Source organism: Burkholderia sp. AU17457, from assembly GCF_002223255.1.
Classification (GTDB): domain Bacteria; phylum Pseudomonadota; class Gammaproteobacteria; order Burkholderiales; family Burkholderiaceae; genus Burkholderia; species Burkholderia sola.
Genome location: NZ_NKFB01000003.1, coordinates 792,786 through 849,358, shown reverse-complemented (window position 1 = coordinate 849,358; position 56,573 = coordinate 792,786). Strand labels below are relative to the sequence as shown.

Below are 56,573 nucleotides of genomic sequence, written 5' to 3'. Positions count from 1 at the left end.
GGGTGTGCGGCCTGCTGTTTGTCATCGAGCCGAGATGCCTTCGGCACACGTTTCGCAGCTGGATCCTGCGCGTCGATCCGACACTGCCCACCCCATGCGTATTCGTAACGCATAGGAAGCGCTGCGATTGGCTCAGGCGGCGTCAACGACCAGTCAACGGGACGCACGATGCCGAGCGAGGCGATCTTCACGAGCCGATTCATGCTTCGTCCAAACATCGACCGCCGAGCAAAGTACCTTGGGCCGGTCACAGACAGCCTGCGATCCAGCAAGACTTTCGTTGTCGGCACACCCGCGTCATCGTCGGATCGCATGGGCGCCGACACAATTCGAATGCCCGCCACAAAGCGCGGCAACGGCCGCCCCTGCGGCGCATAGGCCGTCCCGTTGATCAGTACATCGCAAAGCGGTTTATATGGCGCGAGATCGCTTTCCTCCGCCACGCTGGACTGATTCGGCTCGCCGTGGAAGCGATCTGATGTCGCGAGCGGTTTCTGTGTCTGCGCCAATACCAGCGAGCCGTTTCGCAGCTCGAAGGTCTGCCGCAGCACGATCGTATGAAACGACGCGCCATTGGGCGCAAACGACTCGAACGCCAGCGCCGGAAAGGGCGTGTGATTGGAGAACTCCATCGCCGCCTCCGTCAGTTGACGTCAACGTCCTTACCGTTGATCTGTACCGGCCCGGAACCCTCGATCAGCAACTGTGTGCCCCGTAGCGTGATGTGCCCGTTGGACTCCATGATGAGGACGGCGCTTCCGGTTTTCAGCTCAATCCGGTCGCCGGCCGTGATCGTATACGTCTTGCCCACCATCGTGGTTTTCGACAGCCCCACTTCCTCGGCGCTGGCAAGCCCGGCCGCGGTGTTGATCGCGCCCGCTACTGTCACCGTATACGCGCCGCCAACGGTCAGTGCTTTCGCCAGCCCCACCGTCTCCGTCGACGTCAGTGCAATCAAGAGATTCTCCATCCCCTCGATCGTCTCGTTCCGATTGCCGCCGACCGTCAGCGTCTCGTTGTTGCCAACGGTCTCGGTGCGATCCACCCCAATGTGAATCGTCTCGTTGTTGTCGACGGTTTCCGTACGATCGTGGCCGACGTGCACCGTCTCATCGTGATCGATGTTCTTGGTGCGATCGTTGCCAACCCAATGCGATTCATTGTGCTCGACCTCGATGCGCTGGTCCTTCTCGGCGTGTAGCCAGACCTCTTCCTCACCCTTCTTGTCCTCGAAGCGAATCGCATTGGCCGTGTTGACGTTACCGGTCTTGGTCGAACGCGTCAGAATCCCGCTCTGTGTCGCGTTGGCTGGCAATGCCCACGGCGGCATGTTCTGCGAGTTGTAAACGCGCGACGTCACGAGGGGACGGTCCGGATTTCCGTCCAGGAAGCTCACGACCACCTCATCCCCGATTCGCGGGATCTGAATCATCCCGAAACCGCTACCCGCCCACGGCTGGCTCACGCGCACCCAGCATGAACTCCCTTGGTCGCGTTTGCCGAGACGATCCCAGTGGAACTGCACCTTCACCCGGCCGAGACTATCCGTATAAATCTCCTCGCCTTTCGGACCTACGACGATCGCCGTCTGCGGCCCGACGATCGTCGGACGCTCCCCTTCGAATGCCGGACGGTACGGAATTTTCTTGCGAATGCAGGTGAAGCTGCACGAATACGCCGAACTCCCCTCACCGGGCTCATAGTTGTTCGTGCCGGTGTGTGACACAGTCAGCAACAGGAATTGTCGGTCTTCCTGTTTGGTACTGGCGTGATCGTAGTGGTCGTCCAGCTCGAAGTATCGGCACGGCATCATCCGACGACCCGTCGTTACCCCGACGAACGTCTTGCTGTGCGCAGCCAGCGCTTCCGTCCGGAAGCGCGTGAGCTCTTCACCTCGATCGCTGTCAGCGAAACCATGCTCGCCGAGGTAGTCGTAGATCTCGTAGGACGGTACGTCGCCTTGATTGACTTCCGTTCCACCCGACACGAATCGCCGGGCATGGGGAATCTTGTAGTCGAAAGTTTTCAGTCCGACCGTGTCCGGTGCAAGCTGACGCTGCGCTTGAAATGACGTGATGACGGCAAGATTGTCCATCGCCTCACCCTGGTTGTATTGCAGCGATGGACTGCGCCCGTCGATCGGCTTTGCGGTCACCGAGTTATCGGCGATGATCAGCTTGTGCCCATCCTTCGCATGCTCGAAGTAATAGAACAGGCCGTCCTCGCGCATCAGTCGCTCGACGAAAGCAAGATCCGTCTCACGGTACTGCGTGCAATAGCTACGATTCTGCGTTCCCTTCGAGAGCCGGAACTCGAACGACGCGAGCTTGCCGTATTCTCGAAACACACGCGAGAGAATCGCCTCTGTGTTCTCTTCCTGAAAGATCCGAATGTCCTGCCGGCGAGAGAGCATCCAGAGCCACGGCAGGATCGTTGCGCTGTACATCGCAAAACCGCCATCGGTATCCAGATGCGAAAACGCTGCGACGTATCCGTGGAAGTAACGCTCTTCGGAGCTGGCGAGCGCATCGGTCAACTGCAACGTGATTGTCACAGGTTGGCCGATCAGCTTCTTCAGCTCGATATTCTTGTCCTGCGACGCGAGCCGGACATGCATCTCGAAATTCTGAGATAACCCCTCGGTACAATGGAAATCGACGAGTACGAGATCCGATCGACCTTTCAAAGGCGTTTCAATCGTAAACAGGCGATTGCTCTGGAGCTGGAAGAAGCTCGCAATTTCGGACATTTGCATATTTAGCCTCGGAATCTCTCAGCAGAGGGGCAGCTTTTTGTCGGCGCGGCCATTCTAATATGTCCGCGCGCCATTTGGACTAGATGTTGGCTCCGGAAAACGGGGACCGATTATCGCGGATTATTGAATATTTTCAGCGAATGGACCACCTGCTGTCACATTACGAACGTGAAATCGGACTGCTCGCACACAGTCTGGCGGACTTTACTCGACGCTTTCCGAAGATTGCAGCACGCCTCGGCATGTCTGGCGGCCACGTCGAAGACCTGCACGTCGACCGAATGGTACAGACGTTCGCGCTGCTAGCCGCTCGTGTCGATGCGAAGCTTGATGACGATTACTCGCAATTCACCGAGGCACTTCTCGAAATTGCCTATCCGCAGTATCTGCGCACGGTTCCGTCATGCGCGGTTGCCTCGTTCGACCCATCGGTTCTGTTCGGTCAGCTTACCGAACCGCTGACGATAGCGTGCGGCACGATGCTGGACGCCAATGCTGCACCGTGCCGCTTTCGTACAGTCTACGACGTCACGTTGTCGCCATTGCGCATTCACTCGGCACGCTATTCACCAGCGACGCTTGCGCCAGCAGCAGCGCGCATCCCGGCAGAAGTGACGGGGATCATTTCGATTACCTTTACAAGTGAATCCGCGTCGCAAGCGTTCGATGACGCCATTCCGTCCGCCCCAGTGCGGGTACATCTGTCCGGAGAGCGGCCGCTCGTCGCCGCGCTTTCCGATACGCTGTTGCTTCGTGCATCGGCCGCCTACGTGGAGGTGGACGAAAGCGGACGCTGGACCCGCTTGTCGAAAGTCCCCATTGAGGCGGCCGGATTTGCCGATGGCGAGCGATTGTTGCCGAACGAAGACGATACAAGCGCACAATCGTTCAGGCATCTGATCGAGTATTTTGCCTTCCCCGAGAAGTTTGATTTCGTCGACATCGACCTGGGTCGAATGCGTCGCGCCGCGCGTGCCGAAGCAGCTCGACGACTGACGCTTCACATCGCCGTGCAAGGCACCGCCCATGATTCCGGCGCCGCTCAGATCCTGGCAACGCTGAACATCAGCACGTTCCGATTGTTTTGCACACCGGTCGTCAACCTGTTCGAACGCGCGGCAACGCCTATCCAGCTAACCAGTCACGATGCCACCTATCCGATCACGCCGACCCCGTTGGCAACCGGCATTCCGCTGAGCGTCTACTCGGTTGAAGCCGTGTATCTGGGCGAGCGTACGAAGTCGAACGAAGACAAGGCCGCCATCGCTTCACACGCGGCACCGCGCACGCAGGTGTGGCCGTATCGTGCATTCAGTCACGCGCGGCCCATGAATTCGTCCGCCATCTATTGGCTGGCCTGCCGAGATCCGGAAGCCATGTCGGACGGCGCCCTGGCGGAATCGCAACTGGCGTTGGTCGACTTAAAGGGTCAAACCGCTCATCCGCGACACCCTCAGGTCGATGTCGATGTCCTGGCAACCAACGGAGCAATGCCGTCCCGGTTGCCGATCGGTGCCCCGGATAGCGATCTTCTGTACGAGGGTTCGGCATTGGCGTGTCCGATCATGCTGCTCTCCCGCCCCACCTTGCCGGCTGCCTTGCCGCGTGGCGGTGCACTTTGGCGCGTCCTGTCGGCATTGGCGCCGCATCCGCTCGACCTGACGCGGACCGGATTACCCGCGCTGAAGGAGTTTCTCCGTTTCCATGCTCCGCGTTCCAGCGTGGTTGCCCAACGTTGCATCGACGCGATCGCATCCCTCGACTACAAACCGGCGCTCAGGTGGATGCCTCTCGACAATCACTTCCCGTCATTTGTTCGCGGTGTGGAGATCCTGCTTTCGTTCTCCGAGGCTGCGACACGAGATGTCAGCCTGCATCGGTTCTCGGCTGTCATGGACCGATTCTTCGGCCCGTACGCTCAGTCAAACAGCTACGTTCAGCTCGTCGTGTTATCGGCCGAGAGCGGCAAGGAGCTTTTGCGGTGCGCTCCACGCGCTGGGACACAATCGCTGGTATAGGTCAGTGGAGATAGCCAGCCAGAATACCGCCACCAAAACCGGCCTGAAAGCCAGCCGTTAGACCATGCATGAAAAGCAGCGCCGGAGCATCCGAAATGGCCTCTGCCAGAATCATCGACATGGCTGGGCTCGTCAGGCCCAACGCAAGCAATGCCGGATTGATGCCCAACAGCATGACGGTCCCGCCCTGCGCGACAACTGCCCCGCCGTAGCCATCAAGATAGACGGTTCCGCCTTGTAAATCCGATCGCGCAAGCTCGCTGCCCTTAAATGCACTTGTCATGTAAATGGTTCCATGACTCGGGAAATCATACGTCGAACCAGCGGCACTTGCGTCGTGGCTACCGAAGCTTGGCAATTTCAACTCGGGAATTGTGAATCTCGGCAACTTGATTTTCGGAATCTTCGCACCCCAACCGTAGCCAATACCCACACCACCGTAGTAGAAGCTTTGCAAATGCTTCTGAGGATCAGTGAGAACGATATTCCCCCCCGTCGCAACTACGATGTCGACGCTCACCCCACCGCCCGCGCCAGTGTCATATTTCCACTTGCTCTTCCGAAGATACGACATACGCCCTCTCTCTTCTGCTTCTCGTTATGTCCGTGACGGCAGATTCATAATCCCGCACACGATTGCAACCGCACCCATGAAGGCAAAAACAATCGTCGAATCCCAGATCGTGGCGAAGACATTCATCGTTGCGCTGCCATCAGGATCGTCGGCTTGGTATCGCACCTCGACTCGCTGACCGAGCTCCACTTTCGTGACAATCCCGCCTTGCGGATACGAAATCTGCTGTCCTGTCTTGGTGGTGAATTGAATCTCGGGATGGTATCCGCCAGCGTTGAGCTTAACGACGAGGCCCGGCACCACAATCGACGTTCGAAGAAACTCTCTAGTCGACTGTGCGCTGATTGCAGCAGCGACAAGAAGGCCCACCCCAATCACAATGGCACTGATGCCCTTAAACATAACGCCCTCGTTTACATTCCCTACAATTATTCGGGTGCTCTATGCTGATCGTATCAGCCTCCCAAATTCTAAAACATCCTCACCTGGACGCCAGACTGTCCGCCTGGCGCGCTATCAGACCTTGGTCGGTAAGTGGCGGCGCTTGCGAATAGTCGTCGGATTTGTCGTCATCTCTAGATAAGCGCACAGTCGACACCAGTGCCCGTTCCGGATCGAACGACGGCGCGAACCAACGATGCCCGATATGGCATTCCCACTCAAGCCTCGTGCTGGCGTTCACATACTCCGTCGAGACGCATCGACCGCCGCGCTCCCTTGCGATTGTTCGCATCAGCTTCAACCCTAGCTTCCGGCCGTCGTACGCACACACACGGCACCACCTCCCCGCAACGATTGCTCCCGGCACTGCCGACCAGTGATGGCCATGTGCGCATGCCCATTCAAGTTTCGTCGTGGCGTTCTTGTAGGTCCGAGACAGGCATTGATGGTGCCCCGCCCAAGATGACCAGTGGGAGCTATGAGTTTGACAATGCGGAGGAACTCTTCGCATTCCTCGGGGAGAAAATCGTGGCAAGTGGTGCCCGTCGCCTGCCTAGCCGGTATCGGTCTTGCGATGTACATAGCCGTATTTAGGCCAGGCCCAAGACGGGACACTGTGTTTTATGGCATCCGACGTGACGCCCGGAAATCGTTCTGGCAGCGAAAGCGTGATGACATCCTCGCTAATTTGATAGCGGCCGTCATAGGCGCAGTGCTGGGCGTTGGAGGAACACTGCTAACGCAAGCGCTCAACAGATGATGACGCGGCCTTCGGCAAAGTATCGGGCGGTCATCGGGTAGAATTCATTCACACTCGGTTCACGCCGAACAGCGAATGGAGCCAACTTAACAGCAGTCGCTCGCGTGACTAAGTGCCTGAATAAGCGGAGATTTCTGGCCCGCCCTACACGATTCGAACGTGTGACCTACGGCTTAGAAGGCCGTTGCTCTATCCAACTGAGCTAAGGGCGGTCGGGGAGAAAAGACACGGCGTGACGCGGACCGCATTCGGCCTCGGGCTTTCGCGTCATGAAGCAGCAGCAACACCGCCCACTACCCCATAAGAACTCAAACCCCGAAACAAAACGGGCCCGGCAAGAAGCCGAGCCCGAAATTATACCCGATCATCGCACCAGATCACGCGAGACCGGCGCCCGCGGCATCAAACCGGCTGCGGATGCAGCATGAACCAGCCGAGGCAGAACACGCCGGCGATCACGCAATACACGCCGAACGACGCGAGCCGGCCGCGCCCTTCGAAATAGCGCATCAGGAACCGCACGCTCAGGTACGCGGCGATCGCCGTCAGCACGCCACCGAGCAGCGCATCGGCGAGCTGGTCGCGCGCATGGAACAGCTTCGGCAATTCGAGCACGCCCGCGGCAAAGATGATCGGCGTGCCGAGCAGGAACGAGAATTCCGCCGCCTTCTCCGCCGTCAGCCCGGCCACGTTGCCGGCGATCATCGTCAGCCCGCTGCGGGAGAAGCCCGGAATCAGCGCGCCGATCTGCGCGAGGCCCACGAAGAACGCCTGCTTGAAGGTCATCTTCTCGGGCGGCTGATGCGCGCGGCTGCGCTGGATGCGATCGCCGACCCACAGCAACACCCCGTTGACGATCAGCGCGATCGCGACGATCCGCAGATCGTGAAACACGCGCTCGATGCGCTTCTCGAGCAGCAGTCCGACGATGCCGGTCGGGATCGTGCCGATGATCAGCGCCCACATCAGGTGGCCGTCGTCGTTCTTGCGGCCGCCGAGCTGCGCGAAGAACCCGCCGATCAGCGCGATCCAGCGCGCGCGGAAATACCACAGCAGCGCCAGCGCGGTGCCGAGGTGGAGCGCGACGAGGAAGGGCAGCAGTTGCGGCGCGTGCTTGTCGATATGCATGCCGAACAGCGCCGGCACGAGCAGCGTGTGGCCAAGGCTGCTGACGGGGAAGAGTTCGGTGACGCCCTGCAGGACGCTCAGGAATACCAGAAACCAGAGGCTCACGCGTCGGTCCTTTTAGTGAAGATAAGCGGGAAGGAAGGCGGACGACGCGATGCGCGTCCTGAAAAACGCGCCCCGATTATGCCGAGCCCGGATTACTGCGCCAAGGCATTTGGCAGGATATTGCGGCGATGCACACAAACACTTGCAATTTGTAAGCTAGCAGAAAGCAAAAAGCCCGCCATTTGCATGGCGGGCCTGTCGACTTCGGCAGAAATTGCCGTCAGCGGCCGAGCTGATAGAAAAATAATACCGTGCTACCGGTAAACATGCCGAACAGTGCGATTCCCATTGCCATTGCCAGATCCATGGCCCCCTCCACGAAGTGTCATGACCCGGCAACATCACCGGTTTAGAGGCATTATCCCGGCGGTCGACAGTGTTAAAAACTCGCAATTTCCCCAGAAGGGTTTTCCCCGACCGGCCGCGGCCCGATAATGGAACGCCCGTTGCTCCCGTCACCCGTCCAATCCCGATTCGCCATGCCGATCTTCCAGCAACACGACATTCACGAACTTCACGCCGGCCCGTCGCTCGTCCGGGTCGCCCCGCAATTCGGCGGCCGCCTGCTGTCCTGGCACGTCGATGGCGAACCGGTGATCTTCTGGCCGGAAACCGCCGACTGGAGCAATCTCGCACGCGTGCGCGGCGGCAATCCGCTACTGTTCCCGTTCCTCGGCCGCCACCGCGTCGACGGCGAAATCGGCCGCTGGCGCGATGCGGCCGGTGTCGTCCGCGATCTGCCGATGCACGGTTTCGCGCGCGATCTGCCGTTCGACGCGCACCCGTCGGCCGACGGCGCCGCGCTGTCGATGACGCTCGACGCGAACGACGCGCTGCGCGCGAGCTACCCGTTCGATTTCCGCTTCGAAACGACCTACCGGCTGGCCGACGCGCATACGCTGGACGTCGCGCTGACGACGACCAATCGCGGCGACACGCCGCTGCCCTATTACGCCGGCCACCATTTCTATTTCGCGCTGCCGCACGGCGAGCGGGCCGACACCGTCCTCGAACTGCCGCCGACGCACCGTTGCCAACAGCGCGCGGACGGCTCGATCAGCCCGCCCGAACCGGGCCAGGCCCATTACCGCCTCGACGATCCGGACATCCTCGATCGATTCCACTGCCTCGACGGCCAGCCGTTAGCGCCGGTGCGCATCGTGATGCCGGGCCGCCGCCGCACGATCGAGATCGCGCTCGACGTGCCGGGCTCGATCCCGTGGTACGCAGTCACGACGTGGACCGAAAAGCCGGATTCGGATTTCTATTGCGTCGAACCGTGGCTCGGCCTGCCCGATGCGATCCACAACGGCCGCGGGCTGCGCATGCTCGCGCCGGGCGCGACCGAAACGGCCACGCTGCGGATCCGCGTCGCACCGCTCGCCGGCTGATTCGACACGCGCCGAACCGGGGCGCGGCAGCCGCACCCGCGACCGAAACTGCGGAGCGCGGGTCGAACCCGTTAAAATCTGACGTTTTGTGTTGCCTGCCGCGTCACGCGCGGCGGGGTTTTGCGAGGTTCAATGTTCGGAACAACAACGAAGCGACTCTTCGCAGCCGCCTGCGCCGCCTTGCTCGTCGCGTGCGGCTCCGCGCCCGTCGGCCCCGGGTTCTATCGCGTCGAGCGTGGCGACACGCTGTACAAGATCGCGCGCGAAAACCGCACGTCGGTACAGAACATCGTGCGCTGGAACCAGATGACGAACCCCGACGCGATCGAGGTCGGCCAGGTGCTGCGCGTCGCACCGCCGCCCGGCACGACCACCGCGTCGACGCCGTCGACCACCGGCACCGGCAGCGCGGGCCGCGCGCGCCCGGCACCTTCCGCGCCGGTCGAATCGGCCGTGAAGCCGGCCACGAGCATCGCGCTGATCTGGCCGGCGGCCGGCAACGTGGTGCGCACGTTCGACGGCTCGAAATCGAAGGGCATCGACATCGCGAATTCGCCGGGCACGCCGGTGGTCGCAGCCGCGCCGGGTGTGGTGGTCTACGCCGGTAACGGGCTGCGCGGCTACGGCAACCTGATCATCCTGAAGCACAACGCCGATTACCTGACGGCCTACGCGCACAACCGCGCGCTGCTGGTGAAGGAAGGCCAGTCGGTCACGCAGGGGCAATCGATCGCGGAGATGGGCAACAGCGACAGCGATCGCGTCGCGCTGCATTTCGAGCTGCGCTATGGCGGCCGCTCGATCGATCCGTCACGCTACCTGCCGGCGCGCTGAGCGCACCACAGACGACACGAGGCGACGGCACGCATCGCGTGCCGTCGCGTCGAAAACGGAAAAATCGAGTCAGCGCTTGCGCAGACGTCCAGTGAAACGGCCGGACAACGGATCGACGTGACGAGCAAACGCCACCAGCACCCCGATTCCAATCAGGCTGAACCCCGCAGCTATCAGAAGCAAATCCATGGTCACACCACTGTTTTGTCTTGATCTTATGCGTCATTGTGGAATCGTGCACTGAGCCTCGCCAATTGGACGAGTCCGAACATTCCCTATCAGGAAACACCATTGTGGATTCGTCTGCGTGAATTCCTGATGTAAGCCGTTTACCCGACGCCACGCTCGACACCAGGAGACCACCCGATGCTGCCCGCCGCAGACTGCTACGACCAGCTCCTCTCCCGCTTCCAGTGGGACATTCCGGCACGCTACAACATCGGGGTGGACGTGTGCGACAAATGGGCAGACGGCAGCGGACGCCTCGCGCTGATCCACGAAACGACGCAAGGCGACGTTTTCCGCGTCACGTTCGACGACCTGAGGAATGCTTCTAACCGGCTCGCGAACAGCTTTGCGCGTGCCGGCCTGCGGCGCGGCGACCGGATCGCCATCTTTCTCGCGCAAGGCCCGGAAACGGCGATCGCACACCTCGCCGCGTACAAGTTCGGCGCGATCGCGGTACCGCTCTTCACGCTGTTCGGCGTGGATGCGCTCGAGTACCGGCTCGCGAACAGCGAGGCCGCCGCGCTCGTCACCGACGCGGCCGGCTACGCGAAGATCGCGCCGCTGCGCGCGAAACTGCCGGCACTGCATACCGTCTACTGCATCGGCGACGATGCGCCCGATGCGCCGGGCGTGCTGCGCTACGACGCGGCGCTCGCCGCCGAAGCGCCGGATTTCGTGCCGGTGGATACGGCCGCCGACGATCCCGCCGTGATCATCTATACGTCCGGCACGACCGGCAAGCCGAAAGGCGCGCTGCATGCGCATCGCGTGCTGCTCGGCCACCTGCCGGGCGTCGAGATGTCGCAGCAGTGCTTCCCGCGCGACGCACGTCTGTTCTGGACGCCGGCCGACTGGGCATGGATCGGCGGGCTGCTCGACGTGCTGCTGCCGTCATGGCATCACGGCGTGCCCGTGCTCGCGCGCCGCTTCGAGAAATTCGACGGCGACGCGGCGTTCGCGCTGATGGCGCGGCACGGCGTCACCCATGCGTTCCTGCCGCCCACCGCGCTGAAGCTGATGCGCGCCGTCGCGGCGCCGCGCGAACGCTACGCGCTGTCGCTGAAATCGGTCGCGAGCGGCGGCGAATCGCTTGGCACCGAACTGACGGCGTGGGGCCGCGACGCGCTCGGCGTGACGATCAACGAGTTCTACGGGCAGACCGAGTGCAACATGGTGCTGTCGTCGTGCGCGGCGCTGTCCGACGCAAAGCCCGGCGCGATCGGCAAGGCGGTGCCCGGTCATGCGGTCGCGATCGTCGATGCGAACGGTGCGCCGCTGCCGCCTGGCGCCGAAGGCCGCATCGCGGTGCGCCGCCCCGACCCGGTGATGTTTCTCGAATACTGGCGCAACCCCGGCGCGACGCACGACAAGTTCGCGGGCGACTACCTGCTCACCGGCGATACGGGCACGATCGACGCGGACGGTTTCGTGCGCTTCGTCGGCCGCGACGACGACGTGATCACGAGCGCCGGTTACCGGATCGGCCCGGGCCCGATCGAGGACTGCCTGCTCACGCATCCGGCGGTGCGAATGGCGGCCGTCGTCGGCGTGCCCGATGCGACGCGCACCGAGATCGTCAAGGCGTTCGTCGTGCTGAACCCCGGCCACGTCGGCGACGACGCCCTCGTCGGCGCGCTGCAGGCGCACGTGCGCACGCGGCTCGCCGCGCACGAATATCCGCGCGCGATCGCGTTCGTCGACAGCCTGCCGATGACCGCGACCGGCAAGATCGTGCGCCGCGCGCTGCGCGACGCGTGAGCGGCCCGCCCGCGGCTCGGCCCGCCCGGCCGGATGGTTTATAGTGGCGCCACGCAGTCTTTCCAAGAAACCGATGTCCTCTGATCAACACGCCACCGCGGGCGCGTCGCACAGCCCGCTCTACGCCAAACTCCTCGGCGAGACCGCCAAGATCGACTGGTGCGATCTCGAACGCTTCTTCGCGCAGGGCAAGCTGCTGTCGATCGCACGCGACCTCGATCTCGTCAGCGTCGCGGAAGCCGTTGCCAGCGACGACGCCGAACAGGTCACGCGCTGGCTGTCGTCCGGCCTCGTCGCGCGCATGCCGGCCGAGACCGCCGCCGACTACGCGGCGCGCAATCCGGAGCTGTGGGCGGTCGTCGTCTCGCCGTGGGTCTGCGTGCAGGAACGCGCCTGACGCGTCCGCCATGTCCGACTCCGCCTCACCGCACGGGGCCGGCGGCGCTTCGGCCGTCGTCACGCATCGGCGCGTCCTCGCGCTCGCGTTCCCGATCGTCGTCGCGAACCTGACCCAGCCGATCCTCGGCGCCGTCGACACGGCCGTCGCCGGCCATCTCGACGGCGCGCAATATCTCGGCGGCGTCGCGCTCGGCGGGCTGTTCTTCAATTTCGTGTTCTGGGGCTTCGGCTTCCTGCGGATGGGGACGACCGGTCTCGTCGCGCAGGCGCATGGCGCAGGCGACGCCGCCGGGATCCGCCTGAACCTGCTGCGTGCGCTGATCGTCGCGTTCGCGCTCGGCGCTGCAGTGCTGGCGCTGCAGGTGCCGCTGCTGTCGTTCGCGCTGTCCGCGCTCGGCGGCAGCGATGCCGTGCGCGCAACCGCCCTCGCATACGGCCACGCACGGATCTGGAGCGCACCGTTCGCGCTCGCGAACTACGTGGTGCTCGGCTACCTGCTCGGCATGCAGCGCGTGCGGCTCGCGCTCGTCGCGCAGGTGTTCATCAACGCGGTGAACATCGCCGCCGTGCTGCTCTACGTGTACGGCTTCGGCTGGGGCATCGCGGGTATCGGCGCGGCGACCGCCACCGCGGACGCCTGCGGCTTCGCGCTCGGCATGTGGCTGCTGTGGCGGTTGCGGCCGCGCGGCCTTGCACCGCTCGCGGTACGCGCGCTGGCCGACCGCGTCGCGCTCAAGCGGCTGATCGCGCTCAATCGCGACATCTTCCTGCGCACGCTGTGCCTGCTCGGCGCGTTCGGGTGGTTCGCGCATCTCGGCGCGAAACAGGGCGACGCGACGCTCGCCGCGAATGCGCTGCTGCTGAATTTCCAGACCTTCATGGCGTACGGCCTCGACGGCTTCGCGCATGCGGCCGAGGCGCTCGTCGGTGCGGCGGCCGGCGCGCGCGATCGCCGCGCATTCCGGCAAGCCGTGCGCGTCACGCTGTTCTGGTCGGCACTCGGCGCACTGCTGTTCGCGCTCGTTTACTGGGCGGCGGGGAGCTGGATCGTCGCGCGCCTGACCGACCAGGCCGAAATCCGCGCGGTCGCGCTGCGCTACCTGCCGTGGGCCGCGATCTCGCCGATCGTGTCGGTCTGGGGCTTCCTGCTCGACGGCGTGTTCATCGGCGCGACGCAGACGCAATCGCTGATGCGCGCGATGGTCGTGTCGTTGTCGATCTTCATCGCGGCCACGCTCGCCGCCGTCGGCACGTTCGGCAACCACGGTCTCTGGTTTGCGCTGCTGCTGTTCATGGCCGCGCGCGGCGCGACGCTCGCGCGCTACCTGCCGGCGCTGTTGCGGCGCATTGGCGCCGACCCGCAGGCCGCGTCCGCGGCCCGCGCGTGACGGCAGGCGCGGCCGGGCGTTACTGCACCGGCTTCGGCGACGGCACGTCGAGCATCGACGGCGGCGTCATGTCGGTCGGCACACCGTGATAGTCGGCGGGATCTTCCGGCGGGTGGCCGCGGCGCGCCTGGCGAGGATCGCTGCTGCAGGCGGCAAGGAGGGATGCGGCCAGCACGGCCAGCATGAAACGGGTCATCAGGTAGAGCTCCGGAAAACGGCGCGCCCATCGCACGCCGGGACCGCGCCGAGTCTAGCGGAAATCCGGTTTCGGGGTTGCGCCGAACATGTCCTACTATGTACGCATGGCGCTGTGCCGTTGAAAGGAGGCTGCCATGTCGTCTGAAGAAATTGCGGGCCTGATCGGCCTGTTCATCGGTCTGATGGTGCTCGTCGCGCTGTCGTACTTCGAGTCGCGCGAATACAAGCGCAGCCACGAAGGCGAAGGGATGATCCACCACTGGATGGCGGAACACCACCTGCTCGACTGGCGGCGCAAGCACTGAGCGCGTCGCTGCCGGGCGGCCCTTCCCCAGGGCCGCGCGAACGTACCACCCCGCGGTACGGTAATCGTCGCGTGTCGCTGAAATTATCGGGGTCCGATGCGCACACATGCACCGGATACACGAACGCCGTCGCGCAGCACTTGCCACGCGACGGCGTTCGCTTGTGTGCGCCGCGCCTCACGGGCGCGACGCGGTTCAGACGGCTTAGCCCAGGAAGTGGCGGGCGTAGCGTGCGTTGATGTCCGACAGGCGGAACAGCGTCAGGAAATCCGCGCAGTTGAAGTCGGGATCCCAGGCCGGTGCGCCGCAAATCTTCGCACCGAGACGCAGGTAACCCTTGATCAGCGGCGGCGGCGCGACGACGGTGCCCGTCTGCAGTTCGTCGACCGGCAGGGCCGTGTGCGGAAACGCGCGGTACTCGGGCGCCGTCAGCGAGCCGGCCGACAGCGACTGGTACAGGTTCGCCGCGTAGTGGCCGCCGTCGGCCATCGACACGCTCGCGCAACCCAGCATCGTTTCGTAGCCGTTCTGCATCATGTACGCGCCCAGACCGCCCCACAGCGCCATGATGACGGCGCCGCTGCGGTAGTCGCTGTGCACGCACGAGCGGCCGACCTCGACCATCTTGCCGCGCAGGTGCGTGAGGCGCGACAGGTCGAATTCGCCTTCGGCGTACAGGCGGCCGACCCGCGCCGCCTGATGCGGCGGCAGCACGCGGTACGTGCCGACGACTTTCAGCGTGTCGAGATCGCGGACGAGCAGGTGGTCGCAATACGCGTCGAACGGATCGACGTCGAGACCGGCGGGGCCGCTGACCTGCGCGCCCATCTCTTCGGCGAACACGCTATAGCGCAGGCGCTGGGCTTCGCGCAATTCGTCTTCCGTGCGCGCCCACGCGGCGCGCAGGCGATACTCCGATGTGACGGTTTCACTGGCGCGCGGCAGGTGGCGCCGCGACATGTCGAGGGGCAGCGAGGCAAAAGGGAGCGTAGGCGTCGGCAGTTCTCGCATTAGGCTTTCCTGGTCGTAAGGAATAGGACGACATGCCCGCCAATGTAGTAACCGGCCGTGACCGTTATGTGGCACGACCGTGTCTTTTCAATGACGTGTCGCCGAATTGACTTTAGCAGAAAGCTTGCGAAACCGTACGATCAATCCCTTCAAACCCATTCCGGCGGGCTTTACACCAGTTCGGGCGTCAAAACCGCTCGCAGCACCGCCTGCCGGCTACCGTCGCGCGTGCGGCTCGCGAGCCACACGATTCCGCCCTTCTTGACGCTCCAGCTGTCGTCGTCGCCGGCGATCAATTGCGCGGCGACGCTGCCGAGCGTCGGCTGGTGGCCGACGATCACGACCGTCGGCGCGATGCCTTCCGGCCAGCCGGCCGCCGCCAGCACGTCGTCGACGCTGCCGCCCGGCGCGAGTGCGTCCACCGTCCGGTACTGGTCGGTCAGCGCCTCGACGGTCTGCACGGTGCGCGCCGCCGGGCTCGCGAGGATCACGGTATTCGTCTCGAGCCGGCCGCGCAGCCATTTGGCCATCGCCTGCGCGTCCTTGCGGCCGCGCACGGTCAGCTGGCGCGCGAGATCGCTCGGCGCGTAATCTTCGGCTTCGGCGTGGCGCCACAGGATCAGGTTCATCATGATGTTCTCCTTGCTTCGGCGAGCGGCCGCGCGCATGCGTGCGGGCCGGCCGATCATCACGGGAATTGTCGCAAATCGCGGCCGGTTCGCGGTCGCGGCATTTACCCGCATATCGTGATTGACCGGATCGGTCATTCGACGTTATTATCTTTGGCTCGTCGGAGCGTAGCGCAGCCTGGTAGCGCATCTGATTTGGGATCAGAGGGTCGAAGGTTCGAATCCTTTCGCTCCGACCAAGGAAATCAAGGGGTTAGCTGATGCTAACCCCTTTTTCTTTATTCGGTCCATGTAACGCAACGCCATCCCGCATCGGTCCATCCATATCGATCCCTCTCTGCCTCACCCTTTCGCCCCTACAGCCGAGGAATGTTCATGTATGGGGCCAGATGCAATAGTCGCTAACCGAGCGTGCTCCGGGGCCGAGACGAGATCCCCGTGGGCTGCTCAGCGCCGAAATCCACTCTCGGCGAGGCGCAAGCCCTGAACATCCACACCGATGGTTTGCATAGCGGCGCGCCGAACGCTCTGGCGAAGCTGCGCAATGCCAGCTTGGTTTCCTTGACGCTGCATTTCGGTGTCGGCAGCCACGGCCAGCGCGGCCAGATAGGCGAACGTCTCGGCCCGGCGCTGCTTGTCGGCATCCGACATCCCGCTGATCTTGCTGTCGCGGGCAAGCGCGGCACGCATTTTTGCGCGCAGGGTCGCGATACCTTCCGGCTTCGGCCTGGCGTGCGTCGCATTCACAACTTCCCAAGTGACCACCATATAGCCGACAAGCACATCGGCCAGGTTGTTGCGCTCCAATGCATAGCTCCCCAGCATGCGGTCGAACTGCGCGAGTGGAGCGGATTGGGCGAGATACCGTTCGGCCTCTGCCCACCGGGACGGATCGCGGCGCGCCAGAAAATCGACTATTGACACGTAGACTTCACGATGAACCGTCTCATCCGGACGAAACCGCAGTTTCTGCTGCGCGGCCGCATCCGGACCCGGAGGCTGCGCAGCGCCCCGCCCGACGATCTGCGAGCCAATGTTCAAGCCGCCGATGATGTTGTTGTTCGACGTCATGCCCATACCAAGCCCGATGCTGGCACCGGCATCGTACTGAGCCTGAGCGTTGGGGACATGCCAATATGTACCAACGAGCGCCGCCGCAATCAGTCTGCGTAATCCTGTTCGCATGTGCCGCCTCCCCGGAGGCGGCCTTACTGCACCGGCCTGGGAAGACTGCAACCCGAATAGAAAACGCGACAGTTCCTGTCGTTCGCGTTGCAGACTTTCATGGCCTTGGCTGTGGCCTCGTCGATCGAAGCCCCGTAGTTCGAGTTGTGCGTGTTTTCTCCAACAGACATGACCGCGCAGCCATTCGCGTAGGAGAGGTCAACCTCGCACTGCGTACCACCTTGCGCCTTGCATTGCGAAAGCGCGGCGCGCTCAGCCTGTCGCTGGCTGTCCAGATCGGTGGATGTGCCGAGCGCGCCCACCTTGCCGTCGGTGGAGATTGCTCCCCAGCGGGAGATCCAACTAATCTGGCGTTGCGGTGGAGAGGCTTCTTGTTCTTGGCCGCCCGTATCCGGGCCGCAGGAACTCGCGCTATAGGGGATCCAACCCGGCGGACACGCGACTTGTGCATCGCCGATGGATGCAGTGCCCAGAAGAGTCGCGAGCAAGGCAAAAGTTCGGAAGGTACGCATAGTCGATGAAGTCGACCCCGCTATTGGATGCGTTGAGGAAGACTGCAGGCGGAGTAGTAAACGCGGCAATTGGAATCTCCTGCGGCGCGGCACATCTCCAATCCCTTCTGCGCGGCATCGTCGTCCGTGATACCGCCATTCATGTTCATCGCTCGATCGCCGACCACCATCGCCACGCAGCCGTTTCCATAGGAAATCTGCAGTGTGCAGTCAGTGCCGCCCTTGAGGCGGCAATCCCTCAGAGCAGCCACTTCGGCCAGCGCCCTGTCGGGTTGGTCTTTCGAGGCCCCGAGGATGCCCTTAGGCGTGTCTGTCGCAAGCGCCTGCCAGCTGGAAGCCCACCGGACGGAGGGCGCCGAGCTCTGTCCAGGGTATTGCTGTTGCGCGTTCGGATCCGCGCCGCACACGCTTTGGTCCTGCGCCGTGCCATACGGAACCATCCCCGGAGGACAGGCGGTCTGCGCTTCGGCGATAGAGCCGCAAGCCAGCGCACTCAGCAGGGCAGGCAAAAATACGAAGCGCGTTCGGTGCATCGATGGTCTCCGCTGGATCACCCGTTATTCGATTTCATCTTCACGGCAATTATTTCGATGTCGGCGGTATCGCACACAACGGAGTTGATCGCGAAAAAGACTCGCCGCGGCTTGGCCTTATCGATGCTCATTTCCGTCGGAAAACGGCTGATGAAGACGCGCTCGCCGGATTAAGCGCGCAGCGTGCAGGGAATATAGACTAATCGGTCTACCTTGGCGAGAATATTGAGCGCTGGATGCGGACATGCTGGCTAGACGCAACGCCTGATTTGTTTCCATTTCTTGGTATTCGCCACCGCCGGCATGAGTTACCGGTTTCCCCAACGATTGGAAACCATGCGTATCCGTGTGGCATTGGCAGTACACGGATAGGACAGTTCAGCGTCGAAGCCAGGTGCGCCCACATCCGCTGGCGGGCATGCGCGAGACCAATCGAAGTGTGGGCCGAGCGCGCCGGCACGGAGTGAACACCGTAGCCCCTTTTTCAGTTTACTGGCGCTTTTTACCGCCCCTTGAATTGCTCACCCGTGTTCGGGGCCCGCAGCGGCACGGCCCGGGCACCGATCCCCCCGCGCATCGACGCGCCCGCGTCACCCGCCAAGCCCGCGCACGAAACTTGCTGGAACACGCGATAATACGTGTGAACAACCCGCATCCGCGCATGAAAAACAACATTCTCGAAACTGCTCTGTGTGCGTTGCTGCTCGTGCTCGCCACCGCCGGCGACGCGTCGGCGAAAGCGCTCGACGACGCGCTCGATTGCCATTCGACCGGCCACAAGTTCGTCGCGCCGCTGCTCGCGGCCGGCGACATCCAGTCGGAGCCGATGCACGTCGAATCGAATTCGGTCAATGCGTTCCGCACGAACCGCTCGCTGACGGCGTACGGCTTCGGCGTCTATGTCGTGCTCGGCTACCAGGCGAACGACCCGATCTTCCGTCCGGGCGACGGCAAGCCGATCGGTGACTGGGCTTACGGCGTCGTCGTGCGCGGCACGAAGAGCGCCGTCGAGGAAGCCGTGCGCAAGGCCGGCAGCGACGCGACCGTCAAGCAGGCGTTCCCGTTCCTGACCGCGATCGTCTGCTCGTCGGATTGAGCAGACCATCACCACCCGCGTTGCGCGGCCCGTGATTGCACGGGGCGACGCCTGAAAGGTGCCGCCCAAAGGCATATCTCCCCGGAGCCCGAAGCACCTTCCGGCGCCCGCTATCGCCCTGTCACGCGCCGGTATAAACCACGCGATAAGGGATACCGACCTTCTCCCACTCCGCTGCCTCCTGGCTGAGGCTGTAGTCGGTCAACGGGTTCTGCTCGACCCATGCGCTCGGCAGACGCACCTCGTACCCGCCCTTCTTCATCTGCGAAACGGAAATGTCGGGCAGCCCCGCATCGGTCCGGCGCCGGCACAGCAGCGCCGCGAGCCGCAGGCAGAACAGCAGCGGCCACTCGACCTCGCGCGCCTGCGACAGCTTGCCGAGCTTGCCCGCATGGCCGAGCACGAGCGCGGCGAGCCGCGCCTGGTCGGTACGCGAGAAACCCGGCATGTCCGCGTTGCTCGCGATATAGGCCGAATGCTTGTGATACGCGCTGTGCGAGATCGACAGGCCGATCTCGTGCAACGCGGCCGCCCAGCCGAGGAACATCCGTCCTTCCTCGCGCGCTTCCTCGTCGTCTTCCTCGAGCTCGTCGTAGAAACGCACCGCGAGCGCACCGATCCGCTCCGCCTGCGCACGATCCACGCCGTAGCGGCGCGTGAACCCCTCGACGGTCACCGCGCGCATGTCCTCGTGCTGCGTCCGGCCGAGCAGGTCGTACAGCACGCCGAGGCGCAGCGCGCCGTCGGTCGTATCGACGTAGTCGACCCCCAGCTCCTCGAACACCGCCAGCATGATCGCGAGGCCGCCCGCGAGCACGGGCACGCGGTCCGGCTTCAGCGCGATCAGCTTCAGCCGGTTGACGTTCTCCGCCTTGATCAGCGCACGCTTCAGGCGCTCGAGGCCGCCGCGCGAAATGCCGTGCGTGATGCCCGGATCGTTGAAGCCGTTCGCCTCGACGAGCTCCGCGAGCGCGCGCGCAGTGCCGGACGAACCGATCGCCTGGTCCCACCCGGCCTTCTTGTATTCGCTCGAAATGATCTGGATCTCGCGCTTGGCCGCGAGTTCGGCCTGCCGCATCGTGTATTCGTCGACGTTGCCGGCCGGGAAGAAGGCGCGGCTATGGCTCACGCAGCCGATATAGAGGCTCTCCATCACGATCGGCGTGTAGTGCGAGCCGATGATGAATTCGGTCGAGCCACCGCCGATGTCGACGACGAGCCGCTTGCCGGCACTCGCCGGCACCGAGTGCGCGGCGCCCGCATAGATGAGGCGCGCCTCTTCGCGGCCCGCGATCACTTCGATCGGGAACCCGAGCGCGGCCTCGGCCTCGCCGAGAAATTCGGCGGCATTCTTCGCGACGCGCAGCGTGTTGGTCGCCACCGCGCGCACATGATCGGGATGGAAATCGCGCAGGCGCTCGCCGAACCGCTTGAGCGCCTCCCAGCCACGCTCCTGCGACGCGCGATCGAGCATCTTGTCGCTCGACAGCCCCGCGGCCAGCCGAACCGGCTCGCGCAGCGCGTCGACGGGATAGATCTGGCTGCCCGCCGGCGTTTCCTCGACGCGCCCGACGATCAGCCGGAAGCTGTTCGAGCCGAGATCCACGGCAGCCAGCAAGTGGGGAGTTGTAACCATCAGAAGGGGCTCCGTGCGCGTTCTTCCGCGGCGGCCGTTCCGGCACCCGCGGGCGGTCAATCAAAGGCGACATTTTAAGCGTGGAACGCTTGCCGTTGCCACGCTTCACGGGCATGCACACTGCTCCGTTCCATATAGCCAAAACATTTATGCGACGAAAGGGTTCGGGCGTAGAATTTCCCGATATAAAACCATGATTGTCATCAGCACGTCATCGTACCGTGAGAGTTTCCGAGCGTCCTTTCGAATCATCGCCTGAATTACCCCCTACTCTGCCGATGTCCGTCCGTTACCCGCTTCTCAATCGTGAACTCGGCATCCTCGGTTTCAACGAGCGCGTGCTGGCCCAGGCGGCCGATCCGCAAGTCCCGTTGCTCGAGCGCCTGCGCTTCATCTGCATTACCAGCAGCAACCTCGACGAATTCTTCGAAGTCCGGATGGCCGGCCTGCAGGAGCAGATCCGCGACAACCCCGGCGCGCTGACGCCCGACGGCATGTCGTTGCAGCATGCTTACGATCTCGTCGTCGAACGCGCGCAGCGGCTCGTGCATCGACAGTACACGATGCTGCACGAAACCGTGCTGCCGGCGCTCGAACAGGAAGGCATCTACTTCCACGCGAGCGACACGTGGAACGACGAGCAGCTCGAATGGGCGCGACGCTACTTCCTCGACGAACTGCTGCCCGTGCTGACGCCGATCGGCCTCGATCCGGCCCACCCGTTCCCGCGCGTGCTGAACAAGAGCCTGAACTTCGTCGTCGAGCTCGAAGGCCGCGACGCATTCGGCCGCCAGGCCGTGATGGGCATCGTGCAAGCGCCGCGCGCGCTGCCGCGCGTCGTGCGCATGCCGCATGCGCTGTCGGGTTTCGAGCACGGCTTCGTGCTGCTGAGCTCGTTCATGCAGCGCTTCGTCGGCGAACTCTTTCCGCAACTCGTCGTGAAAAGCTGCAACCAGTTCCGCATCACGCGCAACAGCGAGCTGTTCGTCGACGAAGACGAAATCACGAACCTGCGTGTCGCGTTGCAGGGCGAACTGCCCGCGCGCCACCTCGGCAACGCGGTACGCCTCGAGGTGTCGGCCGACACGCCGCTGCACATCGTGCGACGCCTGCTCGAGGAAAGCGAACTCGGCGACAAGGACTGCTATCGCGTGGCCGGGTCCGTGAACCTCGTGCGCCTGATGCAGATTCCCGATCTCGTCGATCGCCCCGACCTGAAGTTCGCGCCGTTCACCGCGTCGACGCCGGCCGTCATCGCCAACGCGCCGACGATGTTCGACGCGATCGACGCCGGCGACATCCTGCTGCACCACCCGTACGAGAGCTTCCAGCCCGTGCTCGAACTGCTGCAGCAGGCCGCGAAAGATCCGAGCGTCGTCGCGATCAAGCAGACGATCTACCGCACCGGTACCGACTCGCCGCTGATGGACGCGCTGATGGAAGCCGCGCGCAACGGCAAGGAAGTGACCGTCGTCGTCGAGCTGCTCGCGCGCTTCGACGAGGAAACCAACATCAACTGGGCGTCGCAGCTCGAAGCCGTCGGCGCGCATGTCGTGTACGGCGTGGTCGGCCACAAGTGCCACGCGAAGATGATGCTGATCGTGCGGCGCGTCGTGCAGGCCGGCAAGGCGTCGCTGCGCCGCTACGTGCACCTCGGCACCGGCAACTACCATCCGCGCACGGCGCGCCTCTACACCGACTTCGGGCTGATGACGGCCGACCAGAAGATCTGCGAGGACGTCCATCACGTGTTCCAGCAACTGACCGGGATCGGCGGCGAACTGACATTGCACGAGCTGTGGCAGTCGCCGTTCACGCTGCATCCGCGCATCATCGATTCGATCCGCGCGGAGATCGACAATGCGCAGGCCGGCAAGCGCGCGCGCATCGTCGCGAAAATGAACGCGCTGCTGGAGCCGTCGGTGATCGCCGCGCTGTACGAAGCGTCGCAGGCCGGCGTCAAGGTCGACCTGATCGTGCGCGGCGTCTGCGCGCTGAAGCCCGGCGTGCCCGGCCTGTCGGAAAACATCACGGTGCGCTCGATCGTCGGCCGCTTCCTCGAACACCACCGCATCTACTACTTCCACGCGGGCGGCGCCGAGGACGTCTATCTGTCGAGCGCCGACTGGATGGACCGCAACCTGTTCCGCCGCGTCGAAGTCGCGTTCCCGATCCGCGAGCGCAAGCTCAAGCGGCGCGTGATCGCCGAAGGGCTGTCGGTGTGCCTCGGCGACAACCAGTCGGCATGGCAGATGCACAGCGACGGCCACTATCGCCGCCGCCGCACCGGCAAGACGATCCGCAACGCGCAGCTGGGGCTGCTCGCGAAGTTCTGCTCGTGAGCCGTCGGCGCGATACGCGCCGCTTCGCCATGAAAAAAGCAGCCCGCGGGCTGCTTTTTTTGACTGTCAAACCGCTACGCGATCATGCTTCGTAAGCGGCCGGCCGGATCGCGATGACCCGCGAGCCCGGGAACCGTGCGGTGAACGTACTGCCGCGCCCTTCCTCGCTCTGCACGTACAGATGCGCGTCGTGCCGCTGCAGCACGTGCTTGACGATCGCGAGCCCGAGGCCCGTGCCGCCGGTGTCGCGCGAACGGCTGCGATCGACACGGTAGAAGCGCTCGGTGAGCCGCGGCAGGTCGGCGGCCGGAATCCCGAAGCCGCTGTCCGTGACGGAGAACACGCCCTGCGCGCCCTCGCGCCGCCACGACACGACGATCTTGCCGCCGTCCGGCGTATAGCGGATCGCATTCGTGACGAGATTCGCGAACGCGCTGAACAACTCCGTCTGCGCGCCCGTGACGCCGAGCGTCTCGTCGATCGAGAACGCGATGTCGTGATGCCCGTTCGACAGCGTGTGCGCATCTTCCTTCAGATGGTCGAACACCGCACGCATGTCGATCGCGTGATCGACCGGCGGCTTGCTCTCGCCTTCCAGCTTCGCGAGCACCAGCAGGTCGGTCACGATGTGCCGCATCCGCGACGCCTGCTGCTCCATCATGTCGAGATAGCGCGCGCGGTCTTCCTCGTTCAGCGGCAGTTCGCGCATCGTCTCGAGGAAGCCCGACAGCACGGTGAGCGGCGTCTTCAGCTCGTGCGACACGTTCGCGACGAAGTCGCGCCGCATCGCGTCGGTACGCTCGAGCTCGGTGATGTCCTGCGTGAGCAGCAGCTTGCGGTTCTCGCCGTACGGAAACACCTGCACGGCCAGCACGTTCTGCCGCGAGTCGCCCATGCCGCGCATCAACAGCGTCTCGTCGTAATGCTGCGCATTCAGGTAGCGGACGAAATCGGGATGGCGCACCAGGTTCGTGATGTGCTGACGCAGGTCGCGCTTCGCGTCGAGGCCGAAATGGACTTCGGCGATCGCGTTGCACCACTCGATCTGGTCGTGATCGTCGAGCATCGCGACGCCGTTCGGCGAGGCCTGGATCGCCTGGATGAAGCGCGAATGCTGCTGCTCGACCTGTCGCACCTGCGCATGCCACTGCTTCGCGAGCTTGTGCAGCCGATAGTAGATCTCGCCCCAGATGCCCGGCGCGCTCGGCACTTCGCCGTAGACCGGCGCATCGAGCAGGCGCCACAGACGCTGCGTGTGGAAGGTACTGAAAAAGCCCTGCGCGACCAGCATCACGACCACGAACACGAGGCCCGTGGTCGGGCCGGCGAAGACGCCGACCAACACGCCGATCAGCACGAGCAGCACGAGCGACACCAGGAAGCGCGCCCAGATGATGTTCATGATTCAGCGTCCGAAAGAAGGAACGGCATGCCGCGGCACGCGGCGTGCCCGAATACGTTACGCGTGCTTGGCGAGGCGGTAGCCGCTGCCGCGCACGGTTTCGATCATCGCATCGCAGCCGGCCGGTTTCAAGGCCGCGCGCAATCGTTTGATGTGCACGTCGACGGTGCGCTCCTCGACGAACACGTGGTCGCCCCACACCTGGTCGAGCAACTGCGTGCGGCTGTGCACGCGCTCCGGATGGGTCATGAAGAAATGCAGCAGCCGGAACTCGGTCGGGCCGAGATCGAGCTTGATCTCGCTGCCGTCCCCGTGCGCGGCGACGCGATGCGTGGCCGGGTCGAGGCGCAGCCCGTTGATCGACACGACGTCCTCGGTCAGCTGCGGCGCGCGGCGGCGCAGCACGGCCTTGATGCGCGCCATCAGTTCCTTCGGCGAGAACGGCTTCGTCACGTAGTCGTCCGCGCCGATTTCGAGGCCGAGCACCTTGTCCTGCTCGTCGCCGCGGGCGGTGAGCATGATGATCGGAATGTGCTTGGTCCGTTCGTTGTTGCGCAGGTCGCGCGCGAACGCGATACCGGACTTGCCCGGCAGCATCCAGTCGAGCAGCACGAGATCGGGCAGCACGTCGCTGATCAGGTTCTGTGCCTGTTCGGCGTTGTACGCGCGGATCGGGCAGTGACCGGCGTGCTGGAGATTCACCGAGATCAGTTCGGAAATCGCGGGCTCATCTTCAACGACGAGAATGTTGCTGGGCATCGGCACCTCTGTTCTTCCTATGGAGTCGATTAACTGTTGGCTTCGCGATCGAGCGTGTCGCGCGGCTGGTGCCGCACGTCGGTGCCCTTCACGATGTAGATGATGAATTCGGCGATGTTCTTCGCGTGGTCGCCGATCCGTTCGATCGCCTTCGCGATGAACAGGTAGTCGAGGCCGACCGAGATCGTGCGCGGATCTTCCTGCATGTACGACACGAGCTTGCGCACGAACGCGCGGAATTCCATGTCGATTTCCTTGTCGTCCTTGACGATCTGCGCGGCAGCCACCGTGTCGAGGCGCGCGAACGCGTCGAGCGCGCGGCGCAGGATCGTCACGGCCATCTCGCCCGACACCTTGATCTCGGCGATGTTGACCGCACGTGCGGCCGGCTCGTCGACCAGGCGGCGCACGCGCTTGGCGATCTTCTCGGCCTCGTCGCCGGCGCGCTCGAGGTTCGTAATCGTTTTCGAAATCGACATCAAAAGACGCAGGTCGCGCGCGGCAGGCTGCCTCCGCGCGATGATGTTGCCGCATTCCTGGTCGATGTCCACTTCCATCGCGTTCAGCGTTTCCTCGGCCGCGATCACCTTCTCGGCCGTATCGCGATCGAACTCGTTCAGCGCGCGCATCGCGCCGACGATCTGCGACTCCACGAGTCCGCCCATTTCCAGCACTTTCGACGACACGGCATTCAGGTCCGCGTCGAACTGGCTCGACAGATGTTTATCCGACATGACTGTTGTTCTCCGTCATCAGCCGAAGCGGCCGGTGATGTAGTCTTCCGTTTCCTTGCGCACCGGCTTGATGAAGATCTTTTCGGTGTCGCCGAACTCGATCAGCTCGCCCAGGTACATGTAGGCCGTGTAATCCGAGCAGCGTGCGGCCTGCTGCATGTTGTGCGTGACGATCACGACCGTGTAGTCGCTCTTCAGCTCCGCGATCAGCTCCTCGATGCGGCCCGTCGAGATCGGGTCGAGTGCCGAGCACGGTTCGTCCAGCAGCAGCACTTCCGGCCGGATCGCGATGCCGCGCGCGATGCACAGACGCTGCTGCTGGCCGCCCGACAGCCCGTAGCCGCTCTGGCCCAGCTTGTCCTTCACTTCGTTCCACAGCGCGGCCTTCGTGAGCGCCCACTCGACGCGATCGTCCATTTCCGAGCGCGTGAGTTTTTCGAACATCTTCACGCCGAACGCGATGTTGTCGTAGATCGACATCGGGAACGGGGTCGGCTTCTGGAACACCATGCCGATTCGCGCGCGCAGCAGCGAGATGTCGCGCTTCGTCGTCAGCAGGTTCTCGCCGTCCATCAGGATTTCGCCTTCGGCGCGCTGCTCCGGATAGAGCGCGAACATCTTGTTGAACGTGCGCAGCAGCGTCGACTTGCCGCAGCCCGACGGGCCGATGAACGCCGTCACCTTCCCTTCGGGAATGCGCAGGTTGATGTTCTTCAGCGCGTGGAACTTGTTGTAGAAGAAGTTGAGGTTGTTGACCTCGATCTTCGCGTTCAGCGGCGCGAGCGGACGGCCGTGCGCCGCGTCTTGCGTGCCGGCGGGCGCAGCGGTGCGCTCGACGGGATTCAGGTGGCTTTCTGCCATATTCATCGGATTGCTCCGCCGTTACTTTTTCGAGAAGATCGAGCGCGCCAGGACGTTCAGTCCGAGCACCCCGAGCGTAATCAGGAACACGCCCGCCCACGCGAGCGACTGCCATTCCGCGAACGGGCTCATCGCGAACTTGTAGATCGTGACCGGCAGGTTCGCCATCGGCTGGCTCATGTCGACCGAGAAAAACTGGTTCGACAGCGCGGTGAACAGCAGCGGCGCCGTTTCGCCGGCGATCCGCGCGACCGCGAGCAGCACGCCCGTCACGATCCCGCCGACCGACGCGCGCAGCGTGATCTTCAGCACCATGCGCCACTTCGGGGTGCCGAGCGCGACGGCCGCTTCGCGCAGCGCGTTCGGCACCAGCTTCAGCATGTTCTCGGTCGTGCGGATCACGATCGGGATCTGCAGCAGCGCCAGCGCGATCACGCCGGCCCAACCGGAGAAGCGCCCCGACTTCGCGACGACGATCGCGTACACGAACAGGCCGATGACGATCGACGGCGCGGACAGCAGGATGTCGTTGATGAAGCGGATCGTGCTCGCCAGCAGGTTCTTCTGCCCGTATTCGGCGAGATAGACGCCCGCGAGGATGCCGATCGGCGTGCCGACCAGCGTGCCGAAGCCGCACAGCAGCAGGCTGCCGACGATCGCGTTCGCGAGACCGCCGCCTTCCGTGTTCGGCGCCGGCGTCGATTCGGTGAACAGTTGCAGCGACAGGCCGCCGACGCCAAGATGCACCGTCGTGTAGAGAATCCACACGAGCCACAGCAGGCCGAAGGCCATCGCGCCGAGCGACGCGGTGAGCGCGATCGCGTTGACGGCCTTGCGCTTGCGCTGCAGGCGGTTGCGCATCGCGTCGAGCGCGGCGCCGTCCGGCCCCGGGAAATTCATGATGGGCTCGCTCATTTCTTGCCCTCTCCCTTCTCGAGACGAAGCAGCAGCAGTTTGGAGATGGACAGCACGATGAACGTGATCACGAACAGGATCAGGCCGAGCTCCATCAGCGCGGACGTATGCAGGCCCGGCTGCGCTTCCGCGAATTCGTTCGCGAGCGCCGACGTGATGCTGTTGCCCGGCGCGAACAGCGACACGCTGTCGAGCAGGTTGGTGTTGCCGATCACGAAGGTCACGGCCATCGTTTCGCCGAGCGCGCGGCCGAGGCCGAGCATCACGCCGCCGATCACGCCGGTCTTCGTATAGGGCAGCACGACCTTCCACATCACTTCCCAGGTCGTGCAGCCGATGCCGTATGCCGATTCCTTCAGCAGCACCGGCGTCACCTCGAACACGTCGCGCATCACCGACGCGATGTACGGGATGATCATGATCGCGAGGATCACGCCGGCCGCGAGAATGCCGATGCCGATCGGCGCGCCGGACGTCAGCGGGCCGAGCACCCACACGTCCTTGAGCAGCCGGCCGATGGGTTTCTGGAAGTATTCGGCGAAGATCGGCGCGAACACGAGCAGCCCCCACATGCCGTACACGATCGACGGAATCGCGGCGAGCAGCTCGATCGCGATGCCGAGCGGACGGCGCAGCCACACGGGCGCCAATTCGGTGAGGAACAGTGCGATGCCGAAGCTGACCGGCACCGCGATGACGAGTGCGATCAGCGACGTCACGATCGTGCCGTAGATCGGCACGAGTGCGCCGTAGATGTCCGAGTTCGGATCCCACTCGGATTGCCACAGGAAGCCGATGCCGAACTTCTGGATGGTCGGCATCGACGCGATGATCAGGGAAACGATGATCCCGCCGAGCAGCAGCAGGGTCACGATCGCGGCGAGCCGCGCAAGGCCGCCGAACAGGACATCCCCGAGACGACTCGGCGCGCGCTGCTGCGCACTGTCGGCCGATCGGGAGGACGGGTATGAAATATCAGACATGGGTGCCTGCTTTTGATCGCCGGACGCCGTAACGCCCGGCTTTACCGCACACACTGCCCGACCGGCACGGCCGGGCAGCGAACCGCTGGATGGCTTACTCGGCGGCGACCGGCTTGCCCGAAGCGTCCGTCACCTTCGTCTTCCACTGCTTGCGGATTTCCGTCTCGACCGTCGCCGGCAGCGAGATGTAGTCGAGGCTGTCGGCAGCCTTCTCGCCGTTCTTGAACGCCCAGCTGAAGAACTTCAGCGTTTCCGCGCCCTGCTCCGGCTTGTCCTGCTTTGCGTGCAGCAGCACGAACGTCGCGCCGACGACCGGCCACGCTTCCTTGCCCGGCTGGTTCGTCAGGATCTGGTAGAACGACTTCGACCAGTTCGCGCCTGCCGCTGCGGCCTTGAACGTTTCCGTCTTCGGCTCGACCACCGTGCCCGTCGAGTTCTTCAGCGCAGTGTAGGTCATGTTGTTCTTCTTCGCGTACGCCCACTCGACGTAGCCGATCGCGCCCGGCAGGCGCTGCACGAAGGCCGCGACGCCGTCGTTGCCCTTGCCGCCCGTGCCCGTCGGCCAGTTGACCGTCGTGCCTTCGCCGATCTTCGACTTCCACTCGTCGTTGACCTTCGACAGGTAGTTCGTCCAGATGAAGCTCGTGCCCGAGCCGTCGGCGCGGCGGACCACGGCGATGTCCGTATCCGGCAGCTTGACCTTCGGGTTCAGCGCGACGATCGCCGGGTCGTTCCACTTCTTGATCTTGCCGAGGTAGATGTCGCCGAGCACCGGGCCCGACAGCGTCAGTTCGCCGGCCTTCACGCCCGGCACGTTGACGACCGGCACCACGCCGCCGACCACCGTCGGGAACTGGAACAGGCCTTCCTTCGCGAGATCCTCATCCTTCAGCGGAGCGTCCGAACCGGCAAAATCGACCGTCTTCGCGATGATCTGCTTCAGGCCGCCCGACGAGCCGATGCCCTGGTAGTTGACCTTCGAACCGCCGGACTGCTGGTAGTCGGCAGCCCATTTCGTATAGATCGGCATCGCGAACGTGCTGCCTGCGCCCGTGATGTCGGCAGCGTGGGCGGCGACGGCGAAAAGCGCGCCAGCCAGGCCGGCAATCGCGGTTTGCATCAATTTCATGAGACCTCCAGTGTGTGAGCGGATGACTACGGCACCGCGAAGGTTAGGGGCTGCTCATGACGGTAATGTGACAATCGATGAAACTGGCGTGACAGTAACATGACTGGTTGAAAGGGAATATCGGGTGGCGCGGGAGCGCCGCCGGCGGCAAGAATTGCCTGGCTCGGACGGAGAGGATGAACGCCGGGTTTCGGCGGCGTGCGGGCGCATCGTAGCGCAGCGTCGGACGGACGGGAAGCCCGGTCCGGGCGGAGGTCCGATTCCGGGGTCGGATGCCGATTCGATTGGAAGGATGCGTTTGCCGAAGCTTGCTTCTATTAGGTAACGCAAACCTTTGCGTCCGACAAAACGACGGCGCCCGAGGGCGCCGCCCGCACATTCGTCGGAAGCCGGCGCGCGGGCGGCCGAACCGCCGCGCGCCGACACGGATCAGGCCGTCGCCGCGCGCACCGCGTCGGCGATCGTCTCCGCATGGCGCACCGCATCGGCCGCCTGCTGCGCTTCGACCATCACGCGCAACACGGGCTCCGTGCCGGATGCGCGGATCAGCACGCGGCCGCTGCCGGCAAGCGCGGCTTCGGCGGCGTCGATCGCGGCGCGAATCGACGCGCTGCCCTTCCAGTCGGCGCCGGGCTTCATCCGCACGTTGATCAGCTTCTGCGGGAACAGCGTGACACCGTCGAGCACCTGCGCGAGCGTGCGGCCGCTGCGCTTGAGCGCGGCCAGCACGAGAAGCGCCGACACGATGCCGTCGCCGGTCGAGTGCCGGTCGAGCGACAGGATGTGGCCCGACCCTTCCGCGCCGAGCTGCCAGCCGTGCTCGCGCAACTGCTCGAGCACGTAGCGATCGCCGACCGCCGCACGGACGAACTTCACACCCTCGCGTTGCAGCGCGACTTCGACGGCGAGGTTCGTCATCAGCGTGCCGACCGCGCCTTCGACCTTGCCGTCGGTCGCGATCCGGTCCTTCACGAGCACGTAGAGCAGCTCGTCGCCGTTGTACAGGCGGCCGGTCGCGTCCACGACCTGCAGACGATCGGCGTCGCCGTCGAGCGCGATGCCGAGATCGGCATGGTTCGCCCGCACCGCGCGCACCAGCGCGTCCGGCGCGGTCGCGCCGACGCCGTCGTTGATGTTGAAGCCGTTCGGCGCGACGCCGATCGGAATGACGTCCGCGCCGAGCTCGTGGAACACGTGCGGCGCGATCTGGTACGCGGCGCCGTGCGCGCAATCGATCACGAGCTTCAGCCCGCGCAGGTCGAACGCGGCCGGGAACGTGCTCTTGCAGAACTCGATGTAGCGGCCGGCCGCGTCGTCGAGGCGGCGCGCCTTGCCGAGGCCGTCCGACGGCGCGCATTCGAGCGGCTTGTCGAGCCACGCTTCGATCGCGGCCTCGGTGTCGTCGGGCAGCTTGTTGCCGTCAGCCGAGAAAAACTTGATCCCGTTGTCGTGATACGGGTTGTGCGACGCGCTGATCACGACACCGGCCGACAGGCGCAGCGCACGCGTCAGATACGCGACGCCGGGCGTCGGCATCGGGCCGGCCAGCATCACGTCGACGCCGGCCGCCGAGAATCCGGCCTCGAGCGCGGCTTCGAGCATGTAGCCCGACACGCGCGTGTCCTTGCCGATCAGCACGGTCGGACGCGAGCCTGCCGCGACGTCGGCCGAGCCGGCCAGCACCTTGCCGGCCGCATAGCCAAGGCGCAATACGAAGTCCGGCGTGATGGGCGCCTCGCCCACCGTGCCGCGAATGCCGTCCGTGCCGAAATATCGACGTCCCATGGGGTCCTTCCTCCTTCGTCTTTCGTCTTTCTGACTTGCTTATCGTTGCCGCGCGGCTGCGCGCACGGCATTCCATACTTTCAGCGCATCGACCGTCGCCGCGACGTCGTGCACGCGCACGATCGCGGCGCCGCGCTCGACCGCGCACAACGCGGCCGCCACGCTCGCCGGGACGCGCTCCATCGGCGGCTTGCCGCCGATCACCGCGCCGAGCATCGACTTGCGCGACATGCCCGCGAGAATCGGGTAAGCGCGCCCGTCGGGCCGGGCGGGCGCCGTGTCCGGCAACGCGGCCAGCAGCGCATAGTTGTCGTCGACGACCGCCTTGCCGAACCCGAAGCCGGGATCGACGCAGATCCGCTCCGCCGCCACCCCCGCGTCGCGCAGCGCCTGCGCGCGCGCGGCGAGGAAATCGCGCACGTCGGTCACGACGTCGCCGTAGTCGGGCTCGCCGACCTGCATCGTCTGCGGCTCGCCGAGCATGTGCATCGCGCACAGGCCGCTATTGCCGTCGCGCACCGCGTCGATCGCGCCCGGCTGGCGGAACCCCCAGATGTCGTTGATCAGGTCCGCGCCAGCGGCCAGCGCCGCGCGCATCACGGCGGGCTTGTAGGTATCGATCGACAGCGGCACGTTCAGCGGCCGCAGCGCCTCGACGAGCGGAATCACGCGCACGAGTTCCTCGTCGAGCGGCACCGGCGGCGCGCCGGGGCGCGTCGATTCGCCGCCGATGTCGATGAGGTCCACGCCGTCGGCAATCATCCGCTCCGCCTGGCGCAGCGCATCGTCGCGCGCGAGGAAGCGGCCGCCGTCGGAGAACGAATCGGGCGTGGCGTTGAGGATGCCCATCACGAGCGGGCGTTCGAACGTCAGTTCGAAGCGGCCGCACCGGAGCGGCGCGGGAATGAATGGGGACACTGCGGAATCGGACACGAGCAACGGGCGTGGATGAATGCAAAACGGGCCGGTGTGAAGCCACACCAGCCCGTGAACGGTGCTAAAGCGGAGATTATGCCGCCGGCGTAGCCGGCGCCGGCGCGCTGCCGGGCTTGACCTCGGCGCTGCCGCCGCCCGACGAATCGCCGCCGACGGCCGGCGAGCTCTTCGGCGAGCGCGGCGGACGGCCTTCCATGATGTCGTTGATCTGATCGGCGTCGATCGTCTCCCACTCCATCAGCGCGGCCGTCATCGCCTCGACCTTGTCGCGGTTCTCCTCGAGCAGGCGACGCGCGAGGTTGTACTGATCGTCCAGCACGCGGCGGATTTCCGAGTCGACCTTCTGCTGCGTCGCTTCCGAGATCGTGCGCGTGAAACCGCGGCCGAACGGCGACGCATCGTTCTCGTCGTCGACGTACACCATCGGCCCGAGCGCGTCGGTCATGCCGAACCGCGCAACCATCGCACGCGCCGTCTGCGTGGCCTTGTTGAAGTCGTCCGACGCGCCGGTGCTGACGAGGTTCATGAACAACTCTTCGGCCACCCGGCCACCGAACAGGATCGCGAGGCGGTCCAGCAGGTAATCCTTCGAATACGTCTCGTTGTCATGCTCCGGCAGCTGCCACGTGACACCCAGCGCACGACCGCGCGGGATGATCGTGACCTTGTGCACGGGGTCGGCCTTCGGCAGCAGCTTCGCGATCACCGCGTGGCCCGACTCGTGATACGCGGTGGCGCGCTTCGCTTCCTCGCGGATCACCGCCGACTTGCGCTCCGGACCCATGAAGATCTTGTCCTTCGCGTCCTCGAAATCCTGCATCTCGACGATGCGCTTGCCGCGACGGGCGGCGAACAGCGCAGCTTCGTTCACGAGGTTCGCGAGATCGGCGCCCGAGAAGCCCGGCGTACCGCGTGCGATGACCGCCGCGTCGACGTCGTTCGCGATCGGCACCTTGCGCAGGTGCACACGCATGATCTGCTCGCGGCCGCGGATGTCCGGCAGGCCGACATAGACCTGGCGGTCGAAACGGCCCGGACGCAGCAGCGCCTTGTCGAGCACGTCGGAACGGTTGGTCGCCGCGATCACGATCACGCCCGAGTTCGCCTCGAAGCCGTCCATCTCGACGAGCATCTGGTTCAGCGTCTGCTCGCGCTCGTCGTTGCCGCCGCCCATGCCGGCGCCGCGATGACGGCCGACCGCGTCGATTTCGTCGATGAACACGATGCACGGCGCATGCTTCTTCGCCTGCTCGAACATGTCGCGCACACGGGCCGCACCGACGCCGACGAACATTTCGACGAAGTCCGAACCCGAGATGCTGAAGAACGGCACCTTCGCTTCACCCGCGATCGCGCGGGCGAGCAGCGTCTTGCCGGTACCCGGCGGGCCGACCAGCAGCACGCCGCGCGGAATGCGGCCGCCCAGTTTCTGGAATTTCTGCGGATCGCGCAGGAAGTCGACGAGCTCGGACACTTCTTCCTTCGCTTCGTCGCAGCCCGCGACGTCGGAGAAGTTCACCGCGTTGTTGTTCTCGTCGATCAGTCGCGCACGCGATTTCCCGAACGAGAATGCGCCGCCTTTGCCGCCTCCCTGCATCTGCCTCATCATGTAGAACCAGAACACGATGATCAGGATCGTCGGCCCGAGGTAGTACAGCGCGGACATCAGCGCGTTCGGCTCGTCGTCGGCCTTGCCGCTGACCTGCACGCCGTACTTCATCAGATCGCCGACCATCCAGATGTCGCCGGGCGACACGATCTGGTATTTCTGGCCATCAGCCGGAGTGACGGTGAGGTTGCGCCCCTGAACGATGACGTTCTTGACCTTGCCGTTCTTGGCGTCGTCCATGAACTGCGAATAGGACACGCCTTCCTGGACGCGGGGCTTGTCGAACTGCTTGAACACCGTAAACAGCACCAGTGCGATCACCAGCCACACCGCTGCCTTCGAAAACATATTGTTGTTCAAAGCACCACTCCTTCACTCGTAGACGAGCGCCTACATTTTCCTTGCGGCGCCCCTCGGTCATTCTAATCCAGTCCGACCACCCCTGCCATAAGCATTGACAACCGCCGCGATAGCGCTTCGCTTGTCCGGCAAGGGCCGGAGCCCGTTTGCGGCATCGCGCTCCGCATCAGCGCGGATGCTTCAGCTGCCGACCCAAAATGAACGTTTCGGACGATTTGTCGCGGGATGCCTTGGGCTTGCGCGGCGCGACAACCTTAAACTGCTGTTTGAACTTCTCGACGATCTGGCTGTAGCCGCTGCCGTGAAAGCACTTCACGAGCAGCGCACCGTCCGGCTTCAGATGGTTCTGCGCGAATTCGAGCGCCAGATCGCAGAGATGCTCGATGCGCGCCGCGTCCGCCGAGGCCACGCCGGAGAGGTTGGGGGCCATGTCGGAAATAACAAGGTCCACCGCACGGCCTTCGAGCACTTCTTCGAGCTGGTGGAGGACGTCGTCCTCTCGGAAGTCGCCTTGCAGGAAGTGGACGTCGGCGATCGGCTCCATCGGCAGGATGTCGAGCGCAACGATCGTGCCGTCGATGCCGCCTTCGCGCGCCGCGTCGCGCTTCTTGCCCTGCGCGAGCTTGTTGCGGGCATACTGGCTCCAGCTGCCCGGCGTGGCGCCGAGATCGACGATCACCTGGCCCGGACGGATCAGCTTGTCCTGCTCGTCGATTTCCTTCAGCTTGTACGCGGCGCGCGCGCGATAGCCCTCCCGCTGCGCCATTTTGACGTACGGGTCGTTGATGTGGTCGTGCAGCCAGTGCTGGTTGAAGCGGTTTTTTGCCATTCGAGAGAGAGATTGCTGCCCATTGCTTCGTGAAGCCGCGCTTTTAGCGGATAATACGCGTCTTCTTCGCGCGGCTGCGGCCCCTTTTCAGGCCCAAGCCGCGATTTTACGTGGTTTCGGCGCACGGCTGACGCGGTAACGTCCCGCGATCGCTTTTCAGTCAGCGCGCCCTTATTTAGATTTCGACATTTCCATGCCCGCCCTTTCGCTTTCTCCCGCCGAGCGCTCCGCGCTGCGCTCCCAGGCCCATGCGCTCAAGCCCGTCGTGCTGATCGGCGCCGAAGGGCTGACCGACGCCGTGCTGAAGGAAATCAAGGTGCACCTCGACGCGCACCAGTTGATCAAGATCCGCGTGTTCGGCGACGAACGCGACGAACGCATCGCAATCTATGACGAGATCTGCGACCGCCTGAACGCGGCCCCCATTCAGCATATCGGCAAGCTGCTGGTGATCTGGAGGCCCGAGGCCGTAGCGGCCCCGACCCGCGGCCGTCGTGCCGGCGCGCTGCCGAGCGCGGCCGAAGCCGTCGACGACAAGAAAGGCCGTGCACCGCGCACCGTCAAGGTCGTCAAGGTATCGCCGAACGCGAGCCCCGTACGCCGCCCGAGGCCGGTCAAGGTCACGGTGCGCGGCAACGAACGCGTGACGGCAGGCGGCACCGTGAAGCGCGCGAAAAAGCGTCAGGCCAGCACGAAGCGGCCGTTCCAGGACAAGTAAGGCGCCCGTGCGGCACGGATGCCCGTGCCGCCCTGCCTCGTCGTTGCGCAACGAGCGACGGCGCGGCGCTCAGGCGTCGCGCGCCGGCAGACGCCAGATCAGCATCAGCCCCAGCACGCTCTCGACGAGATAGAACACGCTCGACACGCCGTGCAGCATCCCGAAGCGGCTCGCATACGGCGAATTCGCGATATCGGTGCCCGCCTCCATCGCGGCCACCCGCAGCGCGTTCATGAACGGCTGCAGCGCAAAATACCCGACCAGCACGCACACGACCATCGCCGCGACGATCCAGCGCACGCGGCGATATTCGGTGCTGCCGCGCCGCACCTGCTGATTCGACAACGCGAGCAGCAGCACGCCGCACACGACGCCGAGGATCGCCTCGATGCGGAACAGCTGGGCGGCGACCGAACCGGCCGTCATCCGCTCCAGCGTCTTGAACAGGACGGGTGCGACCGCATACCCGATCGTCAGCAGGCTGCCGACCCACACGGCCGACAGCAGACGGAACACGCGATGCGGCATCACGTCGCCCCGTTTCAGATGTAGCTGACCGAGATGATTTCGTACTCGCGCACGCCGCTCGGCGCCTGCACGGCCGCGACGTCGCCTTCGGACTTGCCGATCAGCGCGCGCGCGATCGGCGAGCTGACCGAGATCAGGCCGTGATCGATATCGGCTTCGTCGTCGCCGACGATCTGGTACTTGACGGTGTCGCCCGACTCGAGATCCTCGAGTTCGACCGTCGCGGCGAACACGACGCGGCCGTCGGCGTCGAGCACCGTGGGATCGATGATTTGCGCGGCGGACAGCTTGGATTCGAGTTCCGCGATGCGGCCCTCGATAAAGCCCTGTTTTTCCTTCGCGGCGTCGTATTCGGCGTTTTCGGAAAGATCGCCCTGTGCGCGGGCCTCCGCGATCGCGTTGATCACGGCCGGCCGCTCGACGGACTTGAGGCGCTGCAATTCATCGCGCAGTTGCTCCGCGCCACGCTTTGTCAACGGAATGGTGCTCATAAACGGCTCAATCGCTAAAAACGGCTATAAAAAAAATCACCGCGATTAAGCGCGCTTCCGATGCACTGGAAACACCGCCTAATCGCGGCACGTGTTGCTTCGACAGGTAACTGACTGCTTAGTTTAGGCGAGCGTGAAGACCTTGTAAATCATAGACTTCCAGATCCTTCAGGTAGCGCAAGCCTTCGACGGCCGCGCGCGCGCCCGACATCGTCGTGTAGTACGTGACCTTGTGCGCCTGCGCGCTCATGCGGATCGAACGCGAATCGGCGATCGCCTGGCGCGTCTCGTCGACCGTCGTGAACACGAGGGCGATCTCGCCGTTCTTGATCATGTCGACGATGTGCGGACGACCGTCCTTCACCTTGTTCACGACCTTCACCGGCACGCCGGCCGCTTCGATCGCGGCGGCCGTGCCCTTGGTCGCGACGATCGGGTAGCCGAGATCGTGCAGCATGCGCGCGACTTCGACGGCCTTCGGCTTGTCCGCGTCCATCACGGTCAGCAGCACCGTGCCCGACTCCGGCAGGCGCGAACCGGCCGCGAGCTGCGACTTGAACAGCGCTTCGCCGAACGTCTGGCCGACGCCCATCACTTCGCCGGTCGAGCGCATTTCCGGCCCGAGGACCGGATCGACGGTCGGGAACTTCACGAACGGGAACACCGCTTCCTTCACGCTGAAGTACGGCGGCTCGACTTCCTTCGTCACGCCCTGCTGCGCGAGCTTCTGGCCGACCATCGCACGCGCCGCGATCTTCGCGAGCGGCAGGCTGGTCGCCTTCGACACGTACGGCACCGTGCGCGATGCGCGCGGGTTCACTTCGAGCACGTAGATGATGTCCTGCTTCGAACCGTCCGCCTGCGGCACCTGCTGGATCGCGAACTGCACGTTCATCAGGCCGACCACGTTCAGCGCCTTCGCCATCGCGCCCGTCTGGCGCTTCAGTTCGGCAACGGTCTCCTTCGACAGCGAGTACGGCGGCAGCGAGCATGCCGAGTCGCCCGAGTGGACGCCCGCCTGCTCGATGTGCTCCATCACGCCGCCGATGAACACGGCTTCGCCGTCGCAGATGCAGTCGACGTCGCACTCGATCGCGTCGTTCAGGAAGCGGTCGAGCAGCACCGGCGAATCGTTCGACACCTTCACGGCCTCGCGCATGTAGCGCTCGAGGTCGCGCGGCTCGTGGACGATCTCCATCGCGCGGCCGCCGAGCACGTACGACGGACGCACGACCAGCGGATAGCCGATTTCGTCGGCCAGCGCGAGCGCTTCGTCTTCGGCGCGGGCGGTGCGGTTCGGCGGCTGGCGCAGGCCGAGGTCCTGCAGCAGCTTCTGGAAGCGTTCGCGGTCTTCGGCCGCGTCGATCATGTCCGGCGACGTGCCGACGATCGGCACGCCGTGCGCCTCGAGGTCGAGCGCGAGCTTCAGCGGCGTCTGGCCGCCGTACTGGACGATCACGCCGACCGGCTTTTCCTTGTCGACGATCTCGAGCACGTCTTCGAGCGTCAGCGGCTCGAAGTACAGGCGGTCGGACGTGTCGTAGTCGGTCGACACCGTCTCCGGGTTGCAGTTGACCATGATCGTTTCATAGCCGTCCTCGCGCATCGCGAGCGCCGCGTGCACGCAGCAGTAGTCGAACTCGATGCCCTGGCCGATCCGGTTCGGGCCGCCGCCCAGCACCATGATCTTCTTGTTCGTGGTCGGCTGCGCCTCGCACTCTTCCTCGTAGGTCGAGTACATGTACGCCGTTTTCGTCGCGAACTCGGCCGCGCACGTGTCCACGCGCTTGTAGACCGGGCGCACGTTCAGCTCGACGCGACGCTTGCGGACGTCTTCCGGCGTCGCGCCAAGCAGCTTCGCGAGGCGGCGGTCGGAGAAGCCGCTCTGCTTCAGGTAGCGCAGCTCGTCGAACGTCAGCGACGCGAGCGTGCGGCCCGACAGCGCCTTTTCCTTCAGGATGATCTGCTCGATCTGCTCGAGGAACCACGGGTCGATCGCGGTTTCCGCGAAGATTTCCTCGGCCGTCATGCCGATGCGGAACGCATCGCCGACGTACCAGATGCGGTCCGGGCCCGGCTCGTGGATCTCGATCGCGATCTCGTCGCGGTTGGTCGACTTCTCGTCGAGGCCGTCGACACCGACTTCGAGGCCGCGCAGCGCCTTCTGGAACGATTCCTGGAACGTGCGACCGATCGCCATCACTTCACCGACCGACTTCATCTGCGTGGTCAGGCGCGAATCGGCTTCGCGGAACTTCTCGAACGCGAAACGCGGGATCTTCGTGACGACATAGTCGATCGTCGGCTCGAACGACGCCGGCGTCTGGCCGCCGGTGATTTCGTTCTTCAGCTCGTCGAGCGTGTAGCCGACGGCCAGCTTCGCGGCAACCTTCGCGATCGGGAAGCCGGTGGCCTTCGACGCGAGCGCCGACGAACGCGACACGCGCGGGTTCATCTCGATGACGACCATGCGGCCGTCCTTCGGGTTGATCGAGAACTGCACGTTCGAGCCGCCCGTGTCGACGCCGATCTCGCGCAGCACCGCGAGCGACGCGTTACGCAGGATCTGGTATTCCTTGTCGGTGAGCGTCTGCGCCGGCGCGACCGTGATCGAGTCGCCGGTGTGCACGCCCATCGGGTCGAGGTTTTCGATCGAGCAGACGATGATGCAGTTGTCGGCGCGGTCGCGCACGACTTCCATCTCGTACTCCTTCCAGCCGAGCAGCGACTCTTCGATCAGCAGCTCGCGCGTGGGCGACAGGTCGAGACCGCGCCTGCAGATTTCCTCGAACTCTTCGCGGTTGTATGCGATGCCGCCACCCGAGCCGCCGAGCGTGAACGACGGACGGATCACGACCGGGTAGCCGCTGCCACCCGTCTCCGCCATGATCTGCGCGTGCACCTGGGTCGCTTCTTCCATCGAATGCGCGATGCCCGACTTCGCGGAGCCGAGACCGATCTTGGTCATCGCTTCCTTGAACTTCTGGCGGTCTTCGGCCTTGTCGATCGCTTCCGGCGATGCGCCGATCAGCTCGACGCCGAACTTCTCGAGCACGCCGTGGTGGTGCAGGTCGAGCGCGCAGTTCAGCGCGGTCTGGCCGCCCATCGTCGGCAGGATCGCGTCCGGGCGCTCCTTCTCGATGATGCGCGCGACGACTTCCCACGTGATCGGCTCGATGTAGGTCACGTCGGCCGTGTTCGGGTCGGTCATGATCGTCGCCGGGTTGCTGTTGACGAGAACGACCTTGTAGCCCTCCTCACGCAACGCCTTGCAAGCCTGCGCGCCCGAATAGTCGAACTCGCACGCCTGGCCGATGATGATCGGGCCGGCGCCGATGATGAGGATGCTCTTGATGTCTGTGCGTTTTGGCATGGCTTGTGAATTCAATAAGTAATCGTTGTCGTGGGTCGGCCGGCGGCGCTCAGCTCATGGTCGCGAGCGCCAGCTTCACCGAGAAACCGATGAACAGGCCGCCCACGCTGCTCGCCGCGCCTGCCGCGAGCTTGCGGCGGCGGCGGAAGTGCTCGGCGAGCCGCGCGCCCGCGAAGATCAGCGTGCTCAGGTACAGGACGCTCGCGCATTGCGCGATCGCCCCGAGCACGACGAACGACAGCGCGGGATGCGGGAATGCCGGGTCGACGAACTGGATGAAGAACGAGATGAAGAACAGGATGGCCTTCGGATTCAGCAGGCTCACGATCAGCGCTTTCCGGAACGGACGTTCGCCGTCGACCGCCTGCCGGGCCTCGACCGGCGCATCGCCGCGCGCGCGCAGCTTGCTCCACGCGCTGCGCAGCATCCCGGTGCCGATGTACAGCAGGTATGCGGCGCCGCCGTACTTGACGACGGAGAACAGCAGCGGGTTCGCCTTCAGCAGCGACGCGACGCCCGCGGCCGACAGCACCATCAGCACGGTATCGCCGACGAACACGCCGCAGGCCGCGCGATAGCCGGCCTTCACGCCGCGCTGCGCGGCGAGCGACAGCACGTACATCGAGTTCGGCCCCGGCAGCAGGATGATGAAGATCACGCCGAACACGTAGGTCCAGATATCCGTGATGCCGAGTGCGTGGCCGAACATGATGTGAATCTCCCGTTCTTCGGTTGCGTCGATGACGTTAGGCGGTGCGCTGCTTCGCCGCGTCCATCAGCGCGGTGAAACGGTCGAACAGGTAGCCGATGTCGTGCGGGCCGGGCGATGCTTCCGGGTGGCCCTGGAAGCAGAACGCCGGCTTGTCGGTCAGCTCGAAGCCCTGCAGCGTGCCGTCGAACAGCGACACGTGCGTCACGCGCGCGTTGGCCGGCAGCGAATCGGCGTCGACCGCGAAGCCGTGGTTCTGCGACGTGATCACGACACGGCCGTCGCCGAGATCCTTCACCGGATGGTTCGCACCGTGGTGGCCCGTCTTCATCTTCAGCGTCTTCGCGCCGACCGCGAGGCCCATGATCTGGTGGCCGAGGCAGATGCCGAAGGTCGGCACGCCGCGCTCGATGAATTCCTTGGTAGCCGCGATCGCGTAATCGCACGGCTCCGGATCGCCGGGGCCGTTCGACAGGAAGACGCCGTCCGGATTCAGCGCGAGCGCATCGGCCGCGCTGGCCTGGGCGGGCAGCACCGTCACGTGGCAGCCGCGCTCCGCGAGCATGCGCAGGATGTTGTACTTGACGCCGAAGTCGTACGCGACGACGCGGTACTTCGGCGCTTCCTGCATGCCGTAGCCGCCTTCGAGACGCCATTCCGTCTGCTTCCACTCGAACGGCTTCGTGGTCGACACGACCTTCGCGAGATCCATGCCGGCGAGGCCCTCGAACGAGCGCGCGAGTTCGATCGCCTTCGCTTCGTCGTCAGAGCCCGTCAGGATGCAGCCGCTCTGCGCGCCCTTGTCGCGCAGGATGCGGGTCAGCTTGCGGGTGTCGATGCCGGCGATCGCGACCACGCCTTCGTCGCGCAGGTAGTCGCCGAGCGTGCGGTCCATGCGGAAGTTCGACGCGAGCGTCGGCAGATCGCGGATGATCAGGCCGGCGGCATGGACTTTCGTGGCTTCGACGTCTTCGGCGTTGACGCCGACGTTGCCGATATGCGGATAGGTGAGCGTGACGATCTGGCGCGAGTAGCTCGGATCAGTCAGGATTTCCTGATAGCCGGTGATCGCGGTATTGAACACGACTTCGCCGATCGTATGGCCTTCGGCCCCGATCGAATAACCACGAAAGACCGTGCCGTCGGCGAGTGCAAGCAAGGCGGGAGAAAAAGACGGCAACACGGGAGGCTCCTTGGGGAACACCCTGCTGCCGACCTGTTTACCCTGCCGCGCAAGCGCCGCGCTGCGTGGGCGCGCGCGGTCGCTAGCTGGACGCGGCCTGCGTTGTCGAGACGCGAACCCGGCGCGTGGCGCACGAGGCTTCGCGGCATCGCCCGGCAGGCGGCGTGCGGCGGATGAACGGGATGAATGAGGTAGGCGCTAGGGTGCGAGGTTGATCAGCACAAACTTTCAAATTATAGCCTGAAAATGGGCCTATCTTCAATGGATATGGCCGTCCGATCGTGTGTGCGCCGCATTCGGCGGCGCAGCGCACCGTGCTGCGGCCCCGTTTCCGCAGCCGCCCCGCCTGCCAGCGTACCGCCGGATCAGTGCGCTTGGCCAGCGCCGCGCGCGGGCCACACGTACCAGACCGCGCTCGCGAGCTGCAGCGCGAGCAGCACGCCCCACGCGGTGAAGTGCGCGGCCGCGGGATAACGGCCGTCGACCGCCTGCCAGTGCGACAGCACCGCGCCGACGCCGATCTGGAACGCAAAGATCAGCAGGAAGATCACGAGCGTGAGCGTCGTGTTCGCGCGGCCGATCAGCTGGGCGGGAAAATGTCCGGCCATCACCGCGTAGGTCAGGATGCCCACGCCGCCGAACATCCCGTAGGCGGCCCACAGCATGGCGGGCGGCAACGGCACGCGCGCGACGATCGCGAGCTGCGTCGCGACGAACAGCGCCATGCCGATGCCGCAGGTGGCGTAGACCGACACGCCGCGCCGCTCGAGCACGCGCGCCGCCGCGCCGAAGCCGACGCAGCCGGCCATCATCGCGAAGCCGAGCACCGACACGAGGCGCGCGGCATGACGCGCATCGAACCCGCCGACATCGCGCAGATACGGGCCGACCCACAACGACTGCATCGCATAGAACACCCCCTGCGTGACGACGGAGAACGACGCAATCTTCCAGAACGCGCGGCTCGTCAGGATGTGCCACGTGCCCTTGAACTGACTGACGAGCCCGCCCTGGTGGCGCGCCTGCTGCACATCGGGCGCGCCGAAGCCGATCGACGCCGCGACGATCACCGTCAGCACCGCAAGGCCGAAACAGATCGCGCGCCAGCTCGCCCAGCCGAGCAGCCAGGTCAGCGGCGAACCGACCATCACGCCGCCGAGGCCGCCCACGGCCATCACGAGGCCGTTGACGAGCGGCAGCCGGCCGACCGGGAAATGCTGCGCGAGCGCCTTGAACGCCGCGCCGAGACACACCGACACGCCGACGCCGATCAGCAGCCGGCCGACCATCATCGCGCCGATGCCGTGCGCCGCGCCGAATACGGCCGCGCCGGCCGCCGCGAACAGCAGCATGCCGGCCGTCACGCGGCGCGGGCCGAAGTGGTCGAGCATCACGCCGGCCGGAATCTGCGCGCCCGCGAAGCCGAGGAAATAGAGGCTGGTGAGCAGGCCGAGATCGGCGGCCGACAGCCCGAGCTCGTGCGTGACGAACGGCGCGAAGCCCAGATTGACGCCGCGAAACACGTACGACACGAAATATCCGACCGAAAACAGCGCGAGCACCCTCACCTGCACCGACGACATCGCTTCCCCTTATTCGATGAAGACGCGCGACGCAGCGCCGATGCGCCGCGCACAAACGAAAACGCCGTCACCGAGGTGACGGCGTTTCGCCGAATTCGTCGGATGATAGCGCAATCGCGCGGGCCTCACTGGCCGCTACGCCGCGCGCGACGGCCGCGCTTACTTCTTCTTGCCCTTGTGCGCGGCGGTCTTGGCCGGCGCGGCTTTCGCGGGAGCGGCTTTCGCGGGAGCGGCAGCCTTCGCCGACTTCGCCGACGACTTGGCGGCGCCGCGTTTGCCGCCGTGCGACTTGCCGCCCACCGCCAGGCTCGCGCGCTCGATGTGCGCACCGGCAGCCGACGTCGCGATTCGCTCCGGACCGGGCTCCGCAGGCACCGAACGGCCGACCGGCACGTGCAGCACGAGCGCCTGGCCCGGCATCACGAGATCGCGGTGCGTACGGTTCCACGCCTTCAACTGGCCGACCGACACGCCGTAGCGGCCGGCGATCGCCGCCATCGACTGCTTGCGACGCACGCGGATCAGCATCTTGCGCGTATCGGGAACGTCCGGCTCCATCGCAAGCGCACCGTTTTCGGCGACATCGGCGCTGATGTCCTCGTCGTCGTCATCGCCGCGCGGCACGACGATCGTCGAACCGGGCTTCAAGCGCATGCCGGCCGGAATCTTGTTGACCGACATCAGCGTATCGGCGTCGACGCCGATCTTCTCGGCGATCGCGGCCGGGCGCGCACGCTCGCTGACCGTGTAGGTGGTCCACGACGACAGCTGGCCGCTATAGGCCTTCAGGCTCTTCTCGAACGCGGACGCGTTGTCGAACGGCAGCAGGATCTGCGGCTCGGTCGCGCCGAGGATCACGGGCTTCGAGAACGACGGGTTCAGCGAGCGGAACTCGTCGAGCGGCAGGTTCGCGAGCTTCGCGGCCACCGCCACGTCGATGTCGCGCGACGTCGTGACCGTCACGAAATACGGGTGGTTCGGGATATCGGGCAGCGCCAGGCCGTACTGCTGCGGGCTCGCGATGATGTTCTTCACCGCCTGCAGCTTGGGCACGTAGTTGCGCGTCTCGTTCGGCATCCGCAGGCTCTGGTAGTCGGTCGGCAGGCCGGCCGCCTGGTTGCGCGCGATCGCGCGCTGCACGTTGCCTTCGCCCCAGTTGTACGCGGCCAGCGCCAGATACCAGTCGCCGAACATGTCGTGCAGGCGGGACAGGTAGTCGAGCGCGGCGCTCGTCGACGCGAGCACGTCGCGGCGCTCGTCCTGCCACATGTTGCGCTTCAGGTTGTACGTGCGGCCGGTGCCGGGCATGAACTGCCACATGCCGGCCGCCTTCGCGACCGACAGCGCCTGCGGGTTGTACGCGGACTCGATGAACGGCAGCAGCGCGAGCTCGGTCGGCATGTGACGCGCCTCGAGTTCCTCGACGATGTGATACAGGTACTTCTGCGAGCGCTCGGTCATGCGCTGCACGTAATCGGGACGCTGCGTATACCAGGTCGTCTGCATGTCGACCAGATCGCTCTGCAGGTCGGGCATCTGGAAGCCGCGGCGGATGCGCGCCCAGAGATCGGAGTCTGCCGTGGTCAGATCGCCGACGGATTGCTTGTCGACGTCGACAGTTTCTTTGGCGGTGGCTGATTTACGGAGGTAGTTGGACGTCGCCTGCGAATCGGCGGCGTTGTTGGCGACAGGGGGCTGGCTCGCACAAGCGGCGAGTAGCAGCACCACCATCGCACTCAATATAAGTCGCATGAAAATCTCTGCTTCCGACGGCTGGAAATTGCAGGCGATACTACGGAAGTGCGTGCTTCACGTCAATAAAAACACCGAAAACTCAGCGAAATCCTACATTTGGAGCAATTTTTACAGACACCGCTTGAGCTTTGGAGTCCTCCGGAAAATCTCATCGGAACCGGTTTTTCCATTCGCGCATCAGCGTGAACGCGGCAAGACGATCCGTCACCGTTTCGTGCAGCTCGGCCTCGAGCGTCGCGTGGATCGCCGCGCTGTCGGCCCGCATGAACGGGTTGACGGCACGCTCGTGCGCGATCGTCGTGGGCAGCGTCGGCACGCCGCGTGCACGCAGCGCCTGCGCATCGTCACGCCACGCGGCGAGCGCCGCATTGCCCGGCTCGCACGCGAGTGCGAAGCGGATGTTCGACAGCGTGTATTCGTGTGCGCAATGCACGCGCGTGTCGCCCGGCAGCGCCGCGAGCGCGTCGAGCGAGGCGAGCATCTGCGCGGGCGTGCCTTCGAACAGGCGGCCGCAGCCGCACGAGAACAGCGTGTCGCCGCAGAACACGTGCGGCACCGCGTTGCCCTGCCCGGCCGCGCCCGGACCGGCCGTGCCTTGGCCGGCCGCCTGAAAGTACGCAATGTGGCCGCGCGTATGACCCGGCACGTCGAGCACGTCGAACACGACGGCCGGCGCGTCGAGCGTCACGCGATCGCCGCCTGCCAGCGGCCGCGTGACCACGCCGATCGCTTCGGCCGCGGGACCGTAAACAGGGAGCGGAGCATCGTCCGGTTGGCTATTACGCAGCGCCTCGACACCGCCGACGTGGTCGGCATGGTGGTGCGTGAGTAAAATAGCGGTCAACCGCCAACCTCGTTCGGCAAGAACCCGGCGTACGGGCGCGGCTTCACCCGGATCGACGGCGATCGCATCGCGGCCGTCCGAGACGAGCCAGATATAGTTGTCTTCGAATGCCGGAACCGGCACGTATTCCAGCTCGTTCATGGGCGCGCAATCATCGTTATGTCCGATCCACAAATTATAGACTGGCCCGCCTGGACCGACTCGCCGCCCGGCCGCTACGTGCTGGGCTGGGAACAGGCGCAGCTCGACCGGATCGTGTCCGACGTCTTCGGATTCCACGCGCTGCAGCTGGGCCTGCCGCAGCTCGACGCGCTGCGCGAGAACCGCATGCCGTATCGCGGCCTCGTGCTCGACCCGGCGAGCGGCGCGAGCGCGCCGTATCAGTATCCGTGGGCGCGCGAAGCGCACACGGCAAGCCATGCGCCCGCCGATCGCAGCACGACCTGGTGCGACCTGCTCGACCTGCCGTTCGAATCGCAGAGCGTCGACCTGATCGTGATGCCGCACACGCTCGAATTCACGTCCGACCCGCACCGCCTGCTGCGCGAGGCCGAGCGCGTGCTGATGCCGGAAGGCCAGCTCGTGATCACCGGCTTCAACTCGCTGAGCCTGTGGGGCATGCGGCAATCGTTCGGGCGCATGGCGAACCGCCCGTTCGTGCCGGCCACGCGCGACCAGATCGCGTTCATCCGGCTCAAGGACTGGATCAAGCTGCTCGGTTTCGACCTCGAACGCGGCCGTTTCGGCTGCTACCGGCCGCCGCTCGCCACCGACCAGTGGCTGGCCCGCTACGGCTTCATGGAGGCCGCCGGCGACCGCTGGTGGCCGATCTTCGGCGCCGTCTACATGGTGACGGCCGTCAAGCGCGTGCGCGGCATGCGCCTCGTCGGCCCGATCAAGATGAAGAAGCCCGTGCTCGCACCGGGCCTGACGCCGGCGGCCTCCCCGACCACTCACCAAGAACGTTCATGACAATCGACACCATCGACATCTATACCGACGGCGCCTGCAAGGGCAACCCCGGCCCCGGCGGCTGGGGCGCGCTGCTGCGCTACGGCGACAAGGAAAAGGAACTGTTCGGCGGCGAGCCGAACACGACCAACAACCGCATGGAGCTGATGGGCGTGATCGCCGCGCTCGAAGCGCTGAAGCGGCCGTGCCGCGTGATCGTGCATACCGACTCGCAATACGTGCAGAAAGGCATCAGCGAGTGGATCCACGGGTGGAAGAAGAAAGGCTGGGTCACCGCGGCGAAGACCCCGGTGAAGAACGCCGACCTGTGGAAGCGGCTCGACGCGCTCGTCGCGCAGCACGAGATCGAGTGGCGCTGGGTCAAGGGCCACGCGGGCCATCCCGAAAACGAACGCGCGGACGCGCTCGCGAATCGCGGCGTCGAATCGCTGGCCGCGTAAACGCCGGCCGCCCTCTCCCGTTTTTCTTGCTTTTCCCGACATGCGCCAGATCATTCTCGATACCGAAACCACCGGCCTGAACGCCCGCACGGGCGACCGCCTCATCGAAATCGGCTGCGTCGAGCTGCTGAACCGGCGGCTCACCGGCAACAACCTGCACTTCTACGTGAACCCCGAACGCGACAGCGATCCGGGCGCACTGGCGGTGCACGGCCTCACGACCGAATTCCTGAGCGACAAGCCGAAATTCGCGGAAGTCGCCCACCAGATCCTCGATTTCGTGAAGGACGCCGAGCTGATCATCCACAATGCGCCGTTCGACCTGGGCTTCCTCGACGCCGAATTCGCGCGGCTCGGCCTGCCGCCGTTCACCGAGCATTGCGGCGGCGTGATCGACACGCTGGTGCAGGCCAAGCAGATGTTCCCCGGCAAGCGCAACTCGCTCGACGCGCTGTGCGACCGTTTCGGCATCAGCAACGCGCACCGCACGCTGCACGGCGCACTGCTCGACTCGGAGCTGCTCGCCGAGGTGTATCTCGCGATGACGCGCGGTCAGGACAGCCTCGTGATCGACATGCTCGACGACGCGAGTGTCGGCGGCGGCGCGGCGAATGGCCAGCGCGTGTCGCTCGCCGCGCTCGACCTGCCCGTGGTGGCCGCGAGCGACGACGAGCTGGCCGCGCACCAGGCTCAGCTCGACGAGCTCGACAAGTCGGTCAAGGGTACCTGCGTGTGGCGCCAGTCCGCCGACACGGATACCGCCGAAGCGGCGTAATACCCCGCAACCCGCGTTGCGGCCGCGCTCATGCGCGCGGCTGCAGCGCGATGACGGCCATCCCGCCGAGCGCGAGCACCGCGCCGGCCACGTCCCAGCGGGTCAGCGCGACGCCGTCGACCACCCGCAGCCAGATCAGCGCCACCGCGATGTACACGCCGCCGTACGCGGCATACGTGCGTCCCGCCGCGCTTGGGTGCAGCGTCAGCAGCCACGCGAACAGCGCGAGCGACAGCGCGGCCGGCACCAGCAGCCAGGCCGGGCGCCCGGCCTTCAGCACGAGCCACGGCAGGTAGCAGCCGACGATTTCGGCCAGCGCGGTAGCGGCGAACAGCGCCGCGATCCTCGTCAATTCGGTCATCCGGTTCCTCGCGAATTCTGCCCCGTCGCGGCGGACCGCATGCCCGCGCCGCGCGCCGCCGATCATACCCGAGCGGGCCCGCCCGGATGCCCCGCCAGACGGGCGGTTCCGGGCAATTTGCACGATCGTCCGTCATCGTGCTATCATGTCGCCTGTTTCAACATTCAATCTCTGTCTTTTCGATTTTGAGAGAAGTCCGTCCGCACACTGCGGGCCGGTGCCTCGATCGAAATTGCATCCACAGGAAAGCCCGCCCGACAGGCCCGCTTTTCTCGTTTCGTTGCCCCTCCGGGGCGTTGCCGGAACGCCGGACATCTCGTCCGCACCGGCATCCGCCGCTTGCATCACGCGGCCCATTCTTCATGAGCGCACTGTCGCGACGGCCCATCGGGCCCGCGTCGAAGCAGCCCCTCGGCCCTTTGCTGCCCCCTGCGCAGTAAGTGCTTAAAGGTCTGCCCCGACGCGCAGCACACGACACCGCGCTCGCCGGCAAACCGTGTCGGACGGCCCCGCCCGTTCCGGCGCTGTCAAAGGAGTGCATGACCTTGACCGCAACACACGTCAGCCCGACCGCTGTCTCTTCCCCCGCTTCGTCGTCCGGCGAAGCCCCGCTCGCCGCGGACGACATCACCGTCGTCGACCAGAGCCTGCTCAAGCGCGCCGTCAGCGCGATGGCCATCGGCAACGCGATGGAATGGTTCGACTTCGGCGTCTACAGCTATATCGCCGTCACGCTCGGCAAGGTGTTCTTCCCGTCCAGCAGCCCGTCCGCGCAGCTGCTCGCGACCTTCGGCACGTTCGCGGCCGCGTTCCTCGTGCGTCCGCTCGGCGGCATGGTGTTCGGCCCGCTCGGCGACCGCATCGGCCGCCAGCGCGTACTCGCCGCGACGATGATCATGATGGCCGTCGGCACCTTCGCGATCGGGCTGATCCCGAGCTACGCGTCGATCGGCATCATGGCCCCGATCCTGCTGCTCGTCGCGCGCCTCGTGCAGGGCTTTTCGACCGGCGGCGAATACGGCGGCGCGGCGACCTTCATCGCCGAGTTCTCGACCGACAAGCGTCGCGGATTCATGGGCAGCTTCCTCGAATTCGGCACGCTGATCGGCTATGTGCTGGGCGCGGGCGTCGTCGCGCTGCTCACCGCGTCGCTGTCGCAGGAAGCGCTGCTGTCGTGGGGCTGGCGCGTGCCGTTCCTGATCGCCGGGCCGCTCGGCCTGATCGGACTGTACATCCGGATGAAGCTCGAGGAAACGCCCGCGTTCAAGCGCCAGGCCGAAGCGCGCGAAGCGCAGGACAAGGCCGTGCCGAAGACGCGCTTCCGCGAGACGCTGCTGCGCAACTGGCGTGCCCTGCTGCTGTGCGTCGGCCTCGTGCTGATCTTCAACGTGACCGACTACATGGTGCTGTCGTACCTGCCGAGCTTCATGTCGTCGACGCTGCACTTCGACGAATCGCACAGCCTCGTGCTGGTGCTGATCGTGATGGTGCTGATGATGCCGATGACGCTGTACGCCGGCCGCCTGTCGGACAAGGTCGGCCGCAAGCCGGTGATGCTCGCCGGCTGCGTCGGCCTGCTGGTGCTGTCGATCCCGTCGCTGATGCTGATCCACACGGGCACCACGGCATCCGTGTTCGGCGGCCTGCTGATCCTCGGCGTGCTGCTGTCGTGCTTCACCGGCGTGATGCCGTCGGCGCTGCCCGCGCTGTTCCCGACCGAGATCCGTTACGGCGCGCTCGCGATCGGCTTCAACGTGTCGGTGTCGCTGTTCGGCGGCACGACGCCGCTGGTGACCGCGTGGCTCGTCGACGTGACGCACAACCTGATGATGCCCGCGTACTACATGATGGGCGCCGCGCTGATCGGCATCGTGTCGGTCGTCGCGCTCGCCGAAACCGCGCGCCAGCCGCTGAAGGGCTCGCCGCCGGCCGTCGCGACGCGCCGCGAAGCGCACCAGCTCGCGCGCCAGTTGCGCGACGAGGACGACGACTCGGAAATCTACGGCGTCGCGACACCCGCACGCGCATGAGCGTCGCTCAATGAAAAAGCCCCGGCCGAAGCCGGGGCCCGATCGAACCCGATCCGCCCGACCGGCTTGCGCCGGCCGGGCTTTTTTCATTCAGTCGACGTGCGCGTTCATGCCTGCGCTTCGCAGTGACGGCAGAAGATCAGCGCGCGCGACCGCGACACGGCCGCCTGCGCACCGCGCGCCGCGACGATCATCCCGACCTGGCCGAGATTGAAATCGCGCTCGACCATCAGCTGCGTGAGCCCGGCAAGCGCCAACACGACGGACGGGTGGTACAGGCTCGATTCGATCAGGGCTTTCATCATCGGCTCCATCTGGCAATGCGTGATTTGATGGAGTGGATTCTAGGGATCGGTCGCCTCCGGATAAACAGCGCGAATGCGAAGTCACTTGTCAGCGGCCGAGAACAATCGGCAGCGGCTTGCCGGACCAGGGCCAGCGGCGTGCGATCGCCCGGCGGGCCGCTTCAAAAGCTAGGCGAGCGGCGTCTCGACGAAGGCCGGCAGCGCTTCCGCCCGCGCGGAATGCGCGGCGAGCGCCGGATAACGGGCCGGATCGATCCGCGCCAGCATCGGGTACCCGGCCGCCATGAATTGCGTGAAGCGCCACGCCACCGCGACCGTCACGTCCGACTGCAGCAGTCGCGCGCCGCCGAACCAGCCGTTCGCGGCCGCGACCAGCGGCTCGAGTGCGCCGTATGCGCCTTCGAGCTGGCCCAGCACGCGTTCGATCCACGGTTCGTGCTGCCTGTCCGTCGGCCGCAGCGCCTGCTCGTAGACGACCTGCACGGTTTTCTCGGCGGCGGCCAGCGCGAATCCGATCGGCACCAGCGCGCGCAGTCGGGCATCGACGGCGTCGGGCAGCAGGCGCCGCTCCGGCGCGGCGAGATGATCGAGATAGTCGACGATCAGCGACGAATCGATCAGCGTCGCGCCGCCGTCGGTCACGAGCGTCGGCGCCTTGACGACCGGGTTGACCCGCCTGAACTGCTCGACATGACGAAATACCGAGATCGACTCGTGTTCGAACGGCAGGTCGAGCAGCTTCGCCGAAATGGCGACGCGGCGCACGAACGGGGAATCCAGCATGCCGATCAGCTTCATCGCGAACGCTCCGCTTACGGGGATGGGACCGACGACTGTAGCAGCGTCGCGCGGCGGCGCCTAGGGTCTGTTCACGCCAATAACGGCCCCTTGCGTGCCCGCGCGCTTGACGCGCATCAGCGAGCCGCGTATCGGGCTCGCACTGCCCGCCCCCTGCGACCATAATGCAGATTCACGCTCCTTCCGCCCCAGGGTCCGCCATGTGGTATGCCGTCGTCGAGCAGCAGCGGGAATGGATGCGCGCGTGGCGCGCAGCGACGCGATACGCGTTCGACGCATGGCCGGCGGCGTCGCTGCCGCATGCCGCGTCGTCGTGCTACGACGACCTGTTCGAACCGCTGCTCGGGCCGCAGGCCGCGCCGCCGGGCTTCGACCTCGCGTGGCCCGACGTCGGCGAGCAGGTCGTCGCGCATACGCCATTTTGCGACTTGCGGCGTTTCGCGCATGCCGACGCGCGCCGTACGGTGCTGCTGTGCGCGCCCCTCGTCGGGCACGCGGCCGTGATGATGCGGGAAACCGCCGAAACGCTGCTCGCCGATGGCGACGTCTGCGTGACCGACTGGCGCAATGCGCGCGACGTGCCGCTCGCGGCAGGCCGCTTCGGGCTCGACGAGTACGTCGCGATGCTCGACGGCTTCGTCGACGCGCTCCAGCACGACGATCGGCCGCTGCACGTCGTCGCCGTGTGTCAGGCGACCGTGCCCGCGCTCGGCGCGCTCGCGTTGCGGGCCGCTCGCGGCCTTGCGCCGCCCGCGAGCATCACGCTGATCGGCGGCCCGCTCGATGCGCGGCTGAACCCGAGCGCGCTCGGCGCCGCAGCGGCCGCCCATTCGCTCGACTGGTGCCGGCGCCATCTGATCGACATCGTGCCGCCCGGCTTCGCGGGACACGGCCGCCACGTGTTCCCGACCTACCTGCAACAGGGCGAGATCGCGCTCCTGTATCCGCAACGCTTCCTGACGCTGATCGAGACCTACGCGCTGGCCGCTTCCCGCTTCGACATGGCCGGGCTCGCCGACGCACGGCGGGCGCTGCGTGAATACACCGCGCTGCTCGACATGCCGGCCGACTATTTTCTCGATACGGTCGACGTCGTGTTCCAGCGCATGCTGCTCGCGACCGGTGCGTGGCACGTGCGCGGCCGGCGCGTCGAACCCGCCGCGTTGCGCGACGTCGCGCTGCTGACCGTCGAAGGCGCCCGCGACGCGGTCACGGGCGCCGGCCAGACGCATGCGGCGCTCGACCTGTGCAGCGGCCTCCCGGCCGATGCGCGCCATCGCGTCGACGTCGACGATTGCGATCACTACGGGCTGTTCACGGGGCCACGCTGGCACGGCAACGTCCATCCGGCGATGCAGCGCGTGTTCGCGCAGGCGGAAACCGGCCGACCGCGCCCGCGCCGGAACCGTCGGACGTGACGACGCGTCAGGGGCGCGCCGCGTCGAGCAGCGCGCGCACCTCGTCGTCGCTCGTCTGCTCGAAGCGCGCGTAGAACTGGCTGATCCCGAGAAGCCGCGCCGGCTGCGACACCGCGACGAATGCGTCGGCCAGGCCGTCGAACGCATGCGCCGCGCCCGCCGGCGCGACCGGCACCGCCGCGACGATGCGCGCCGGGCGGCGCTCGCGCAGCGCCTGCAGCGCGACGCGCATCGACGCGCCGGTCGCGACACCGTCGTCGACGACGATCGCGATGCGTCCGTCCACCGCCAGCGGCGGCGCCGCGCCGCGGTACAGCGCTTCGCGGCGTTGCAGTTCGGCCGTCTCGCGCGCGATCACGTCGGCGAGTTGCGCATCCGATACATCCATCGCGCGGATCACCGAACGCTGCAGATGGGTCGCGCCGCCCGTCGCGATCGCGCCCATCGCGAGCTCGGGGTCGAACGGCACGCCGAGCTTGCGCACGACCAGCACGTCGAGCGGCGCGCGCAGCGCGCACGCGACCGGATACGCGACGGGCACGCCGCCGCGCGGCAGCGCGAGCACGACGACATCGGTTCGCCCCGCGTATTCGCGCAACGCGTCGGCCAGCTGGCGGCCGGCATCGGCGCGATCGGCAAAACTGCTTTCGATCACGATCGGCTCCCTGCCGTTGCGCCGGGCGCGCGCAACCCGCGCCGACGCCTGTCAACGAGCATGGTTCATCGATCGCGTCGATGCAAGCAGGGTCATACCGGCGCGCGACGCGCCGCGGGAAAGGATCAGAGACCGGCGGCCTGCCGGTACAGCCGCCAGAACGACTGCGCGTAGGACTGCGCGAGTTCGGGCGCGCGCCGGAACACGTTCACCGTGTCGGCGTGCTCGGCCGCGCCGTCGGACAACGTCGTCAGCGCGACGCTGTCGTCGACGATCACGAAACGCGACGCGGGGCCGCCGTGCCGCGAATCGATCGCGACGTCGATGCCCGCCGATTTCAGATAGCCGGCGCCACTGTATTTGCCCGCACGCGGCGAACGTACGAGCACGACGCGCACCTCGACACCCCGTGCGCGAGCCGCCCGCAGCGCGCTCGCGACGGCCGGCGGCACCTGCGTATAGCCGGCCAGCAGCACGCGGCGCTGCGCCTGTTCGATCAGATCGACGGTCGCGTCGGCCGCCGCGTTGTCATACGAAAAGTACGTGCCGACCGATGCGGCATCGGACGGAATCTGGCTGGCGTGGACGCTCGTCGCGCAGCAGAACGCGGCGAGCAAGAAGGCGGCTGGTCTCATGGCGGGCGCCATTGTAGCGACGCCAATTCGCATGACAAGAGGCGGCTGCGACGCTGCTGCGCCGACGCAACACACAGTACGGAACAGGTGCCCGGCCGCTGTGTTTCGAGCCGGGTTCCGACCCGTCGATCAGCCGGCCGCGACGCGCGCAAGCCAGCTCGTCACGCCGTCGACGGAACGGAAGTCCGCGAGGCTGCGCGCGGGCAACGCGGGATACGCGCCACCGGCCATCTCGGCCAGCGCGCGCCCGGGGCCGAGTTCGAGAAACGCGGTCGCGCCGGCCTCCACGCATGCGGCAAGACAGGCCGCCCATTCGACCGGCTCCGCGATCTGCCGCGCGAGCTTGTCGAGGCCCGCGTCGACATCGAGTACGGACGCGCCATCGATCCCCGAGAACAACCGGGTGCCGGGCAACGGCCGGCGCACGCGCGTCGCGGCCAGCGTCGCGCGAAATGCCGGCACGGCCGCCGCCAGCCGACGCGTATGCGACGCGATCCGCACGCACACGGGCGCGACACGCAGCGCGCCGGCGCGCGCCGCGTCGTCGGCCACGGCGTCGACATCGGCCTGCCGCCCGGCGACCACGAACGCGTCGCCGGGGTTCGCGATCGCGATGGCCGCGTCGCGACCGTCGCACAGCTGCGCCAGTTGCGCCCGCGTCAGGCCGCGCACGAACGCCATCCGCTCGTCGCCGCCGCTCACGGCATCCATCTCGCGTGCACGCGCATCGGCCAGGTCGAGCGCATCGTGCGGGTCGATCATCCCCGCGACGCTCCACGAGCCGACCTCGCCGACGCTGTAGCCCGCGACGCAGCGCCGGCGCGGCCACGCCGCATCGAGCAGCGCGGCCGCCGCGAGCGCCTGGAGCGTGCAGAGGATCTGCGCGACCCGGTTTTCCTGCAGCGCGTCGGGCCCGGCCTGCCGGACCCACGTGCGCGGATCTTCGCCGAGCAGCCGGACCGCATGCGCGAACAGTGCGTCGGCCTGCGGCGCCGATCCGGTCAGATCGAACATGTCGGCGCGCTGCGCGCCTTGCCCCGAGCACAGGATGGCCAGCGTCATCGCGCATGCCCTTCGGCTTCGAGCGCATCGACGAATACGCTCATCGCGAGCAGGTCGGCCGCGCCGCCCGGGCTCAGCCGGCGCGCCACGAACGCACGATGCGCGGCCGCCGCGCGCAGCCGCCAGTCGCGCGCCCGCACGCCGCCGCGCGCGACGAACGCACGGGCGGTCGCGCGGGCGAAATCGAGGCCGTCCCGGCCGCCCCGGTGCAGCAGATTCGTGTCGTCGAGCGCGGCGATCAGCGCAAAGCACGCGGCGACGCGCGCGGCTTCCGGATCGCCCGGCAGATCGCGCCGTGCGCGGCGCAGCGCGGGCAGTCCGATCGCATACACGGTCGGGAAGCCGTCGGCGGCCTCGCGACGCGCACCGCCGACACCGTAGCGGCGGCTCGCGCGCTCGCCGTGGCTGTC

53 protein-coding genes and 2 tRNA genes (2 of these 55 cut by a window edge) are annotated in these 56,573 nt (G+C 65.7%); 16 read left to right on the top strand and 39 right to left on the bottom strand.

The window, feature by feature from the left end; genetic code table 11:
• On the bottom strand, positions 1–632 hold the 5' portion of the coding sequence (locus tag CFB49_RS06480) for a DUF2169 family type VI secretion system accessory protein (protein WP_089434838.1). 712 nt of this gene lie to the left of the window's left edge; 632 of the gene's 1,344 nt are visible here — the first part of the coding sequence; it begins with the start codon at positions 630–632; the stop codon falls past the left edge of the window.
• An 11-nt stretch (positions 633–643) separates the two neighbouring features.
• A complete protein-coding gene (locus CFB49_RS06475) occupies positions 644–2,755 on the bottom strand; it encodes a type VI secretion system Vgr family protein (protein WP_089490923.1) in 2,112 nt (703 codons plus the stop codon).
• 140 nt (positions 2,756–2,895) lie between these two features.
• Between CFB49_RS06475 and tssF the strand changes: the two genes are divergently transcribed.
• Positions 2,896–4,773, top strand: a complete 1,878-nt coding sequence (gene tssF, locus CFB49_RS06470) for a type VI secretion system baseplate subunit TssF (RefSeq protein ID WP_089490922.1) — start codon at positions 2,896–2,898, stop codon at positions 4,771–4,773.
• 1 nt (position 4,774) lies between these two features.
• On the opposite strand, the gene CFB49_RS06465 is transcribed toward tssF, so the two are convergent.
• The 4 genes from CFB49_RS06465 to CFB49_RS06450 form a co-directional block, all read right to left on the bottom strand.
• Positions 4,775–5,347, bottom strand: a complete 573-nt coding sequence (locus CFB49_RS06465; protein WP_089434835.1) for a hypothetical protein — start codon at positions 5,345–5,347, stop codon at positions 4,775–4,777.
• A 24-nt stretch (positions 5,348–5,371) separates the two neighbouring features.
• A complete protein-coding gene (locus tag CFB49_RS06460) occupies positions 5,372–5,749 on the bottom strand; it encodes a DUF3592 domain-containing protein (RefSeq protein ID WP_089490921.1) in 378 nt (125 codons plus the stop codon).
• 934 nt (positions 5,750–6,683) lie between these two features.
• Positions 6,684–6,760, bottom strand: a tRNA-Arg gene (locus CFB49_RS06455).
• Between the two features lie 190 nt (positions 6,761–6,950).
• Positions 6,951–7,781, bottom strand: coding sequence for an undecaprenyl-diphosphate phosphatase (locus tag CFB49_RS06450; RefSeq protein WP_050013665.1), 831 nt, complete (start codon positions 7,779–7,781; stop codon positions 6,951–6,953).
• Positions 7,782–8,260: 479 nt separating this feature from the next.
• On the opposite strand from CFB49_RS06450, the gene CFB49_RS06445 reads away from it, so the two are divergent.
• From CFB49_RS06445 to CFB49_RS06425, 5 genes are all read left to right on the top strand, one after another.
• The gene (locus tag CFB49_RS06445; protein ID WP_089490920.1) at positions 8,261–9,172 is read left to right on the top strand and encodes an aldose epimerase family protein; all 912 of its coding nucleotides are present in this window, start codon (positions 8,261–8,263) and stop codon (positions 9,170–9,172) included.
• 132 nt (positions 9,173–9,304) lie between these two features.
• Complete coding sequence (locus tag CFB49_RS06440; protein WP_089490919.1) at positions 9,305–10,006, top strand: peptidoglycan DD-metalloendopeptidase family protein; 702 nt, start codon at positions 9,305–9,307, stop codon at positions 10,004–10,006.
• Positions 10,007–10,372: 366 nt separating this feature from the next.
• Entirely contained in the window at positions 10,373–11,992 is a 1,620-nt protein-coding gene (locus CFB49_RS06435) for an acyl-CoA synthetase (protein WP_089490918.1), read from the top strand.
• Positions 11,993–12,065: 73 nt separating this feature from the next.
• Positions 12,066–12,389 carry a DUF2288 domain-containing protein gene (locus CFB49_RS06430; protein WP_069617121.1) on the top strand — a complete coding sequence of 108 codons (324 nt, stop codon included), beginning with the start codon at positions 12,066–12,068 and terminating at the stop codon, positions 12,387–12,389.
• A 10-nt stretch (positions 12,390–12,399) separates the two neighbouring features.
• On the top strand, positions 12,400–13,779 hold the full coding sequence (locus CFB49_RS06425) for an MATE family efflux transporter (RefSeq protein ID WP_089490917.1): 1,380 nt from the start codon (positions 12,400–12,402) through the stop codon (positions 13,777–13,779).
• A 19-nt stretch (positions 13,780–13,798) separates the two neighbouring features.
• On the opposite strand, the gene CFB49_RS36230 is transcribed toward CFB49_RS06425, so the two are convergent.
• Positions 13,799–13,975: a hypothetical protein gene (locus CFB49_RS36230; protein WP_089434830.1), complete on the bottom strand. Its 177-nt coding sequence runs from the start codon at positions 13,973–13,975 to the stop codon at positions 13,799–13,801.
• A gap of 136 nt (positions 13,976–14,111) precedes the next feature.
• Between CFB49_RS36230 and CFB49_RS36225 the strand changes: the two genes are divergently transcribed.
• Positions 14,112–14,282 carry a hypothetical protein gene (locus tag CFB49_RS36225; protein ID WP_006476323.1) on the top strand — a complete coding sequence of 57 codons (171 nt, stop codon included), beginning with the start codon at positions 14,112–14,114 and terminating at the stop codon, positions 14,280–14,282.
• A 204-nt stretch (positions 14,283–14,486) separates the two neighbouring features.
• Here CFB49_RS36225 and CFB49_RS06415 read toward each other — a convergent pair whose 3' ends face one another.
• Positions 14,487–15,293, bottom strand: coding sequence for a GNAT family N-acetyltransferase (locus CFB49_RS06415; protein WP_069617119.1), 807 nt, complete (start codon positions 15,291–15,293; stop codon positions 14,487–14,489).
• Between the two features lie 170 nt (positions 15,294–15,463).
• A complete protein-coding gene (gene sixA, locus CFB49_RS06410) occupies positions 15,464–15,925 on the bottom strand; it encodes a phosphohistidine phosphatase SixA (RefSeq protein WP_069617202.1) in 462 nt (153 codons plus the stop codon).
• Positions 15,926–16,084: 159 nt separating this feature from the next.
• Between sixA and CFB49_RS06405 the strand changes: the two genes are divergently transcribed.
• Positions 16,085–16,161, top strand: a tRNA-Pro gene (locus CFB49_RS06405).
• Positions 16,162–16,369: 208 nt separating this feature from the next.
• On the opposite strand, the gene CFB49_RS06400 is transcribed toward CFB49_RS06405, so the two are convergent.
• Genes CFB49_RS06400 through CFB49_RS06390 form a run of 3 tightly spaced genes read right to left on the bottom strand, consistent with a single transcriptional unit; the run spans position 16,370 to position 18,152 of the window.
• The gene (locus tag CFB49_RS06400; RefSeq protein WP_143329241.1) at positions 16,370–17,107 is read right to left on the bottom strand and encodes a DUF6683 family protein; all 738 of its coding nucleotides are present in this window, start codon (positions 17,105–17,107) and stop codon (positions 16,370–16,372) included.
• Between the two features lie 23 nt (positions 17,108–17,130).
• Positions 17,131–17,595, bottom strand: coding sequence for a DUF4189 domain-containing protein (locus tag CFB49_RS06395; protein ID WP_176730142.1), 465 nt, complete (start codon positions 17,593–17,595; stop codon positions 17,131–17,133).
• A gap of 44 nt (positions 17,596–17,639) precedes the next feature.
• Positions 17,640–18,152: a DUF4189 domain-containing protein gene (locus tag CFB49_RS06390; protein ID WP_089490915.1), complete on the bottom strand. Its 513-nt coding sequence runs from the start codon at positions 18,150–18,152 to the stop codon at positions 17,640–17,642.
• Positions 18,153–18,813: 661 nt separating this feature from the next.
• Between CFB49_RS06390 and CFB49_RS06385 the strand changes: the two genes are divergently transcribed.
• Positions 18,814–19,248, top strand: coding sequence for a hypothetical protein (locus tag CFB49_RS06385; protein WP_069617199.1), 435 nt, complete (start codon positions 18,814–18,816; stop codon positions 19,246–19,248).
• Between the two features lie 121 nt (positions 19,249–19,369).
• On the opposite strand, the gene ppx is transcribed toward CFB49_RS06385, so the two are convergent.
• A complete protein-coding gene (ppx, locus tag CFB49_RS06380; protein WP_089434826.1) occupies positions 19,370–20,884 on the bottom strand; it encodes an exopolyphosphatase in 1,515 nt (504 codons plus the stop codon).
• A gap of 278 nt (positions 20,885–21,162) precedes the next feature.
• On the opposite strand from ppx, the gene ppk1 reads away from it, so the two are divergent.
• Entirely contained in the window at positions 21,163–23,226 is a 2,064-nt protein-coding gene (ppk1, locus tag CFB49_RS06375; RefSeq protein WP_069617117.1) for a polyphosphate kinase 1, read from the top strand.
• Between the two features lie 82 nt (positions 23,227–23,308).
• Here ppk1 and phoR read toward each other — a convergent pair whose 3' ends face one another.
• The 11 genes from phoR to CFB49_RS06315 all read right to left on the bottom strand — a co-directional run bounded on the left by phoR (position 23,309) and on the right by CFB49_RS06315 (position 35,528).
• Positions 23,309–24,628: a phosphate regulon sensor histidine kinase PhoR gene (gene phoR, locus CFB49_RS06370; protein ID WP_089490914.1), complete on the bottom strand. Its 1,320-nt coding sequence runs from the start codon at positions 24,626–24,628 to the stop codon at positions 23,309–23,311.
• Positions 24,629–24,685: 57 nt separating this feature from the next.
• A complete protein-coding gene (gene phoB, locus CFB49_RS06365; RefSeq protein WP_006750313.1) occupies positions 24,686–25,387 on the bottom strand; it encodes a phosphate regulon transcriptional regulator PhoB in 702 nt (233 codons plus the stop codon).
• A 29-nt stretch (positions 25,388–25,416) separates the two neighbouring features.
• Entirely contained in the window at positions 25,417–26,121 is a 705-nt protein-coding gene (phoU, locus tag CFB49_RS06360; protein WP_006476334.1) for a phosphate signaling complex protein PhoU, read from the bottom strand.
• An 18-nt stretch (positions 26,122–26,139) separates the two neighbouring features.
• Positions 26,140–26,988, bottom strand: coding sequence for a phosphate ABC transporter ATP-binding protein PstB (gene pstB, locus CFB49_RS06355; protein WP_050015221.1), 849 nt, complete (start codon positions 26,986–26,988; stop codon positions 26,140–26,142).
• 15 nt (positions 26,989–27,003) lie between these two features.
• Positions 27,004–27,897 (bottom strand): phosphate ABC transporter permease PstA, encoded by an 894-nt coding sequence (pstA, locus tag CFB49_RS06350; RefSeq protein WP_069617115.1) that lies wholly within the window; start codon positions 27,895–27,897, stop codon positions 27,004–27,006.
• Positions 27,894–28,880 (bottom strand): phosphate ABC transporter permease PstC, encoded by a 987-nt coding sequence (gene pstC / locus CFB49_RS06345; protein WP_069617114.1) that lies wholly within the window; start codon positions 28,878–28,880, stop codon positions 27,894–27,896. The genes pstA and pstC overlap by 4 nt, the downstream gene beginning before the upstream one ends.
• A gap of 94 nt (positions 28,881–28,974) precedes the next feature.
• Complete coding sequence (pstS, locus tag CFB49_RS06340) at positions 28,975–30,009, bottom strand: phosphate ABC transporter substrate-binding protein PstS (protein WP_069617113.1); 1,035 nt, start codon at positions 30,007–30,009, stop codon at positions 28,975–28,977.
• 429 nt (positions 30,010–30,438) lie between these two features.
• Positions 30,439–31,794 (bottom strand): phosphoglucosamine mutase, encoded by a 1,356-nt coding sequence (glmM, locus tag CFB49_RS06330; protein ID WP_069617112.1) that lies wholly within the window; start codon positions 31,792–31,794, stop codon positions 30,439–30,441.
• Positions 31,795–31,833: 39 nt separating this feature from the next.
• Positions 31,834–32,727, bottom strand: coding sequence for a dihydropteroate synthase (gene folP / locus CFB49_RS06325; protein ID WP_441299840.1), 894 nt, complete (start codon positions 32,725–32,727; stop codon positions 31,834–31,836).
• Between the two features lie 76 nt (positions 32,728–32,803).
• The gene (ftsH, locus tag CFB49_RS06320; protein ID WP_050015209.1) at positions 32,804–34,699 is read right to left on the bottom strand and encodes an ATP-dependent zinc metalloprotease FtsH; all 1,896 of its coding nucleotides are present in this window, start codon (positions 34,697–34,699) and stop codon (positions 32,804–32,806) included.
• Between the two features lie 166 nt (positions 34,700–34,865).
• Complete coding sequence (locus CFB49_RS06315; protein ID WP_034206952.1) at positions 34,866–35,528, bottom strand: RlmE family RNA methyltransferase; 663 nt, start codon at positions 35,526–35,528, stop codon at positions 34,866–34,868.
• A 193-nt stretch (positions 35,529–35,721) separates the two neighbouring features.
• Here CFB49_RS06315 and CFB49_RS06310 point away from each other — a divergent pair, with 193 nt between their 5' ends.
• Positions 35,722–36,246, top strand: a complete 525-nt coding sequence (locus tag CFB49_RS06310; RefSeq protein ID WP_069617110.1) for a YhbY family RNA-binding protein — start codon at positions 35,722–35,724, stop codon at positions 36,244–36,246.
• 69 nt (positions 36,247–36,315) lie between these two features.
• Here CFB49_RS06310 and CFB49_RS06305 read toward each other — a convergent pair whose 3' ends face one another.
• The 8 genes from CFB49_RS06305 to gloB all read right to left on the bottom strand — a co-directional run bounded on the left by CFB49_RS06305 (position 36,316) and on the right by gloB (position 46,853).
• Positions 36,316–36,774 (bottom strand): DUF4149 domain-containing protein, encoded by a 459-nt coding sequence (locus CFB49_RS06305; protein ID WP_069617109.1) that lies wholly within the window; start codon positions 36,772–36,774, stop codon positions 36,316–36,318.
• A 14-nt stretch (positions 36,775–36,788) separates the two neighbouring features.
• A complete protein-coding gene (gene greA / locus CFB49_RS06300; RefSeq protein ID WP_006476345.1) occupies positions 36,789–37,265 on the bottom strand; it encodes a transcription elongation factor GreA in 477 nt (158 codons plus the stop codon).
• 118 nt (positions 37,266–37,383) lie between these two features.
• The gene (carB, locus tag CFB49_RS06295; protein ID WP_089490912.1) at positions 37,384–40,638 is read right to left on the bottom strand and encodes a carbamoyl-phosphate synthase large subunit; all 3,255 of its coding nucleotides are present in this window, start codon (positions 40,636–40,638) and stop codon (positions 37,384–37,386) included.
• Between the two features lie 49 nt (positions 40,639–40,687).
• Positions 40,688–41,347: a leucine efflux protein LeuE gene (leuE, locus tag CFB49_RS06290; RefSeq protein ID WP_069617107.1), complete on the bottom strand. Its 660-nt coding sequence runs from the start codon at positions 41,345–41,347 to the stop codon at positions 40,688–40,690.
• Between the two features lie 37 nt (positions 41,348–41,384).
• Positions 41,385–42,530 (bottom strand): glutamine-hydrolyzing carbamoyl-phosphate synthase small subunit, encoded by a 1,146-nt coding sequence (carA, locus tag CFB49_RS06285; RefSeq protein ID WP_069617106.1) that lies wholly within the window; start codon positions 42,528–42,530, stop codon positions 41,385–41,387.
• A gap of 365 nt (positions 42,531–42,895) precedes the next feature.
• Positions 42,896–44,113, bottom strand: coding sequence for an MFS transporter (locus CFB49_RS06275; protein ID WP_089490911.1), 1,218 nt, complete (start codon positions 44,111–44,113; stop codon positions 42,896–42,898).
• Between the two features lie 159 nt (positions 44,114–44,272).
• Positions 44,273–45,865, bottom strand: a complete 1,593-nt coding sequence (locus tag CFB49_RS06270; RefSeq protein ID WP_089490910.1) for a transglycosylase SLT domain-containing protein — start codon at positions 45,863–45,865, stop codon at positions 44,273–44,275.
• 151 nt (positions 45,866–46,016) lie between these two features.
• Complete coding sequence (gloB, locus tag CFB49_RS06265) at positions 46,017–46,853, bottom strand: hydroxyacylglutathione hydrolase (RefSeq protein WP_089490909.1); 837 nt, start codon at positions 46,851–46,853, stop codon at positions 46,017–46,019.
• Between the two features lie 18 nt (positions 46,854–46,871).
• Here gloB and CFB49_RS06260 point away from each other — a divergent pair, with 18 nt between their 5' ends.
• The 3 genes from CFB49_RS06260 to dnaQ are packed head-to-tail and all read left to right on the top strand — an operon-like array spanning position 46,872 to position 48,899.
• On the top strand, positions 46,872–47,684 hold the full coding sequence (locus tag CFB49_RS06260; RefSeq protein WP_069617103.1) for a class I SAM-dependent methyltransferase: 813 nt from the start codon (positions 46,872–46,874) through the stop codon (positions 47,682–47,684).
• Positions 47,681–48,124 (top strand): ribonuclease HI, encoded by a 444-nt coding sequence (gene rnhA / locus CFB49_RS06255; RefSeq protein WP_069617102.1) that lies wholly within the window; start codon positions 47,681–47,683, stop codon positions 48,122–48,124. The genes CFB49_RS06260 and rnhA overlap by 4 nt, the downstream gene beginning before the upstream one ends.
• Before the next feature lie 40 nt (positions 48,125–48,164).
• Positions 48,165–48,899, top strand: a complete 735-nt coding sequence (dnaQ, locus tag CFB49_RS06250) for a DNA polymerase III subunit epsilon (protein WP_069617101.1) — start codon at positions 48,165–48,167, stop codon at positions 48,897–48,899.
• Between the two features lie 28 nt (positions 48,900–48,927).
• Here dnaQ and CFB49_RS06245 read toward each other — a convergent pair whose 3' ends face one another.
• Entirely contained in the window at positions 48,928–49,260 is a 333-nt protein-coding gene (locus CFB49_RS06245) for a YnfA family protein (protein WP_069617197.1), read from the bottom strand.
• A 539-nt stretch (positions 49,261–49,799) separates the two neighbouring features.
• Between CFB49_RS06245 and proP the strand changes: the two genes are divergently transcribed.
• A complete protein-coding gene (gene proP / locus CFB49_RS06235) occupies positions 49,800–51,290 on the top strand; it encodes a glycine betaine/L-proline transporter ProP (protein ID WP_089490907.1) in 1,491 nt (496 codons plus the stop codon).
• A gap of 107 nt (positions 51,291–51,397) precedes the next feature.
• Here proP and CFB49_RS06230 read toward each other — a convergent pair whose 3' ends face one another.
• Positions 51,398–51,604, bottom strand: coding sequence for a hypothetical protein (locus CFB49_RS06230; RefSeq protein ID WP_006476356.1), 207 nt, complete (start codon positions 51,602–51,604; stop codon positions 51,398–51,400).
• A gap of 159 nt (positions 51,605–51,763) precedes the next feature.
• Positions 51,764–52,393: a glutathione S-transferase family protein gene (locus tag CFB49_RS06225; protein ID WP_089490906.1), complete on the bottom strand. Its 630-nt coding sequence runs from the start codon at positions 52,391–52,393 to the stop codon at positions 51,764–51,766.
• 200 nt (positions 52,394–52,593) lie between these two features.
• On the opposite strand from CFB49_RS06225, the gene CFB49_RS06220 reads away from it, so the two are divergent.
• Positions 52,594–53,811: a polyhydroxyalkanoate depolymerase gene (locus CFB49_RS06220; protein ID WP_069617098.1), complete on the top strand. Its 1,218-nt coding sequence runs from the start codon at positions 52,594–52,596 to the stop codon at positions 53,809–53,811.
• Between the two features lie 7 nt (positions 53,812–53,818).
• On the opposite strand, the gene CFB49_RS06215 is transcribed toward CFB49_RS06220, so the two are convergent.
• The 4 genes from CFB49_RS06215 to mdcB all read right to left on the bottom strand — a co-directional run.
• Positions 53,819–54,466, bottom strand: coding sequence for a phosphoribosyltransferase (locus tag CFB49_RS06215; protein WP_069617097.1), 648 nt, complete (start codon positions 54,464–54,466; stop codon positions 53,819–53,821).
• A 125-nt stretch (positions 54,467–54,591) separates the two neighbouring features.
• Positions 54,592–55,113, bottom strand: a complete 522-nt coding sequence (locus CFB49_RS06210; protein ID WP_069617096.1) for a phospholipase D-like domain-containing protein — start codon at positions 55,111–55,113, stop codon at positions 54,592–54,594.
• 117 nt (positions 55,114–55,230) lie between these two features.
• Positions 55,231–56,163, bottom strand: a complete 933-nt coding sequence (locus CFB49_RS06205; RefSeq protein ID WP_089490905.1) for an acyltransferase domain-containing protein — start codon at positions 56,161–56,163, stop codon at positions 55,231–55,233.
• Positions 56,160–56,573 carry the end of a triphosphoribosyl-dephospho-CoA synthase MdcB gene (gene mdcB / locus CFB49_RS06200; RefSeq protein WP_069617094.1) on the bottom strand. It continues 453 nt past the right edge of the window, so 414 of the gene's 867 nt are visible here — the last part of the coding sequence; its start codon lies beyond the right edge, outside the window — the gene reads right to left on this strand; its stop codon occupies positions 56,160–56,162. Before mdcB ends, CFB49_RS06205 begins: the two co-directional genes overlap by 4 nt.

Coding starts and splice junctions, on each gene's coding strand:
- ppx (WP_089434826.1), bottom strand. CDS start 20,884: ATGGTTACAACTCCCCACTTGCTGGCTGCCGTGGATCTCGGCTCGAAC.
- CFB49_RS06315 (WP_034206952.1), bottom strand. CDS start 35,528: ATGGCAAAAAACCGCTTCAACCAGCACTGGCTGCACGACCACATCAAC.
- CFB49_RS06465 (WP_089434835.1), bottom strand. CDS start 5,347: ATGTCGTATCTTCGGAAGAGCAAGTGGAAATATGACACTGGCGCGGGC.
- CFB49_RS36230 (WP_089434830.1), bottom strand. CDS start 13,975: ATGACCCGTTTCATGCTGGCCGTGCTGGCCGCATCCCTCCTTGCCGCC.
- CFB49_RS06275 (WP_089490911.1), bottom strand. CDS start 44,113: ATGTCGTCGGTGCAGGTGAGGGTGCTCGCGCTGTTTTCGGTCGGATAT.
- CFB49_RS06245 (WP_069617197.1), bottom strand. CDS start 49,260: ATGACCGAATTGACGAGGATCGCGGCGCTGTTCGCCGCTACCGCGCTG.
- pstC (WP_069617114.1), bottom strand. CDS start 28,880: ATGTCTGATATTTCATACCCGTCCTCCCGATCGGCCGACAGTGCGCAG.
- CFB49_RS06445 (WP_089490920.1), top strand. CDS start 8,261: ATGCCGATCTTCCAGCAACACGACATTCACGAACTTCACGCCGGCCCG.
- carB (WP_089490912.1), bottom strand. CDS start 40,638: ATGCCAAAACGCACAGACATCAAGAGCATCCTCATCATCGGCGCCGGC.
- rnhA (WP_069617102.1), top strand. CDS start 47,681: ATGACAATCGACACCATCGACATCTATACCGACGGCGCCTGCAAGGGC.
- CFB49_RS06270 (WP_089490910.1), bottom strand. CDS start 45,865: ATGCGACTTATATTGAGTGCGATGGTGGTGCTGCTACTCGCCGCTTGT.
- proP (WP_089490907.1), top strand. CDS start 49,800: ATGACCTTGACCGCAACACACGTCAGCCCGACCGCTGTCTCTTCCCCC.
- CFB49_RS06310 (WP_069617110.1), top strand. CDS start 35,722: ATGCCCGCCCTTTCGCTTTCTCCCGCCGAGCGCTCCGCGCTGCGCTCC.
- CFB49_RS06220 (WP_069617098.1), top strand. CDS start 52,594: ATGTGGTATGCCGTCGTCGAGCAGCAGCGGGAATGGATGCGCGCGTGG.
- pstA (WP_069617115.1), bottom strand. CDS start 27,897: ATGAGCGAGCCCATCATGAATTTCCCGGGGCCGGACGGCGCCGCGCTC.
- sixA (WP_069617202.1), bottom strand. CDS start 15,925: ATGATGAACCTGATCCTGTGGCGCCACGCCGAAGCCGAAGATTACGCG.
- CFB49_RS06305 (WP_069617109.1), bottom strand. CDS start 36,774: ATGCCGCATCGCGTGTTCCGTCTGCTGTCGGCCGTGTGGGTCGGCAGC.
- CFB49_RS06385 (WP_069617199.1), top strand. CDS start 18,814: ATGAAAAACAACATTCTCGAAACTGCTCTGTGTGCGTTGCTGCTCGTG.
- pstS (WP_069617113.1), bottom strand. CDS start 30,009: ATGAAATTGATGCAAACCGCGATTGCCGGCCTGGCTGGCGCGCTTTTC.
- leuE (WP_069617107.1), bottom strand. CDS start 41,347: ATGTTCGGCCACGCACTCGGCATCACGGATATCTGGACCTACGTGTTC.
- CFB49_RS06400 (WP_143329241.1), bottom strand. CDS start 17,107: ATGCGAACAGGATTACGCAGACTGATTGCGGCGGCGCTCGTTGGTACA.
- CFB49_RS06440 (WP_089490919.1), top strand. CDS start 9,305: ATGTTCGGAACAACAACGAAGCGACTCTTCGCAGCCGCCTGCGCCGCC.
- CFB49_RS06475 (WP_089490923.1), bottom strand. CDS start 2,755: ATGCAAATGTCCGAAATTGCGAGCTTCTTCCAGCTCCAGAGCAATCGC.
- CFB49_RS06260 (WP_069617103.1), top strand. CDS start 46,872: ATGTCCGATCCACAAATTATAGACTGGCCCGCCTGGACCGACTCGCCG.
- glmM (WP_069617112.1), bottom strand. CDS start 31,794: ATGGGACGTCGATATTTCGGCACGGACGGCATTCGCGGCACGGTGGGC.
- CFB49_RS06210 (WP_069617096.1), bottom strand. CDS start 55,113: ATGGCGCCCGCCATGAGACCAGCCGCCTTCTTGCTCGCCGCGTTCTGC.
- dnaQ (WP_069617101.1), top strand. CDS start 48,165: ATGCGCCAGATCATTCTCGATACCGAAACCACCGGCCTGAACGCCCGC.
- phoB (WP_006750313.1), bottom strand. CDS start 25,387: ATGCCCAGCAACATTCTCGTCGTTGAAGATGAGCCCGCGATTTCCGAA.
- CFB49_RS06415 (WP_069617119.1), bottom strand. CDS start 15,293: ATGCGAGAACTGCCGACGCCTACGCTCCCTTTTGCCTCGCTGCCCCTC.
- CFB49_RS06230 (WP_006476356.1), bottom strand. CDS start 51,604: ATGGAGCCGATGATGAAAGCCCTGATCGAATCGAGCCTGTACCACCCG.
- CFB49_RS06425 (WP_089490917.1), top strand. CDS start 12,400: ATGTCCGACTCCGCCTCACCGCACGGGGCCGGCGGCGCTTCGGCCGTC.
- CFB49_RS06225 (WP_089490906.1), bottom strand. CDS start 52,393: ATGAAGCTGATCGGCATGCTGGATTCCCCGTTCGTGCGCCGCGTCGCC.
- pstB (WP_050015221.1), bottom strand. CDS start 26,988: ATGAATATGGCAGAAAGCCACCTGAATCCCGTCGAGCGCACCGCTGCG.
- CFB49_RS06460 (WP_089490921.1), bottom strand. CDS start 5,749: ATGTTTAAGGGCATCAGTGCCATTGTGATTGGGGTGGGCCTTCTTGTC.
- tssF (WP_089490922.1), top strand. CDS start 2,896: ATGGACCACCTGCTGTCACATTACGAACGTGAAATCGGACTGCTCGCA.
- greA (WP_006476345.1), bottom strand. CDS start 37,265: ATGAGCACCATTCCGTTGACAAAGCGTGGCGCGGAGCAACTGCGCGAT.
- CFB49_RS06435 (WP_089490918.1), top strand. CDS start 10,373: ATGCTGCCCGCCGCAGACTGCTACGACCAGCTCCTCTCCCGCTTCCAG.
- ppk1 (WP_069617117.1), top strand. CDS start 21,163: ATGTCCGTCCGTTACCCGCTTCTCAATCGTGAACTCGGCATCCTCGGT.
- CFB49_RS06390 (WP_089490915.1), bottom strand. CDS start 18,152: ATGCACCGAACGCGCTTCGTATTTTTGCCTGCCCTGCTGAGTGCGCTG.
- gloB (WP_089490909.1), bottom strand. CDS start 46,853: ATGAACGAGCTGGAATACGTGCCGGTTCCGGCATTCGAAGACAACTAT.
- CFB49_RS06430 (WP_069617121.1), top strand. CDS start 12,066: ATGTCCTCTGATCAACACGCCACCGCGGGCGCGTCGCACAGCCCGCTC.
- phoU (WP_006476334.1), bottom strand. CDS start 26,121: ATGTCGGATAAACATCTGTCGAGCCAGTTCGACGCGGACCTGAATGCC.
- phoR (WP_089490914.1), bottom strand. CDS start 24,628: ATGAACATCATCTGGGCGCGCTTCCTGGTGTCGCTCGTGCTGCTCGTG.
- CFB49_RS06205 (WP_089490905.1), bottom strand. CDS start 56,163: ATGACGCTGGCCATCCTGTGCTCGGGGCAAGGCGCGCAGCGCGCCGAC.
- CFB49_RS36225 (WP_006476323.1), top strand. CDS start 14,112: ATGTCGTCTGAAGAAATTGCGGGCCTGATCGGCCTGTTCATCGGTCTG.